Origin of the sequence: Clostridioides sp. ZZV15-6598, from assembly GCF_020657705.1 — a bacterium.
In the GTDB taxonomy this organism is placed as follows: domain Bacteria; phylum Bacillota; class Clostridia; order Peptostreptococcales; family Peptostreptococcaceae; genus Clostridioides; species Clostridioides difficile_F.
Genome location: NZ_JAGWCS010000007.1, coordinates 1 through 57,671, shown reverse-complemented (window position 1 = coordinate 57,671; position 57,671 = coordinate 1). Strand labels below are relative to the sequence as shown.

Here is a 57,671-nt window from a genome sequence, read left to right as displayed (position 1 = left end):
CCTGATTCCAAAATTCATCCATCTCTTCAAGTGTCATGTCTTCTAATTTTCTATTTAAATTCATTGCACTTTTTTCTACAAACTCAAATCTATTTATGAATTTATCTGTAGTACAGTTCAAGGCTTCTCCTGAGTCTATGTCTAAAAATCTAGCTAGATTTACTATCGAAAATAATAAATCGCCTAGTTCTTCCTTTATGTATTTTATATTCCCGACCCTGTGTTCGTCAAGTAATTCCTGATATTCTTCTTCAATTTTTTTAAATACATCTTCTACATTGTCCCAATCAAAGCCAACAAGAGCTGCTTTATGTTGAACTTTACTAGCCTTCATAAGAGCTGGTAAATGTTTTGGTATTCTTCTAAGGCCATCTGTTACAGTGCTTTCGCCTTTTTCTTCTTTCTTTAACTCTTCCCAAGTTTTTTCAAACTTAGACATATCTAGTTTTACACCATTAAATATATGAGGATGTCTATGAATTAATTTTTTGCATATACCATTTACCACTTCTTTTAAATCAAAGTAGCCTTCCTCATTACCTATCTGACAATGGAATATAACTTGCAGGAGAACATCTCCTAGCTCTTCTACCATTTCATCTATATCATTATTATCAATTGCATTACAAAGTTCATATGCTTCCTCTATAACAGAATTTTTTAATGATTGATGTGTTTGTTTTTTATCCCATTCACATCCAGATGGACTTCTTAATGTATTAACTATTATTTCTAAGTCATGTACTGTATTATACATCTTTTTAGAACTTTTGGGTATATATAAGCTAGTTAAATAGTCAAAAAAGTTTTCATTTCTGTCTAATTCACATAATTTTATAAACTTTTTACTTTCTAAATCTTTGACACCTGCTCCATTTACTATACATATTTCTTGATTATAGTCATAATATTCCATAAGTTTTAACTTTACATTTGATGCTATAAATTTATCATAAACTTGAGTTATTATCATACTTGTATCTAAATCTATATACGAGTTTTCTATCTCAAAAGCATCTATCAATTTAAATCCATCAGATGGGTCTATAGCTAAATAGTTAAACATAGCGTCTACAAAGCTCATAGAAGGCACTATCTCCACTTTTATGTGCTTTTCATTGGCTAGTCTATCTATTATACTTACAGTCTTTTCTGCGACTCTTGGATGACCAGGAACCGCATATACTAAATCACCTTTTATAGATTCTTCTATAATAAATTCAGATATTTTTAAGTAAACACTCTCAAAGTTTTCCTCATTTTCATAAAAATAATCTAAAGAAGTGTATTGTATAGTTTCTTTAAGCTTATCAATTATTGGATGTTTCTCTGTTCTAAAAAAGACTCTAGGGCTATTTTTTAAAGATTCCAGTACACCTTGGCTTATAAGAGAATAATCTCCTGGTCCAAGCCCTACAATACTTATCTTACCCATAACATCACTCCCATTAGCAATTTTCACTTTATTTTTGTATTGTTATACAAATAAGGAGCTTTACTATTTGTATAGTATTTCCTTTATTTGCATATATATTCCTATATTATCTTATAAGTTTAACTTTTTTTAACAATTTATATAATTTATCACCTTTTGGCATAGTTAATATCTCTTCTTTTTTAATTCCACCTATTCCAAGTATAACTACTACATATACAATCCCACCAACACCTATTGCGATTATTGTAGATAGACTATTACCCAATAATCCAACTAAAGCACCATAACTCAACTTAACTATTATAAACATTGTCATAACTGTTATAAATGGTTTTATTATAAATTCCTTCTTAGGAAATTTTACATTCATATACTTTTTAACATATAATAAGTTAATCATAGCTGCCACAAAGTATGCTGTAACTGTTCCAAAAGCTGAACCTAATACGTTAATATCTGGTATACCTGTCAATGTATAACTTATAACAATTTTACATAACATACCTACGCATAAAGCAATTACGGGAACTATTGGTTTTCCCATTCCTTGAATTATACCTGTCAATGTTTGTATTAATCCTAGGAACAATACACATGGAGTAAGAGTAAACAAGATAGTTCCTACAGATGATGGCTCATGTGGAAATAAAAGACCCATTATTGGTATTGCTAATGATGCCATACCAAATGCGCAAGGTAATACTATAAGTAAAGTCACCTTAACAGCACTTTTAGTATCTTTTCTAGCCTTCGATTTATTACCTAATGCATATGCTTTAGAAATAGCTGGAACTAAGCTCATACTCATTGCAGTTGTTATAACGGCTGGTAAATTTATGGTTGCCATTGCCATACCTGTCAATTGACCAAACATTGAATTTGCTACTTTATATGTAAAGCCTGCCTCCATAAGTCTTCTTATTACAATAACATTATCTATCATATTTACAAGTGGCATTACTGATGCACCTATTGTTATTGGAATAGCAACTGTTAAAAGCTTTTTAAAGATATAAGAAACTTGTTCATCCTTGAATCTTTGACTCGCATCTATCTCAGCTCTACGTTCTCTTCTTCCTAGCATATAAGCAAACATAAGATAAACCATAGATGCTACTGAACCTATTGTAGCTCCTGATATAGCACCTGCTGCTCCTAAAGTTTGCCCAAAACTTTTCATAAGTAAGTAAGCCAAAGTAAGACCTAATATAACTCTAAAAAATTGCTCTGCAACTTGAGACACAGCAATCTTAGTCATGTCTTGTCTACCTTGAAAATATCCTCTATATGCTGACATCGCTGGAACAAATAATAAAGCTGGAGCAATAGCTTTCATAGAGTACAATGCACCAGGATTTTTCATTATGTTTGTTACTATGTAGTCGGCTCCAAAAAACAATATACAAAACGATATTATACCAGTTATAAATAAAACTGTATGCGATACTTTAAATATCTTATTTGCACCTTTATAATTTCCAATAGCAACTTTTTCCGAAACCAATTTTGCCACAGCTGTTGGGAATCCAGCAGTAGCTAATGTTAAAAATAGAGTGTACACAGGATATGCAGCCTGATAGTATCCCATTCCTTCTGAACCAATCATGTTCCCAAGGGGAATTCTAAAAAATCCACCCATTATTTTTACGATTACACCTGCTAGCCCAAGTATAAGGGCTCCTTTTAAAAAGGAGTCTTTGTTTTTGTTATTGTTCATAACATAACCTCCATACTGTTTATATAACAAACTTTAATATACCATATTTTTAATGCTATATTCAATATTTTAAACAAAAACTTCAAAAGACCTTCATGTAAAAGGTCTTTATGATAAAATTATTGAACTTGTTTTCCTAAAAAGTTAGCAGCTATTTTTAAAGATTTTTCTTCACTTTCTGCAATTGTATCTTTATCTTTTGAAACAACTACAATCGAACCTATACAGTCACCAGATGCACTAATTATAGGCATAATAACTTGACTAATATATTCCTTTTGGTCTTCTTTAAATAAAGGTAAAATGTTTTTATCTTTTGAGTATTTTACTGTTCTTTCACTTATTATTGCTTCTAACTCATCACTTATACTTTTTTCTTTATAATCTTTTTTAGGAAGTTTAGATACAGCTATTATAGAATCTAAATCTGTTATTAATACACCATATCCTAGTACTTCTGCTAATGTTTCAGCATATTCTTGAGAGAATTCATTTAATTCTCCTATTGGAGAGTATTTTTTAAGTATGACTTCTCCATCTTTTGCTGTGAATATCTCTAAAGGATCTCCTTCTCTAATTCTTAATGTCTTTCTTATCTCCTTTGGGATAACTACCCTTCCAAGATCATCTATTCTTCTAACTATACCTGTTGCTTTCATATTTTTTAATCCCTCCATAAATTACTTTAAGTTTATTTTTACCATTGTTAAGAAAAATATACAAAAAAAGCTATATCTTATCCAGATATAGCTTTTTTAAGCATATTACTATTTTTTTAGTTTTTAAATTGTGATTGTATCTATGACTTTTTCATCTTTTTCTACTTTAGCTTCTTTAGTTAATTTTTCTATTTTCTCTTGATATTTGTTTTTTAATAATTGGTCTTTTATAGTTTCTTTGGAATCTTCAAATGGTGTTTGTTCATTTACTTTGTCTGTTACTTTAATTATATGGTATCCATATTGAGTTTCAACTAAGTTAGATACTTCACCCTTTTTCATAGAAAACGCTGCTTCTTCAAATTCAGCAACCATTTGACCTCTTGAGAAGAATCCTAATTTACCACCATCACTTGCTGAAGCATCTTGTGAATATTTCTTTGCAACCTTTTCAAAATCTTCACCTGATTTAACTTCTTTAAGGGCTTCTTCAGCTTTTTTCTTGGCTTCTGCCTTTTTTGCTTCTGAAAGTGGCTTGTTGTTATCATCTACTGTTTTTAATAAAATATGAGAAGCTTCTACCTCATCTTTTTTGAATTCGTCTTTATGTGTATCATAGTATTTTTTCATTTCTTCATCTGATATTTTAGTTTCTTTAGTAAAATTAGCTTGATAGTTTTGCATAGCTAAATCTTTTTCTTGTTGGTCTTTTAAAAATGTATCATCTATACCTAATTTTTCAAGTTGCTCTTTATATTTTTCATCTTTACTCATAGCATCTTTTAAATCTTTAAAACTTTTTTCAACATCTTCTTTTTTAGGAAGTAAGTTATCTTTTTTAGCTTGTGAATATATAACTTCTGTAGTTATAAGTTGTTCAAGAATTAAGTCTTTAAACTTGTCCTTATACTTTACTCCTTTTTCAACTTCTTTATCCCATATATCTTTTCCGTAAGTTTGTTCCATAGAATCTTTATAAAGAGCTATAGTTTTTTTAAATTCATCTGATGATATTTTTGTACCATTTACTGTTGCTACAGTTCCATCTGTACTTGCGCTACAAGCTGTTATTGATACTACAACTATCATAGCTATTACTAACGTTATTACTTTTTTCAAATTTAAAACATCCCTTCTTAAATTTACAAGTTATTTAACCTTGCACATTTTTTCTAACAGTTCTTCTAATTCTGTAACTATATTATAACCTATTTTTTGTTTAGTTCTATACTTTGTTATTGGAACTAATAATATTTCATCTTTTACTTGTCTAATTTTTTCTATTTTTAATATCTTACACAACGATTTTATATAAGCTATTGTAAGTAGTGTTTGTACTGGTTTAGGTATATCAGAGAATCTATCTTCAAGTTCTTCTTGTATATCCAACATATCTTCTCTATTTTCAATAGAAGCAATTTTCTTATACATTTCAATCTTAATCAATTCATCCTTAATATAATTGTCTGGAATATATGCATTTACACTTAAATCTATTTCAACATCAATTTCTTCAACAATAGGTTCACCTTTAACCTTTTTAATTGCATCATTAAGCATTTTGACATATAAATCATAACCTATAACTGCCATATGACCATGTTGTTGAGAACCTAAAATATTTCCAGCCCCTCTGATTTCAAGGTCTCTCATCGCTATTTTAAAACCTGAACCAAATTCTGTAAATTCTCTAATAGCCTTTAATCTTTTTTCTGCTATTTCACTTAAAGTCTTATCTTTTTCATACATGAGATATGCATATCCTTGTCTGGAACTTCTTCCAACCCTACCTCTTAACTGATATAACTGAGCTAATCCCATTTTATCTGCATCATATATAATCATGGTATTTGCATTGGATATATCCATGCCTGTTTCTATTATTGTAGTACATACTAGCACATCATAGTCTTTATTTAAAAATCCTAAGATTATATTTTCTAGTGATTTAGAAGTCATTCTTCCATGTGCAACAGCTACTCTAGCATCTGGCACAAGCTTTTGAATCATACTTGCCATTTCTTCAATATGCTCAACTCGATTGTATACGAAGAATACCTGTCCACCTCTGCTTAATTCTCTTTCTATTTCATCTTGAATTACGCTTTCCTTACTCTCAGTAACATATGTTATTACAGGATGTCTTTCTTGTGGCGGTTCTTCTATAACACTCATATCTCTTATCCCACTTAAAGACATATGTAGGGTTCTTGGTATAGGAGTTGCTGAAAGTGTAAGCACATCTACTGTAGATTTAATTTTCTTTAAAGCTTCTTTGTGTTTTACACCAAATCTTTGCTCTTCATCAATAACCACAAGACCCAAGTTTGGTAAATTTATATCTTTAGATATTATTCTATGAGTACCAATTAGAATATCTACTAACCCTTTTTTAGCATCTTCAATAATCTGCTTTTGTTGCTTTGGAGTCTTGAATCTACTTAAAACTTCCACTCTTAAAGGATAATTTTCAAATCTTTCTTTAAATGTATTGTAATGCTGTTGAGCCAGTATTGTTGTTGGAACTAATACTGCAACCTGTTTTTGGTCCATACATGCCTTAAAAATGCTTCTAATTGCTACTTCTGTTTTTCCATAGCCAACATCTCCACAGACAAGTCTATCCATTACTTTACTTGATTCCATATCATTTTTAGTTTCCTCTATTGCTTTTAACTGGTCTTCTGTTTCTTGATATGGAAACAGGGATTCAAACTCTGCCTGCCAAGGTGTATCTTTTGAAAACTTATATCCTTGTATCTTTTCACGTTTTGCATAGAGTTCAATTAGGTCCTTTGTCATATCTTCAATTTCTTTTTTGACTTTTGCCTTTGCCTTTGTCCACTCATTAGTTCCAAGCTTATTTAACTTAACTTTTTCTACCTCTGCACCAATATATTTTTGTACTTTATCCATCTGGTCTATTGGTACATATAAATTATCTCCACCTTGGTAAACTATTTTCATGTAATCTTTTTTGATGGCATTAACTGTAATCTGTTCAATTCCTGTGTATCTACCTACACCACTATTTTCATGTACTACATAATCTCCAACGCTTAAATCTAAAAATGACTCTATTTTCTTTCCTTTTTTGGCTTTTTTATTACTAGTCTTAGAGGCTCTTTTATAAACACCTATCATTTCATTATCTGTTATAACAACAAATTTTATAGATTTATACTGAAAACCACTATTTATATGTGCAGGTACAATTACAATTTGAGAAGATTTAATTTCAATATCTCTATCTTTAGAAACAGTCGTTTCTAAGCCTTTATCCAATAAATCTTTTCCTAATTTATTTGCTCTTTCCAATGTATTTGTAGCCAAAATTATTTTATAGCCATTGTATTTCAGCCGATTTAATTCTTCTACAAGTAAGTCTACTTTTCCATTAAATGTAGGTACTTCTCTACTTTCAAAATTTATTATGGATTTTACAGAAAAGTTATTTATAGACTTTGGTAATAGTGAATTTAAAACTACAGACTTGTCTTTCACTAGGTACTCCAAATCTGTATAATGGTATAATAATTTTCCTTGATTTTTAATAGCTAAACCTCTTTCAAGGTTTAATTTGTAATTTTCTCTAAACTCATTTAAGTAATTTTCACATCTTTCCTTAAGTCTTGTTATATCATTGATAAATATTATTGCATCATCTGCTAGATACGTAAATATACTTTTGTTTTCTTCTGGATAGATATAATCTATATAGTTTTCTACACCTTCAAAATAAGTCTTACTTGATATATATTCTATATTTTGAAAGGTTCCTTCATCAGTATTTTTAGTTGTTTCTTTTTTTAATCTAACTAATGCATCTGTAGTTTTTTCTGGATAAATAAATTCTCTTGAAGGGGTTATAGAGAATTGTTGTAACTTATCAATTGATTTTTGAGAAAATACGTCAAAAGTTCGTATGGAATCTATCTCATCATCAAATAATTCCATACGAATCGGATTTGTATACTCAAGTGAGAATACATCTATAATTCCACCTCTTATACTAAATTGACCAAACCCCTCTATTTTTGAAACTCTTTCATATCCTAAAGAAACTAACTTCTCAGTTAATTTTTCTAAATCTAAACTATCCCCCACTTTGTAATGAGATACACTATCAAGTAAAACTTGTTTTGGTATATATTTTCTTAAAACTGCTTCAATAGAAGTCACTAAAATTATTTTTTCTTTCTTTGCTAGTTTTAACAATACCTTTAATTTTTTTGCTTCTTCGTTTCTGTCCTTTGCATCTAAATGATAAAAGTAAATATCTTGAAATCCTAAATATTCGACCTTATCCCCAACATAAAAATTTAAATCTTCATATACTTTTTTTGCTTCTAAATCACTACTTGTGATGAAAATCATTTGTCGTGACAAATCATTAAACATAGAATATGATATATGAGGTTTTTGTACTGGTAAAAGTCCATTAACCAATAATGAGCCTTTTGTATTTTTTATGCAGTTTATTATATCTTTATACTCTTTTGAGTTCTGCAAAGGATATAAAAAAACATCATTCATTTAAATCTCCCTCTCACTATCCATTGTATTTGTTCATAGACATGTCTATATTTTCTCTTATTATTGAGTCAACAGCACACGCCGCTTTTTCTAGTGCTTCATTTATATTATCAGATTCTTCCTTTCTAAATCTAGAAAGCACAAAATCTGCTAAGTCTTGGCCAATTTCTGGCTTAGATACACCTACTCTTACTCTTGGGAAATCATTTGAACCTAAACACTTCGTTATAGATTTCATTCCATTATGAGTACCACCACTTCCTTTTTTTCTTATGCGTATCTTTCCAACATCTAAATCTATATCATCATACACTACTACTATATTATTTAAATCTACCTTATAATATTTATATATATCTATTAATGTTTCTCCACTTAAATTCATATAAGTTTGTGGTTTTACTAGTAGTACTTTTTCAGTACCTACTCTACCTTCGCCAATTAAAGCTTTGTGTTTTATTTTAGTAACACTAATGTTGTATTCTTTTGCAAGAATATCTATGACATCAAATCCAACGTTATGTCTAGTCTTTTCGTATTTTTTTCCTGGATTTCCTAACCCTACTACTACGTACATTTTTTACCTCCTGTTATAGAAATTTATATAACAAACTATAATAAAAATCAAATATATTATACTCTGTAAATATTGTTATAATTGTTGCTAAAGAAATAAATGGTGTAAAAGGAATTTGTTTTTTTATATTTATATTTTTAAAAATTTTAATTCCATATAAAATAACAAAAAACAAAAATGCTAAAATAAATGATAAAACTATCACATAAAATCCATAATTATTTCCCAATGCAAAGCAACATAAGCTATAGAGACCTACATCTCCATAGCCTAATCCTTTTGTAAATTTAGCAATAATATAAGGTATAATAAAACCTATTGCCAGTCCAAATATATGACTTATATAGTCAATTTGCACTATATTGCAAAAAATTAAAAAAATTACACCTTGAACTATTATACCACTAACTATTGTTATATCATATACATATATTGTGTAGTAATCTATAATAGATATAATTATTAAAAATGGAATTAATACTATATATTGTACACATTCTGCACTAATCCCAAATTTTAGATATATTAATACAGATAAAACTACAGTTATTATGTAAATAAAAAGCATATTATACGAATTTTTCTTTAATCCATCACACAAAATATATAAGGATTTATTTATCAAATATGCAAAAAATAAGGAAATTATTATTATATACTCCATAGTCTACAGTACTCTGTAGTAGGGTTAATAATAATATTGTCCTTATTGATTACTTTAATTCACTTTTATAAAAATTAAAATTACATTAAATTTAACTATCATCTACATAAGTATAGAAAAGTAAAATTCAAGCAATTGTCTTCCAAATAAAATTGTTATTAATGCTCCAATTGATATAAATGGCCCATAAGGTATAACAGAATTGTATTTCTTTCCCTTTATCTTACTCAAAACTATCACACAAATTCCATATACTGCTCCTACATAAACACTCAGTAAAGCTGTTAAAAGACCATTTTTAGTACCCATATATAAGCCTAACATTGCGAATAGCTTAATATCTCCTCCGCCCATGCATTCTTTTTTTATTATAAATTCAATTAGAGCTACTATAAGCCAAACACTTCCTCCACATACAAAAGCACCTATAATTGAATCTTTAATTGAAACTTCTTTTAGTAGGAGATTAAAAATTATAGCAAAGATAGCTCCAAAAACTAGTATCCTATCTGGTATTATAAAGTGGTCAATATCTATAAATGTTATTACAATTAATAAAGATACAATAACCAAATAATAAATAGTAGATATCGACATTCCATAAACTATAAACACTGTTAAAAATAAAATTCCTGTAATTAGCTCTACTATAGCATATCTGCTAGAAATTTTCTCACCACAATATCTACATTTTCTACCAGTCATTAAATAGCTAAAAACTGGTATTAAGTCTATAGGTTTTAGTCTAGTATTGCAACTCATACAATGAGATGGAGGTTTAGAGATAGATATACCTTCTGGAATCCTAAAAATACAAACATTAAAGAAACTTCCAAATACTAACCCAACTACAAATACATATAAATTAACGACTATAATTTCCATTATAACTTACGCCACCTATCATTCTAGTCATAAATTCTTGGTCAGTACATCTACTAAGTGCCATATCTTTTGTAATCTTTCCACTTTTATAAAGTTCCATTAAATCTTGATCCATAGTTTTCATACCTGCTTTAACTCCAGTTTGTATCATATTTGGAATTTGATATGTTTTTCCTTCTCTTATTAAGTTTTTTATTGCTGGTGTTGCAAACATCAATTCAATTGCAGCTATCCTACCCTTCCCATCTGATGTAGGAAGTAATTGTTGTGATACTACCCCTTCACAAACTGTAGACAATTGAGTCTTTATTTGTTGTTGTTGAGCTGGCTGGAACATGTCCACTATTCTGTCTATTGTCTTAGCAGCACCAACTGTATGTAGTGTTGAAAATACTAGATGTCCTGTTTCTGCGGCTGTTAATGCTATTGACACAGTCTCAGGGTCTCTCATTTCCCCTATCAGTATTACATCTGGGTCTTGACGTAAAATAGCTCTAAGAGCTGAGTGAAAACTTTCTGTATCAGTTCCTACTTCTCTTTGGTTTACTAAACTTTGTTTATGGTTATGAACATACTCTATTGGGTCTTCTAGCGTAATTATATGTTTTTGTTGTGTTTCATTTATTATATTTATCATACTTGCAAGTGTTGTACTTTTACCACTTCCTGTAGGCCCTGTAACTAAAACTAATCCTTTATGTCTTTCAGTAAAGGATTTTATGTTTTCTGGAAGCCCTAATTTCTCAAAAGTTGGTATTTCTGCTGTTATAGTTCTTATTGCTATTGCATAATTTCCCTTTTGTCTATAGGAGTTTACTCTGAATCTTTCTCCAGTTTTTAGAGAAGCTGAAAAGTCAGCTTCTCCATGTTCTTCTATTACTTTAAACATAGATTCCCCTGCTATGTCTTTGGCCATTTGTATTGTTATCTCTGGTGTCAAGATTTGTTCACTTAGCTTTACAAATCCTCCTTTTACTCTAGCTACAGGATTTGTACCAACTGTTATGTGTATATCTGATGCGTTTAAACTTATACCTTGCTCTAATAAATCATAAATATACATAATATTTATTCTCCATATCTTCTATTAGTTTACTTACTTTTTTAGTAATAAATAATATATAAAGTTATTTTATTACTTATTCATTTATACTAAGTTATCTTTTCTTATATTTAGTTTACTTTTTTATATGAGCTTATATCATGATTAATTGAAACTTTATCTTTTATATCATAATCCCCTAATACATTTGTATCTATATTTAGATTAAAATTTACAATAGCTTCAACTTTGTATTTTAAATTCGAATTTTCTTCAACGCCTAAGCCAATAATGTTTTTTTGTCCATCTTTAACTTCTACTTCTTTTATTCCATCTTTATCTCCTGTTACGACTAAACTTAACTCTGACCCTGATCCATTTTCTTTTAGTTCTGGCCATTCTTCTTTTGTCATGTCGTAGTCAGCTTTATAAAAAGGAATCTTTATAGTAATTTCTTCTGTTTTATCAACTTCTTGAGGTTTTAATTCTTTTAACCTGCACTTTATCTCTGCTAAAAGCTCATTTTGTATATAATCAAAAGTTGTTATCAAAGCCATATTATCATATTTAACAGGTATTTTCTCATAAGACTTACTTTTTAACTGATTACATTGATCTGATATTTCATACAATAACTCTTTATACTCTAAAAAATCTTCTGCTGTATCTTTTTTACCGCTGGATATATTATCACTTAATTTTTCAAATTTCTTTACATTGTTTCTTAAGTGAACTCTTAAGGCATTAAATCCTTCAGTTTGATTTGGCAAAAGCTTCAACAAGTTTTCTAATGTATCCCATTTGTCATTCCAGTTATATTTCTTACCATTTATTATAGGATTTTGTATTAAGTCATAATATTGTTGAGAATCTGGAATTCCATCAGATATTTCTACTTTTGGTTCATCAATATGAAATGTATGTCTGTATTCAATCATATTTTGCATTGCCAAAGAAATACTATCTAAAGCTTTATAAGTGTATGAAAATGTCCCATTTAAATGTTCATTTTCAACTTTATTTCCTTCTAAAAACATTTTTAAAAGAATATCATTATTTACTAACTTTGCCTGAAGTAATGTAGTTGAATCTATATCTCCAACCAAAATACTTTCATTTATTTTACTGATATCTCCAGAAGTATAAGTCTTACAAATTTTTAATGTAGAATCTCTATGTGAAAGAATATTTTCAGCTATATATTCAATATCCCTATCATCAAATATATTTAAACCCTGTAATTTTTTTAACTCTATACTAGCTTTTTCTAAATCTGGAGCAGCATTATTTAAATAAAACTTTATATTATTCATATAACCTAGTCTCTCTGCTGGAAGATTTTCCTCATCTTGATTATTAGAATTTGTATCTGATATATTCCTTAATGCTGACCTTGATATTGATTTTTCTTGATTTTCACTTTTAAGCTCATTATCCATTTTTTCAAGTTTAGAGTATAAATTTTCATATGCTTTATCAACACTATTTTCCACACACGTCTCTGCTAAATACTTGGCCTGTATACCTTCATTAGTAGTCTTAGTAGACTTTATTCTATTAGCTATTTGACTTGAAAATGTAACCCCTACAATAGAAAGTAATGCTACTACAACCAAAACTAAAACTAACGCCGCTCCTCTTTCATTTTTTATCTTATTATACTTCCTCAAAATCTCACCCCCAAGTAAAATTATTTATCTTTAAATATTTCAGTTACAATTTTAACTTCTTTTTTACTTGAATAGTCATTCATGCTTTTCCCTGTTGCAGTTATTTTATATATTTGACCGTTTTTATCTTCTACAATAACCTTTACTTTGTTTGTAATGCTTTCCTTGTCAATTATATTTCCATCTTTATCTTCTATTGTTGTAATCTCTTTGTATGGAGTATCATACAAGCTCACATCATCCTTGTTAAGTACTTTATCATATACAACTTTATTTGATTTATCTATTAATTTTTCATATTCCACTGTCCCATCTTTTCGTTTATCTAAACTGTCAAAATCAAATGTTCTACTTTTTATTTTCTCTCTTAAATTCTCGATTTCACTTTGAACATAATTTAAGGAACTTATATCTGCTTCATTTTTAGTGTTGGCTTTGTCATTGGTATTGATAATATTAAAAAATGCAAATAGTATAATTCCCATAATCGCCATAGCTACTAATACTTCAATTAAAGAAAATCCTTTTTCATTACTCTTTTTACCCATATTTTATCAACCCACTTATTTTTTAAATAAATTACCATTTACCCAATTCGTGACATAACATCAAATGTATAAGTCTTATTATTTAAGTCGCTATTTTTTTGGCCTTCTTGAGCTGATTCATTATAATATACACTTACAGTATAAATAGATTTATCAGCTTGTTTTTCTATTTTAAATGGTGTTTCCTTCATTTCTTTATTGTTTTGAACTAATGGCTGATTAGAGATTATTTCTTCTCTAAGCACATCTTCAGTATTAGTTGTATTTTCTTGAATTCTTGTTACAGAGTATACCCCTGTATTGTTTTTGGTTTTTATAGATACTTCATACTTGACTGTATTTTCTGGAGTTTCTATATTATATTCATAATTACTACCTGAATTATTCTTAGTTACATCCTTACAGTTTTCTAAATCTCTATTTAAATATTTATTAATTAAATTAATATTTACTTGAGCATCTGTAATGATTTGTTGTTTTTTTACTGCTGATGTTATACCATTAAATACTTTATATGAAATGCTTAAAACTATAGTCAGTATAAATACAGCCACTATTATTTCTAATAAAGTAAGACCTTTTTCATTATTTTTGTACAAGCTCATCACCTATCTTTAAAACCTCTTTGGTTTTATTTCGCACTAGATTTAAATGGATTATATTTTCCTGGTCTCCATGAAGATGGATTATCTGTATCAAGTACCATTGTAGTATTTTCTTTAGTATACATTATAAATTTAAACGTAGCCTCTACTACACCTTCTGCTTCTGGAGTCGCCACTTCTTTTTTTGTTTCTTTTTCTGTTGCAGCTCTAAGTACACATGTGTTACATAGATAACTTGTAGACCTATCTAAAAGTTTGTCATTCTTAAGAATTTCTCCCTCTTTTATCAATGGACAGTCATTATATAAATGCCATTTATCTTCGCCTTCTACCCAATATATTTTTGTATCTTTATTTATGTTCACATTTTTGATTAAATCTTTATTACTTGTTGTCTCTTGTTCTTCCTGTTCTGGCTCTATATATGAAGTCATAGTATAATCTAATATCTGAGTAACATTTTTTTGCTCTTCTAAATAAGCCATCAATTTTTTTACATTTCTATAGTCTCCTCTAACACTTATTGTTGTTGATATTCCATAAAAATGTTCATATTCTCTAATGTTTCCAACATCATAGCTAGTTAAGTCAATATTATATGTTTTCATTTTCTTGTCTAAACCAATTAGAAATAGACCATCTTGCATATCATATAATAGGTTTTTACTTTTTTCATTTAATTCATTTTCAATACTTTTAAGTTGTTTTTCATATTTTGGCATAAGAGCTGTTTTTTCTTTATATGTATTTAATTTCTGTGTAGCTTGTTTTACAGAATTTTTTGTAGAAACATATTTCTCATATTGTGGATAAAGCCCAAAATATCCATAGGATAAAATAGCAAGTAAAATTACAACTTTCATAAGAATTCCCTTTAGACTAACTTCCATCTTAAATATATCTTTTATATCTTTTTTAAATATATCCTTATTCATTAGTTAATACACCTTCTTTCAGGTATAATGTCATATTAAATGTATAGTTGGAATCCTCTCCATTGCTTTTTATACTATGCAGTTTGACATCCTCAAAATAATACAATCCCTTTAATTTATATAAAAATTGCCCTACATAAGAAGAATCCTTAGCATTTCCCTCTATGTTCAAAACATTTGGTATCTTATCATATAATGGAGTCTTATCATCTGCTTCTGTATTACTATCAGACTCCTCATTACCATTCAATGCCTCTGCCACATTTACAGTTTTATCTTCATTTAAGTCATTACTATTTTTACTTTCACTGTTATTACTTTTTGTATTTGTACTTGTTTTAGCTTCATCATTATTTGATTTACTTGTATTCGTTTTGCTGTTATCTGAATTTTCAGTTTTATTAGTTGTTCCTACACCTTGATATGTTGTTGATAGGCTTGTCAATTCAACTCTACTTGGAGTATTTTTATCTATATCGTCCAATAGATTTTCCCATTTAACCTTTTTCCCAATTAACATATCATACACCTTTATTTCTTCTGTTTTGCTTTGTATCATTTTTTCTATATTTCCAATTTGATAGTAAGCAGATTCAATATTTCTAATTTCATCATTTACATTTTCAAGTTCTTTATTAGCTAAGCTGTTTGAAAAAATTAAACATAAATATGGAATAGAAATAACTAAAATAACTACAGGTGCTATCTTCATTACACTTTTTATTTGTTTAGCTTTCATTTGTTTTCTGAGTATATCCATTGGTAGAAAATTTATATTTTCAAAATCTTTTTTACCTTTAGGCTCTATCATACAACCTAAAAGTTCTACAATTGAATTTATATCATCTTCATCTATATCACCAGATACCATATCAGCTATATCCATTATCTCTGTAAGACCTTGAGAAACATGGTTTGAAAATGCAGAACTAAAAGCCTCATAAATTAATTTATTAGAGTACCTTTTTCCCAATATCAATATAGTATCTGTTACCTTACCAAAGTTTCTTGACGAATAGTAATTCATAAGTCCTTTTGACTCTTCGACTACATTTAATAATTGCATTTCCATATCTTTAGCAGTTATTCTTATTGGTATATTATCACTGATAAATAAAGTATCCTTCTTATATATGTTTATAATTGTGCTGTTATCGCTTATATTTGTCACCATTATATCATTGTAATCTAGGCTCTTAAGAATTCTTAAATAAGCTGTTGATAATGTATCTATTCTATCCAATACCAAATCAAATTCATGTATTATATCTACAATTGCATTTATTTCTTCTTTTTTTATAGCTCCAATAATCAGATTTAAACTATCCTCTTCGCCTTCTGACCTATCAGATATCTCACTAGATACTTCATATGAAAATACATACTCATCTGATTCTAAAGCCATCATCTCATCCATTTCTAGCTTCATAAATCCATCTAAATCTTTTTTATCCATTTTAGGCAACTTTTGAGATTTTAGAATTACTTCTCTTGTATTCAAACAAAACACTATGTGTTTTGATTTTAACTTTACATTTTCTAATGCATATCTCAATAGAGCATACTTTTCTTTAGAAAAATCTTGAGCAATATCCTCTATTGAAAATACATTAAAGTTTTTTATATAAAACTTATCTTTATCATGTTTGTATCTGCCTTCAACTATGGATATAGAATCACCATAATATGATACGTAAACCTTATTCATTTGTTGTTTTCCCTCCTACATAGCATCATATATACTAAGCATTGGCATGAATATTGATACAACCAGTACCGCAACTATAATACCAACTGCAATTATTAAAACAGGTTCTATCATTGATGCCATTCTATTTAGATAAATTTCGGATTCATATTCATAGAATTCGGCCATCTGTCTACTTATATTTTCTAATTCCCCTGTCTGCTCCCCTATTGCTATCATCTGCACTAAAACTGAATCAAAATACGTATATCTTTCTAAGTTTTCTGCTAAACCTTCACCTCTTGTTATTCCATCTTTTGCTGATGTTAAAATCTTTTCTGCCATAGTATTATTTACACTATCTATGATATAATCGAGCCCTTGAACTAATGGATATCCTGTTGATACAAATAGATACAATGCCCTTGAAAATCGTGTAGCCACCATGCAGTTTATCCCTTTTCCCAAGACAGGAATTTTATTTATAACTCTATCCTTTTGAGCTCTACCAACTGGTGTTTTTAGATACTTCTTAAATTGGTAAATAGACAATATAATAGCTAAAAGTACTATTGGCCAAAATGTCTTCATAAACGTACCAAATCCCATAACAATCCTTGTTATAAGTGGAAGAGTAGCACCTACTGTTGTAATTGAATTAATCATCTTAGGTACCATAAATGCTGTAAATATAAAAATCATTATAAATGAAGAAATCAAAACTATTAATGGGTATGTAGCTGCATTTCTAAGTTTTTGCTTAACTCTATGCTCACTTGAATAAAATGACGCCATGCTTTTTAACACTTCGTCTAGCTTACCTGTAGCTTCACCTGTAGCTACCATAGCACCAAGTAACTTTGGAAACTTAGACTTTGGTGCAAGCATTGAGTCAGCAATAGTAGAACCTACTTTTATCTCTGCTACTATACGATTTATTTCTTCTCTTAATGTAACATTAGTTGACCTCCTTGCTAATGTTTCTAATCCAGAGATGCTATTTATACCAGAAGATACTATAATAGCAAACTGTCTGCAAAAGTGGCTTATCTGGTCAGCACCTAAGTCTTTTTTTCTTTTTCTAGAAGATATTCTTATGTTTTTACTCTTGCTTTCTTTGATTTCAAGAACTCTAAGATTTCTTTTTCTAAGAAGACTTTTAGCTTCATTAAAATCATTAGCTTCAATCACATCAGTTTGCTTTTTCCCATCCTCTTTTATTATTGTGTACTTAAAACTTTTCATAATATCATCCTTTAATCAGTCATCAAAATTATTCTAATCATTTCTTCTACTGTTGTCTTTCCACCTAAAACCTTTTTAACTATATCCTCTTTTAGACTAACCATACCTTGTTTTTTAGCTAGCTTTAAAATTTCTCTTTGATTTGCAGATGAATCTATTAGTTCTTTTATTTCTGGTGTAATTTCAAGCATTTCAAATATACCTAGACGTCCCTTATATCCAGTATTATTACATCTTTCACATCCCTGACCTTTATAAATAGTCACTGATTCGTTTACATCAATACCAAGAGCCTTTTTTTCTCCAGTATCTGCTTCATATGAAACTCTACAATGCTCACATATTTTTCGTGTCAGTCTTTGAGATATTACTCCTAAAAGAGATGAAGTTATCAAAAAACTTTCCACATCCATATCTAAAAGACGTGAAATGGCTCCAACTGCTGTATTTGCATGTAATGTACTTAAAACTAAATGTCCTGTAAGAGAAGCTCTAATTGCTATTTCAGCAGTTTCTGTGTCCCTTATCTCTCCAACCATTATTATATCTGGGTCTTGACGCATAAAAGCTCTAAGGCCACTGGCAAAAGTCAGCCCTGCCTTTTCATTTATTTGAGATTGATTTACACCAGGTAGTTCATACTCTATAGGGTCTTCTATTGTTAATAAATTTCTATTTTCTGTATTCAATTGATTTAACATTGAATATAATGTAGTTGTCTTTCCACTTCCAGTAGGTCCAACAACTAATATAAGCCCATAAGGGGTATTTATTAACTCATCATATATCTTAGATCCATGTTCATCTATTCCTAGTACTTCTTTACTTACCATAAAATTACTCTTATCAAGTACCCTCATGGCTATCTTTTCATCCCTATTGGTTGGCATTGTAGAAACCCTAAAATCTATAGGTTTATTATCTACTTTTAAATATATTCTACCATCTTGTGGAATCCTCTTTTCAGATATATTTATATCTGACATTATTTTTATACGACTTATTACTGCCTTGTATGGAGCAGAGTTCATCCTCATATATTCTCTTAACATTCCATCTATTCTAAATCTAACACGCATGTAATTTTCACTTTGTTCTATATGTATATCACTGGCTTCCATTCTAACAGCATTTTCTAGTATATTATTTACTAGTCTTACTATTGGAGCAGCATTTACATCCTCTTCAAGGATTACTGTTTCTCTAATTCCACCAGTCTTGTTTTTGTTGTATTCAGTCATTGCTTTATTTATTTCTGAATGTGCATAAGCATGACCTATTGATTTATTTATGTCATCTGCACTCGATATAAATATTTCGACATCTTTACCTGACATACGTCTTACATCTTGAACTGCTTCTCTGTCTTGTGGGTCTGACATGGCTAAACATATTTTATTTCCATCAATTTTGAATGGAAATACAGTATATCTTTTACATATATTTTCTGGAACCATCTTTGTAGCTAATGTATCTATTTCTGTTCCTTCTAAAAATACACTTTCTATATCTAAAAGTTCTTTTAATACACTTATTAATAAGTTACTATCTATAAGTCCTTCTTGTACTAGAAATTCTCCTAGTCTTTTTCCACTGTTTTTTTGCTCTGATAATGCCCATTTAAGCTGGTCTTCTGTTATGTATCCTTTTTCAACCAGTTTGTCTCCTATTCTAACTTTTTTAGCCACAGATTTCACTCCTTTACTATTTTAATTATACCATCATTTATGATTGGGTATTAAATAAAATAGTATAAAAAGACAGGAAGATTTTCTTCCTGTCTTTTTTATTATATCTTTCATTGAATTTATAATATCTTACTTAATGAATATAGAACCTTACTTAGTCTCTGAGTCCATCTCAGCATTATCTATAAGTACTATATATAGAACACCATTTTTTATTTCTGAATCTTTTTCTAAAGGTTTTTCTAGTTTATCATCTGTATATATTTTATTTGAACCTAAATCACTCAATAACTTATTTGATTGTGCTTTTGTTAATGTAGCTCCATCACTCGTTTTACCTATCTTTAATACTAACTTATTATCAACCAAAAGTAATTGATATACCCCACCTATATCTGCTTTATCAGGAAGAGTATCCATATATTCCTTTAATTTGTCTAAATTACCAACAGATGTTGTAGCGGGCATCTTATTTGTATCTGAATAATAAGACAATGCTGCACTCTTAACTGAACTATAATCAGACTCAACGCTTGCTACCTTAGCCTTGTTTATATTACTAAATAAAGCTGGAACTGCTACTACTGCTAATATCCCTATAATTGCAATTACTACCAATAATTCCACTAAAGTGAAACCTTTTTTATTCTTTCTTAACTTCATTTTTATTCCCCCTCAATTTTTTTAATTAATACTTACTTATAATATATCTGGTTAAAAATCTAAGTAAAATTATTTACACGTACTAACCAGATTTATTTATGACATATAACTATTTCTTTGAACAAAAAAAGCTATGAAAATAAAAGTATCTTTAAATAAATACAATTTCATAGCCGGTTGCACCACTAACTCAATATGTTCCAAGGTGCCCACATTACAGAACATACATCAACGTTTCTATTTTATTAAATTTAGAATGATATATAACTCATAATAGAGATATATATCCACTTATATTATATAATAGTTACCATATTTTAGCAACACAGTTTATGTTATTTATATATACCAAATTTTAACATATTCAAACATAATTTCTAGAAATAATTATAATATACAAAAAAGAAACATCTCCCTACAATTATCATATATCGTAAGGAGATATTTATAAATTTTCATTTAGTTTTATCATTGTCATTTCCATCCTTTGCTAATATTTATTTGAAAGCTAAAAGCTATTACAATATAGTATTTTATTAAAAACATCTATATATAAACATTCTATATTCTTGCAGTTATGATTCAGTCACAATCACTATATAAATGAAACTCTTCATTTATAGGTATGCTTATCGTGCAAAATTACTTTTTTTACAGTAACTTTATATAATCCAGAACCCTCTCACAAACACTAAAGATATAGAATAGATACTATTTTCAATTCTTATAAATAAACTTTCAATAGATTTTTATATTTACTTTAGATTGTGACTGAATCAATTAATTATTAGGGGTTCATCTTCAATCCTTCCCATTGGAAACACCTCTTTCTTTAATTTATATTTACATAATACTACATAATTCAAATTTTTTCAATACTTTTTCCAAATATTTTTTATATTCATAATATTCATAATTTTATTTTTTTTATCAAATTTACTTTTTAATTACTTATCTACATGTTTTACGAGAAACATTTACTTTTACATATACGCATACAACTCCAATAAATTATAATAATACATAAATTAGATATTAAAAAAGAGTTGCTTAAAAAACTTATTTAAGCAACTCTTATAAATCTAATTAATTAAAATAACTTACTTACTGATTCATTAGAGAATATCATTCTTATAGCATCTCCAAATAAAGGAGCTACTGTTTTTATCTGTATCTTATCTATTCTTTTTTCTTCAGGAAGTTGTATAGTATCAAGAACTATTAACTCGCTTATTTCTGAATTAGAAATTCTTTCAATAGCTGGTCCTGATAATACACCATGAGTACAACAAGCATAAACATCTTTTGCTCCAAACTCTTTAAGTGCATTTGCAGCATTAACTATTGTTCCTGCTGTATCTATCATATCATCTAATAGTATAACATTTTTACCTTTAACATCACCTATTAAGTTCATAACTTCACATACATTAGCTTTTGGTCTTCTCTTATCTATTATAGCTATTGGAACTTCTCCATTTAAAGTATTAGCAAATTTTCTTGATCTAGTAACACTTCCTAAGTCTGGAGATACTACTACTAAATCTTCTATTTTCTTTTCATTGAAGTAATTTGCTAATATTGTTCCACCTAGTAAGTGGTCTAGTGGTATATCAAAGTATCCTTGTATTTGAGCTGCATGTAAATCCATTGTTAATACTCTGTCTGCTCCAGCAGCAGTTATTAAGTTTGCAACTAATTTAGCAGTGATTGGATCTCTTGCCTTAGCTTTTCTGTCTTGTCTTGCATATCCATAGTAAGGAATAACTGCTGTTATTCTTCCTGCTGATGCTCTCTTTAATGCATCAATTAAGATTAATAACTCCATTAAGTTATCATTTACTGGACTATTAGTAGATTGTACTACAAACACATCACAACCTCTTACTGTCTCATTCATGTTTACACATATTTCACCATCACTAAATGTACCTACTTCACAGTCTAGCACTGATACACCTATATAGTCAGCTATTTTTTGTGCTAACTCTTTCGATGAATTACCTGCAATAATTTTAATCTCGCTTCCGCTAGTATTCATTTATGTAACCCTCCTGAAAATTTTAAAATCCTAATGAATATAATTTATAATAATTTCAAGCTAATTTTATTAGCCAAAATAATAAACTAAATAATTACTTACCTTGGTTATCTTTTTGATTCTTTTTTTCTACCCATCCTTCTTTAACAACTTGTCTTTGTCTTGCTATCGCTAAAGCTCCATCTGGGACATCATGTGTTATTGTTGAACCTGTAGCTATATATCCTTTTTCTTCTACAACTACTGGTGCAACTAAATTAGAATTTGAACCTATAAACGCATCGTCTTTTACTATTGACTTAAATTTATTTTTACCATCGTAGTTTACAAATACTACTCCACATCCAATATTTACATTTTTACCAACATGTGCATCTCCTATATAAGAAAGATGAGATGCTTTTGAACCATCTTCTATAACAGCATTTTTTACCTCTACAAAATCACCTATTTTTACATTGTTTCCTAAGTTAGTTTTTGGTCTTAGATATGCATATGGTCCAACAGTAGTATTATCTCCAACTTTACTATCAAGTATAGTTGAATTTTTTATCTCTGTTCCATTTCCTATTTCTGAGTTTGTTATAGATGAGTTCATTCCAATTATGCAATCTGAACCTATCCTTGTCTTCCCTTGTAACATAACACCTGGATATATTATAGTATCATTACCTATCTCAACATCAGATTCTATATAGGTAGAGTTAGTATCTATTATAGTCACTCCATTTACCATATGAGATTCATTTATTCTTCTTCTCATAATTTCTTCTGCCTTTGATAATTCCACTCTTGAGTTAACACCCATAAGTTCTTCAATAGTTGAACCTGCAAATGCTCCAACTTTTAAGCCCTTATCTCTCATTATTTTAGCAGTATCAGTTAAATAATATTCACCTTGTGCATTGTTATTATTTAACAAATCTAATGCTTCTCTAAGACTCTTTCCATTAAAACAGTATATCCCAGAATTTATCTCACTTATCATTTTTTCTTCTGAATTTGCATCTTTTTGCTCAACTATTTTAAGAAGGTCTCCCCTCTTATCCCTTATTATTCTACCATAACCTGTTGGATTTCCAACTTTTGTTGTAAGAACTGTGGCATGATATTTATTTTCTATATGGAAATCAAATAATTTCTTTAATGTTTCTTCCTTTATAAGTGGAGTGTCTCCACAAAGTACAACTATTGTATCTTCGTCATTTATATATTCTTTAGCCATTTTTACAGCATGTCCTGTTCCAAGCTGCTCTGTTTGCATAGCTATCATAGTTTCTTCTGCAAGTTTTTCTTTTACTACATCCGCTTCATGCCCCAAAATTACAACAGTATCCTTTACACCTGATTTTTTTGAAACATCTATAATATGGTTGACCATTTCTTTTCCGCATACTTTATGTATAACTTTTGGGTATTTAGACTTCATTCTTGTTCCTTTGCCAGCGGCAAGGATTATAGCTTTAAAGTTCATTGATACACTCCATTCAATCTAATTTAATTTTATTCGTATTATTATCTCAATCAATATACATTATAATACATTTATTTAACAATTTGTATACAACATATACATTATCACTAATAATATAGCACTTTTTTACTAAAAAGTACATATTTTAATGCAAATTCTACATTTAAAAAGAGCCTAAATGTTCGGGCTCTCTCCATTTTTATATTTATTGTTATTCAGCAGCTACTTCCCATTGAACTAATGCTTCATGATACGCTTGTAAAACTGCATCTTCTAAAACTTGTCTCATTTCTGCATTTATTGGATGAGCTATGTCTCTGAAATTTCCTTCGCCTACTTTTCTGCTAGGCATTGCTATAAATAACCCATTGTGGCCTTCTATAACTTTTATATCATGTACTACAAACAAATTATCAAAAGTTATTGAAACTATACATTTCATCTTGCCTTCTTCTGTTAATTTTCTTACTCTTACGTCAGTTATCTTCATACCAATATATCCCCCTTTGATTTTGACAGAAATTAATTTATATTAAAATTATTATTGTTGGAATAAATTAATATAAACTGTTTTTTAAGTAATTCTATGAACAACTAGGGATATCCTCTTTTTATTTTTACATATTTTTCTAAATATTTTTTTTATTAATCTTCATCTATTTCAAATTCAAATTCTGAATCATTTTCTCCATCTAAATCTTCATTTCTATATTCATCTTTAAAAGTTTTTAAGTTTGGTTCTACTATTATTTTATCTCCATTAACATCTAACTGAATTAGTGATATATAATCTTTTACCATTTTTTCTGAAGGATTTGTTGTAGATATAAATACTCCAGTACCTATAACCTCTGCTCCAAATTCATTCATAAGGTCTACCATTCCTCTTATAGTACCTCCACCCCTCATGAAATCATCTATAATTATAACTTTACTATCTGGTTTAAGAGCTTTTCTTGGTAAACTCATACTCTCAACCTTCGAATTATTTCCACTTACATATGTCATACTAAGGGTAGGGCCTTCTGACACTTTTATATCTTTTCTTATTATAACTAGAGGTAAATTCATAGCCTTTGCAGTCATAAGTGCCATAGGTATACCTTTTGTTTCCATTGTTACAACATAATCTGCATCTACATATTCAATGTTTGAAGCAAATATTTTTCCTATCTTAGCAGCTATTGTAGGGTCATAAATTAAATCAATTAAGTATAAAAAACCACCAGATAGTATTCTAGATGTGTCACATATTTTCTCACATAATTCCATTAAAAACTCTGCATTTTCTGCTATAGAAGTTTTAGGTATATATTTTACTCCTCCCGCTGCACCTGAGATAGTTATAACTTTCCCTAAATGTAGTTTTTCAAATACATTTTTTACAACTAATAAATCTTCACTTATTGTTGATTTTGCTGCATTAAATTGATTTGTAAAATAACTTAATGTATATATTTTATTTGGATTATCAGATAGTATTTTAACTATTGCTCCAATTCTCTCTGTTCTTTTAAATTTCATTACTATTTCCTCCTACAAGTACCTTTATATAACGTTAAACTAACTAATGCATAACAATTCGTATTGTGGTATAATATTACTTATGTTTTATTATATTCAAAAATAAAATACATATAATATTATATGCATATTAATTATAAAATATTGAACATTATATTATTATACCACAAAAATAGTTCATATTGTAGGACTTAATTAAAAAGAAAGGTGGTTTTATTATGAATATACACTTTATAGGAATTGGCGGTATCAGCATGAGTGCATTAGCTGAAATATGTATCAATAAGGGTTATCAGGTTTCAGGTTCGGATTCAAACGAATCATACCTATTAGACAAACTTAGGGATCAAGGGGCAAACATCTATATCGGTCAAAAAAAAGAAAATATATCAGATGATGTAAATATGGTTGTTTATACTGCAGCAGTTCACCCAGATAATGAGGAACTTATAGCTGCTCGAGAAAAAAATAAATTAATAATGAACAGAGCTACTTTTTTAGGTCAGATTATGAGAGAATATAAAAACTCTATAGCAGTTTCTGGTACACATGGAAAGACTTCTACAACATCTATGTTGTCCACAATTTTTGAATATGCAGACTTAGACCCAACTATATTAGTTGGTGGTAACTTAAGTATGATAGGTGGTAATGTTAAGATAGGTAATTCTAACCACTTTATAACTGAAGCATGTGAATATGTAGATAGTTTCCTTAATTTTAATCCTAAGATATCTATAGTTTTAAATGTTGAGGAAGACCATCTTGATTATTTCTCAGGTATAGACGAAATCAAAGCTTCTTTTAACAAATTTGGTAAACTTTTACCTCCAGATGGATATTTCATAATAAATGGCGATGATGAAAATGTTGATGACATATTATATGATGTCAAAGCTACTATTATAAAATATGGTAGAGATTCTGACAATGATGCTGTAATAAAAGACATACATTTTGATAATAGTGGTCATGGTATATTTAAAATAGAGTATCAAGGAAAAGATTTAGGAGAATTTGAGCTTTCTGTATATGGTCTTCATAATATATACAATGCTTCTTCTGCTATAATGGCAGCTCTTGTTTCTGGTATTGATTTAGAGACTATAAGAAAAAATGTAAAAATATATAAAGGTGTAGGAAGACGATTTGAAGCCAAAGGCTACTACAAAAATGCCTTAGTAATAGATGATTATGCACATCATCCAACTGAATTAAAGGCTACTTTAGCTGCTGCTAAAAAGCTAAAAAAATCAACTTTATGGTGCATCTTCCAACCACATACTTATACTAGAACAAAATCTCTTTTAGGAGAATTTTCCGAAGCTTTCTATGCTGCTGATAAAGTTATCATAACAGACATATATGCTGCAAGAGAAGATGATCCTGGAGATATACACTCTAAAGACTTAGTTGAAAAATTATATCAAAACAATGTAGATGTTATCTACATAAAAGAATTTGAAGATATAGTAAAATATTTACGTGAAAATGTTAATGATAATGATTTAGTAATAACTGCTGGTGCTGGTCCAATATATAAGGTTGCAGACTTATTAGTTGAAAAATAGTATGTAACTAAAAATAGCATATAAAAATTAATTTAGGCTATCAAATGATATAATCACTTGATAGCCTTCTTAATATTTTATTTCTTTCCAATCTCAAATATTTCATTTTTAAGATAATCAAATAAACTTGTATGAACCTCATAGTAAGAGACAGTTTTCTTAGAAGTAACTTTTACATAATCCTTGCCCATTGTATCTACTTTCACAGCAAAATTTTCACCTTTTATATTTATACTGAAATTATAATCACTTCTTTCCTTACTTTTTTCTGGCTGAACCTTTCCTACAACTCTTTTTGAAATCATCTTATGTGCTAAATCATCAAACTTCCATCTATGAACTTTCTTAGTTTCTTTTCCATAAGTTATAGTGACCTCTTTCCAGTCTTTATAGTGACTCAAAAGGTCAAATGAAGTATATATGCTCTCATCTAAAAGTTTCTTAAAAGAATTCTTGGAATCAATTGGAACTTTATAGTATTCCTCTTTATTTACAGTATAGACTCTAAAAAAATTAAGGTCTGTAGAAAATTTAATTCCATCATCAGAATACCCTTCATAAATTGCTTCATAAGAAGTAGTATTTCTCACTTTCTTAAATTCTGAGAAAAAGAACTTTATCTCGTTCCACATATCTTCTTCGATTTTTATGTTTTCTACATTTTTATCTGATACATAAATTTTCTTTTTCTCTTTTATTTGAGTCATTAAAGACCTATTATCTTCTGTCTCTGTTTCTACTTTCTTTGGAACCTCACTCTTATCCTTTTCCATGTTTAGACCTATTTTAAAGGATATAAAGTATATTATAAAGAAAACAACTACTCCTATTAATATTGCAGCTTTTTTCTTTAGTTTTCTTTTCTTACTCATTTAACCACCCCTAGAGTTTATAGTCATAAAACAATTATATAACTTTTTACACTTTTTTTTAAGCTATAATTATTTTATACACTTATTTCCTTGGCAATTAGTGCATGGTTCAACATGAACTGTTATCCCTTTTACAAATTCCATATGTTTTATTATATGTTTTTCCAGCTTAGTAGCAATATCGTGGCCCTGTTTTACTGTTAGATTTTCATCAACACATATAGTCAAGTCCACATATGCCATAGCTCCATGCTTTCTAGTCTTTATATCTCCTAGATTTTTAACGCCCTCTGTATCTGCTACAATAAACTTTAATTCTCGTCTTTCTTCTTCATCAACTGAAACATCCATTAATTCATTTACAGAACTTATAAGTATATCAATACCTACCTTAGCTACAAATACTGCTACTACAACTGATGCAATTGGGTCTAATGGTTTAAATCCTAAAATAGAACCTCCTATACCTATAAATGCAGCCACTGAAGATAGCGCATCTGACCTATGATGCCAAGCATCTGCTTTTAAAGCTGGTGAATTTATCTTTTTAGCAACTTTTATTGTTATTCTATACTGATACTCTTTTATAAAAATTGAAATGACTGACACTATTAACGGAAGTATTGATGGAACACTCAATGCATCTAAGTTAAATAAGGATTTAATAGCCCCTATACCTATTGTTATAGAAACAAATATAAGTAATATTGATAATACGAATGATACCAATGTCTCTGCCTTTTCATGACCATAATTATGTTCCTTATCTCCTGGTCTAGAAGATACATAATTACCTATCAGTACACCTACAGAACTTATAATATCTGAGGCTGAATGCAATCCATCTGCAATCATAGCACTAGAATTACCAATAATACCAGCTATCACCTTAATTATTGTTAAGACTATATTCCAAATTATTGATTGTATTGTTATTTTATTTGCTTCCTCGTACCTTGTTTCCATTGTTATTCCTCCTAATAAACTAAATCTAAATATTATTAAAAACATCTATTTAAACATAAATTAAATTTATTATTATATTCAAATGTATATCTTTTACTTTCAATAGAGATTATCAATCTTCTATAAAATGAAAAATCACCTAGCTTGAGCTAGGCGATATATATATTATACACTATTATTTAAATTTATGCTTCTTTTATTATCTCTATTACCATTTTTGCAGAATCATATAAATCCTTTATAGCTATATGTTCATCTAATGTATGAGCATTTTTCATGCCTATTCCTAGAGTTATAGCTTCAATACCATTTTTACTTAATATATTAGTATCGCTACCTCCTCCTGTAGATTCAGTATGACCTTCTATTCCTAAATTTGAAAATGCTTTTTTTGCAAGTTGTATTATTTCTGAATCTTCATTAACATCTATTGGAGTATATGCTCTATTTACATCTATTTCAATTTTAGCTCCAAAATCCTTAGCAGCTTTTTCAAAAGTTTCTACCATATGCTTAGTTTGAACATCTAATTTATCTTCTTTTAGACTTCTAGCTTCTGCAACTATGTTAATTTCTCCTGTTACTATATTTGTAGCTGTTCCACCATTTATAATTCCTATGTTAGCAGTTGTTTCTTCATCTATTCTAAGTAAATTCATATTATCTATTGCTCTAGCAGCTACCATTATAGCACTTATACCAGCTTCAGGCTCAAGACCTGCATGAGCTGTCTTTCCTAATATCTTAACATTTATAACATCTTGTGCAGGAGCTTTTACTATTATCTCTCCTGGAGAACCGCCACTATCTAGTACAAAGGCATATTTAGAATCTATTTTTGCATAATCTAAATTTTTAGCACCAACTAATCCACATTCTTCACATATAGAGAAGATAACTTGAATATCAGTATGTTCTATATTATTTTCTTTTACTTGTCTTAATCCCTCTAATATAGCTGCTATACCTGCTTTATCATCAGAACCTAATATTGTAGTACCATCACTTTTTATTATTCCATTTACTTCATCCACTATAGGTTTTACCCCTATTCCTGGAGTTACTGTATCCATATGTGAACTAAATAATATTTTCTTTCCTTCTTTATTTCCTTTTAAAGTAGCTATTATATTGCCTGTTTCTCCATTTGCTTTTTCACCAGCATTATCTACTACAACTGAACAACCTATTTCTTCTAACTTTTCAACTAATACTTTAGCTACATTCCCCTCTTTTAAAGATAAACTGTCTATCTGTATTAATTCAAGGAACTCATTTAAAATTCTTTGCTCGTTTATCATAATCTTCCTCCATTATATAATAGGTATTTCAACATATATTGTAGTGTAATATTTAAATATTATCAATAGTTTTTAAATTTTTATATAACTTTCATTAATTTTTTTTACTGAAATGAAAGTTAAAGTTAAATTTTTTCATTCTTATTGTTTTATCTAACTATATTTCTCTGTCTAGAATCTATAAAGCATAACCAGTAGCCTAAACTATTGGTTCTATGGTCACAAGCTTGATATCTTAAAAATCCTGTGCTTCCATTGTCTGGTTGTTCATTTCTATTTCCTGGAATAGCATAAATATAATGCTTTCTCTTATTATATTCATCATATTGTACTCCAAATAGGTAATGTCTATATTTATATGAATGTAAAACTGCATCACTATACATTGTATAATTCAATACATTTAAATAGCCTAAATAAGGCATTGAATATCCACACAATGTTGTAGGGTTTACCTCTATTTTCCACCATCTTGTATTGTCTATATAATCTGCTGTAAAAGGCTTAACTTCTCTGAATAGTTTTAACCCTTTCTTTATTTGTCTAGGCATAAGTAATGTTCCTGCTTGCTTATTTCCACTATCTACTTGACTTATTCCATTAGCTCTTTTTACTTTTTCAATATTATTTTGTTCTTTTTGAGTTTTCTTTGACTTAGTAGTTTTTGGAGAAACAACTACCTTTTCTTCATGTCTTATTTCAAAGTCTTCTTCATCCTCATCATATTCATCATCATATTCTATATCGTCATAGCGTTCGTTTTCTTTAGCCTTGTTATAATTTTCTATTTCTTTATAGTTATTAAATTCTTCAATTTCACCATCACTAGAATCTTCTATATCTGCTCTTGCCTTTAATTCTCCCTCTTCATTTTCATCATCTTCCCAATAATCGTCATATTCATCTTCATCATATTCTTCTATAATATATTCTTCGTCACTATCACTATTTTCTTCATTGTCATCATCTTCTTCTCTATATTCTTCACTTTCATCCTCTATATCTTCTTCTAAATACTCTTCTTCACTTTCAGCTAATTCTTCATCTTCTACATCTTGGAATAATATGTCCTCATAATTTTCAATCTTATTTCCCTTAAATCCAACTAAAGGTATGTTTCTTTCATACAATAATGCAATTCCTTTTATCTCTTCATCATAATCTTCTAAATCTAAAACAAATTCACCTCTTCCTTGTTCATTTAAAATTATATTTCCTAAGTCTATTAATCCATGGTCACCTTTTATTGCTACTGCTTTATACCCATCTTTAACATATTTTAGATTTTCTACATATAATGCAATGATTGATTTTTCATCATTTACTTCGACTTTTGCAAAAGCTTTTGGCAGTACTCGTTCTTTGTATCTAAAGTTTATGTCTTTAGCTTCTAGTATTATATAGTCTCTTTTAAACTTTCTTTTAGAACCCACTGCAATCCCCCCTTAACACAGTTTCTCTAAACAATATATGTTAATAAAATAAAAAAAAGTACCTCCTATTTAGAAGATACTTTTGTATTTACTATATTTGAAAGAACTGCAAACTCTTCTATACTAAGAGTTTCACCTCGCCTTTTTTCATCTATATTGGCTTCTTTTAATATTTCTCTTATTTCGTCCTTATTAAGAAAACCAAGGCCTCCCAATGAATTAAGTAGAGTCTTCCTTCTTTGCCCAAAAGATGCTTTTACTGTCTTAAAAAATATTTCTTCATTATGAACATCATATTTTTTTTCAGCTCTAACATGTAAGCCTATAACTGTTGAATCTACATTGGGTTGTGGTATAAACATATGTCTTGGAGCCTTTGCTACAATTTCTGTTTCACAATAGTACTGAACAGCTATAGACAATGCTCCATAATCCTTTGTACTTGGAACAGCATTCATTCTATCTGCAACTTCTTTTTGAACCATAACTACTATATCTGTTACAGGTATATCCTCTTCTAAAAACTTCATAACTATTGGTGTAGTTATATAATATGGAAGATTTGCTACAAGCTTAACTGGTCCACCATTTAATTTATTTTTTACTAGTTCTTGTATATCTACTTTTAATATATCTTGGTTTATAACTTCTATGTTTTCTAAATCTGATAAGGTATCTTTCAATATAGGAATTAAGTTTCTGTCAATTTCTATAGCTACTACTTTTTCTGCTACCTTACCCATTTCACGAGTAAGTGTACCTATACCAGGCCCTACTTCTATTATGTTATCTCCTTCTGTGACTCTAGCTCCACCCAATATTTTATCTATTATATTACTATCTATTAAAAAATTCTGACCTAAAGACTTTGAAAATTTAAAATTATGTTTTTGTACTACTTCTTTTGTTGCGCTATGTGAAGATAGTCTATCCATCGTTTACTCCTTTTTAACTTATTTTAAGATTTTATCCTATTAATTATACTTGTTTACATGTATTTAAAGCAAAATATTTATTAAAGACAATCTATTTTAAATTACTCCGTAATTTTATATTTATTTTTTATATATTTTTTCCATATAATACATGCTTACATTTAAATTTGTTTTAATGCACTTACAAACTCTTCTCTTTCAACACCATAATTATTTAATCTATTTAAAAATTGTTTTGCATTTCCATATCCAATTCCAAGTATTTTACCAAGTGCATCTCTTCTAGATGATGCATCTTCATTTCCTATAAGACCATTTCTAATCAAATCAACTTGTTTAAATTCATCTCTTTTTTCTGTACTTTCAGTTCTAACTTTATTTAAAGCCGCTATTATACTTTTAGGAGTAGCATTTTCTATACCTATATCTCCATCCTTTTTAGCTTCTTCTCTTGGTAAAAATGCATGTTTACATCCTGGAACTTCTGATGCTATTTTTTTTCTTATTTTTTCACCTGCAAAATCTGGGTCTGTAAATATTATAACTCCACGTCTTTCATTAGCTGATTTTATACGCTCCATTACTCCTTTTGGAAATCCAAATCCACCTGTGGTTATAAGCTCTGCATCTATTGCTCTCTTAACTGCTGTAACATCATCTCTTCCTTCTACTACTATTATCTCTTTTATCATATAAATTCACCTTTTATTTGTTTTTAGTTTTTGTTTACATCTCTTTATTTTAAGGTTTTTATTTGATTTAATCAAGGCACTAACCTATTTATTTTTGTTTAGAGGTATATATTAAAAGAGCCTAGATATAAAATTTATATTCTAGGCTCTTTTTTATTGAGTTTTATTAATGAATTTAACTTTCCTTTTCTGTCTTTCCACCATATTTTGATATCCATTTATTTAATATAGTTTCTCTATTTTTTGCTGCTGATTTTAAATCATTATCTATCATTTGCTCTAATGGCTTTTTAGGGAATCCTTCTGGTATTGGGTTTCCTGTATCAACTGTAGTAACTGCATAGTTCTTAGAATACTCATTCATTGCATCTTTACTTATCGCCCAATCTAAAAATACCTTAGAAGCTTCTTTTATATTATCCTTTTTAACAAGAGCGTTTGCTTCTATATCCCATCCAGAACCTTCTTTTGGAAACACTACTTCTACTGGATAACCTTCTTCTTTTAATTTTATACCTCTATATCCAAAAGATATCCCTATAGGGTATTCTCCTGAAGCTGATGATGTAGCTGGAGCTGAACCAGATTGAGTATATACACCAATATTTTCATGTAACTTATCCATATACTGCCATGCCTTCTCTTCTCCCATAATTTGTATAAGTGCTGACACTGTTAAATATCCTGTTCCAGAAGAAGATGGATTTGGCATAGATATAAGACCTTTATATTCTGGCTTTATCAAATCTTCATAAGAACTAGGAACTGGTATATTTTTATCTTTTAATTCTTTAGTATTTACAGTTATACCTGTCATCCAAGCATCTATACCAACCCATGAAGGCACTTCTTTATCATCTTTAAATGCAGATTCTATCTTATCAGACCCTTCTGGAGCATATGGTTCTAACATTCCTTGGTCATCTGCAACTAACAAGCTTGTGGCAGCAATTCCCCATACAACATCTGCTTGTGGATTATCTTTTTCTGCTAATAATCTCGCTGTTATATCTCCTGTCGATGCCCTAACAACATTTAATTTAATATCTGGATATTTTTCTCTAAATGTAGCTAAATATGGGTCTATACTGTCTTCTTCGATTGCTGTGTAAACTGTTAACTCACCTTTTGTTTTACTATCAGACTTTGAGTCTCCACCTGATGAGGCAGTGCTACATCCTGTTATTACACTCAATAAAAGTGTTGATAATACTCCTAAAGAAACTAGCTTCTTAAATTTCATATTTACCTCCCCTATGCAACATCTTTTTGTTGCCATTTTTGTGTATTGTTTTTTAATTTTTTTGTTACAAATTCATAGCAAAGTCTTACTATTATATTTGTTAAAAGCACTAATACTGCCATAGCTGCTGATGGTCCTATATATCCTATCTCATCTAACTTCAATATTGATATTGATGCAGTTTGAGTTTGAGGAGTATACAAGAATATTAATGCTGAAACAGTAACCATTGAGTTTACAAAATAATATACTACTATCTCAAGTATTGATGTTATAGACATTGGTACTGTGATGTTAAAAAACACTTTATAAAATGGAATATTTATAGATTTCGCGACTAATTCATACTCTCTATCCAACATTTTTAGTGATGAGTTTGAAGTTATAAAGCAAACAGAATAAAAATGTACTATATTTACTATGACAAGTATGGCTGTACCACCATATAGGAAATTTAATGGGTTATTTGCTGAGTTAAAAAAAGTTATATATGATATTCCTAGTACTAAACCTGGCAATGCCATTGGTATCATAGATAAGAAGTAAGCTGTTTGTCTTAATCGTGGAAATTTATCCACTTTTTCTATCATGTATGCACTAAAAAACACAAATACAGTTCCAAATATCGCTGTTAATGTTGATATTTTTAAACTGCTTAAATAAGTTTTTAATCCGCTTCCTAAAATACCTTTAAATGTATAATGTTCCATCGTAAAGCTTAGGTTGTATGGCCATAGCTTTATAACCGAACCTATAACTGAAATAAATATCAAGATGAAGATTAATAAAGTTATAAAACTACATGCTATTAGAAATACTCTATCTCTAAATTTATTTTCTTTAATCTTATAAGGCATAGATTTTGCTGTTATAGTCATTCCTTGTTTTTTACTTGCCATCTTGTCTAACGTAAAAGCTATTAGAACAGGAATTAACATTACCATAGAAACAGTTGCTCCCATTGGTATGTTAAACTGCCCCACTACTTGCTTATATATATCCGTAGCTAATACATTATAGTTTCCTCCGACTACTTTTGCCGCTCCAAAGTCTGTAAACGCAAGTATAAAGGATACAAAGAAAGAGCTTACTAGTGAGTACTTTATACCTGGAATTGTAATTTTAAAAAACTTTTTAAAATCACTAGCCCCTAAGCTATCTGCTGCTTCGTAAAGTCTATAATCTGCCATAGAAAGTGCAACAGATAGTATTAAAAAAGCTTGTGGGAATGTAAACAGTATTTGAGAGACAATTATTCCTAATGGTCCATATAATGGTATCTCAAATCCCATTGTTGTAAATATTCCTTTATTTCCGAAAAGGTATATAAGTGAAATACCATATAACATAGTCGGTGCAAAAAGAGGAAACATTCCCATAGTTTTGAAAAAATTCTTAAATTTTATATTTGTTCTTGTTATTGCATATGAATAGATAAACGCTAAGCACAGCGATATTAAAGATGAAACTGTGGATACAAAAATTGAATTTTTAAATGATGCTATAAGACTTGGGTTTTCGGCATATTTACTAAAATTTGAAATACCTATGAAATTTCCACTTGTATCTAAAAATGCATTTTTTAATAATGATACTAATGGAAACAATATAAATACTATTAGTACAATTAGCGAAAAAATTAAAAAACATTTTTGTATTGTGCTATCACTTATCCTTCTTTTGTTTTTTGTTGTTATCATTTATTCACCCCTAGCTATTAAGCACATCCCTCTGATTTATATTCTACAATTCCTTCTTTGGGAATTTTAAAATTTATTTTAGAGCCTATACATAGTTTCATTTGTTCTGCAACTTTTGAAACTATGTCTAATTTTATTTTCTTAGAGCAATACTCAACTGTAATTCTGTAGTTAAATCCTCTAAATTCAATGTCTAAGATTTCTCCAACTTTGATATCATTGTCTTTAGAATCTCTATTAAATTCTACCTTTATATCTTCTGGTCTAATAGCTATCTTATTAATCCCATCATCTATAAAATTTATTGTTCCTATAAAGTCAGCTACAAAAGGTGTATCTGGATTTTTATAGACTTCCTTTGGAGTCCCAACTTGTATTATTTCACCACTATTCATAACAACCATTTTATCCGCCAAGCAAAGTGCCTCTTCTTGGTCGTGAGTTACCATTATAGTTGTAATCCCAAGCTTTCTATGTAAACTTCTAATCTGTTCCCTAAGTTTCAATCTTACTTTTGCATCTAGTGCAGATAAGGGTTCATCAAGAAGTAAAAAATCTGGCTCTAAAGCAATTGCACGAGCTAGTGCAACTCTCTGTTGTTGCCCTCCTGATAATTGAGAAGGATATTTCTTTTCATATCCACTTAATTCTACTACCTCTAAAACTTCTTTAACTTTCTTATCAATATTAGATTTATTTATATTTTTGTTTTCTAAGCCAAAAGCTATATTTTTGTAAACAGTCATATTTGGAAATAGTGCATATGACTGAAAAACTATACCAAAATTTCTATTTTCAGGTGGTGAGTTCGTCATATCCTTATCATTTATTATTATTTTTCCATCATGTTTGTCTTCAAGTCCTGCAATTATCCTAAGCAATGTACTTTTACCACAACCACTTGGTCCCAATAAACAAATAAACTCTCCTTTTTCAATGTCAATAGATATGTCTTTTAGCACTTTGACTTGTCCATAACTTTTACTTACATCTTTAACTTGTAAAAAAGACATTTATAAAACCCCTCCTAAGGCTAACCTAAACTTAAATAAATCTTCTCTATTTAAGCTTTTACTTCCAAGGTCACACTCATGCTGAGAGTAGAGCCCATGATAATCTGAGCCTCCTGTAACAACTAAATTATATTTCTTAGCATAAGAAAGTGACTCTTTTTCTAAGTCTTTATTGTGAGATGGATGATACACTTCTATCCCATCTAATCCAACATTCACCATATCTTCAATAGCATTAAAATTGTCCATTTGGCCAGGATGAGCTAGTACGCAAATTCCACCAGAGCTTTTTATGGCTCTTATTGCATCTTTATAATCTACATACTTTAAAGATACATACGCCTTACCATTTCCTCTATGAAACAACTCTTTATATAAGTTTGAATATATTTTATCTGTATATCCTTTATCTATAAGTGCTTTCATTATATGTTGTTTAAATATTCCAGTCTTTGATGTATATTTCTTTACATCTTCTAGAGATATTTTATATCCTAAATCTATAATTTTATTTACCATCTTAACAGATGCTTTATGTCTATCACAAACCATTGGATTACATAAATTTTTTATTTCTTGACTATTTAAATCTATATTATAGCCCAAGATATGAACTCTTTTTCTGTTTTTATAATCGTATGCTGATATTTCTATACCTGGTATTATCGTTATTCCATAATTTTCGCCCAATACGATAGCTTCATCTAATCCAGACAATGTATCATGATTTGTTATTGCTAAAACACTTATATTATTTTCTGATGCTCTCTTAATTATTTCTTCTGTAGTGAAATTATTATCTGATATGCTTGTATGACAATGTAAATCTGTTAACAATTTTTATACCTCCCTTTTATAAACTGTCTTTCCATTTACAATAGTATTTACAACTCTTGGATACTCACTATCAATATCCAATAAAACTAAATCTGCTTTTTTATTTTCTTTTATGCTACCTCTTTCATCATATATACCAACTGCTTTAGCTGGATTTGAAGTAAATAGGTTAACTGCTTTATTTAGACTGTTAGTTTTTTGTGCAACTATGCACATGGACTTTATCATTGCTGATGGAAGATAGTCTGAGCAAACAATATCACAGCAGTCTTCCAATATGGCATCCATTGCCTTTAAGTTGTTATTATGAGATTTCCCTCTTACAATATTTGGTGCACCTAGACAAGTTAAAACACCCACTTTCTTTGAATGTTTTGCAACTTCAAGAGTTATAGGAAATTCAGATACATTAACTCCTATATTTTTTATAAAATCCATTTTTTCTAATGTATCATCATCATGTGATGCAACATTTATATTTTTAGTTTTTGCCATTCCTATAACACTAGCTATTTTATTCCAATCTAAATTATCATGTAAATCTACTAAGTCATCTAACCATGTATCTACATAATTTTCTGTTACTCCCCATACTTTAGTAGCATATTCTCTATAGAACTTTGGATTTGTATACTGACCTTGTCCTGGAGAATGGTCCATTATAGATAAATAGTCTATTTTATCTTTGTCTAATAACTCTGATACCTTATCTAAGCCTTCATGGTACAACACTTCATATCTTAAATGAACTTTATGATTTATACTCTTACTATTTATGTTTTTGTACGAATCAATATTTTCAATCATTTTCAAAGAATTATCAATACTTCTAACTCCTACTCCATCACCCAAAGATATAGAATGATAAACTGTCGTTATTCCATTTGCAGGTAGTTTTTTGTCTAGCTCATAAAAAGCCATATTAAATGGTAATAATGTACTTGGTCTTGGCTCTATTTCCTTTTCAATAGCATCACTATGAATATCTATGATACCAGGTATAACGTATAAGTTTTTTGCATCTATTATTTCATCTATCTCATTGAAATCTAGTAAGTAATCAATCTTATCATTTGAAACTTTCTTTATTGTATCTCCTTCTATAATTAAATGGCCACTTTCTAATATTTTATCTTCCAATACAATATTTGCATTATGAATTAATTTTACCATCTAAGCTACCCCGCTTTCACTTATAGTGCCTTTTGTCATAGTAAAGGTTTTATCTATAACCGTCTCCATAAATTCTATATCATGAAATATCCCTATCATTGTAGTGCCTTGACTTTTAAGTTCCAACATTTTTTCTTTTACATATATTTTAGATTGATTATCAAGTGATGCAGTTGGTTCATCAAGCAACAAAAGTCTAGGTTTTTTAACCATAGCTTGTGCTAGATTTAATCTTAATTTTTCTCCACCAGAAAAATTATTCGGATAGGCATCCCATAAATTTTCCTTTATTTCAAATTGAATTAGTATGTCTTTTGCCATATCATATGCACAATCTTTTTCAAATCCACTCTCAATCAAAGAATGTACTACTAGCTCAATAGCAGTTATTCGTGGAAGTGTTTTTAAAAACTGTGATACATATCCTATTTCCTTTTTTCTAAGATTTATCATTTCTCTATCACCAATTGTAGATAAATCTATCTTTCCATATATTTCTGAGTTGAATATTATCTCTCCAGTCGTTGGGATATATGTTTTATAAATACTTTTTAATATAGTAGACTTTCCCGCTCCAGATTTTCCTATTATTCCTAAAAATTCACCTTTGGAAATTGTAAAATTTATTTCACTACATGCTTTTATAGTTTTGTTTAACGCGTGTAATTTAAAATCTTTGCTAAAATTATTTACTTCAAGTATAATTTCTTCCATTTTATTTAAAACCCCCATTTTACTTATTTACAAATATTACTTATAGTAGTGAATTTATAAGTTGCTGAGTATATGGATGTTGTGGGTCTTCCATTATCTGATCTGTTAAACCAGATTCAATCACACTTCCATTTTTCATCACAATTGTCCTATCAGCAAGCATTTTTATAACATCAAAGTCATGAGATACCACTATCATAGAAATTTTAAGTTCTCTTTGTATTTCCCTTATTAAGTCTAATACCTCGGCTTGTACAGAAACATCCAGTCCTGTTGTAACTTCGTCTAATAAAAGTATTGGAGGATTATTAGAAAGTGCTTTTGCTATTTGAACTCTTTGTTGCATTCCCCCACTAAAATATTTTGGCTTATGGTCTATTCTCTCTATGGGTATATTAGTCTTTACTAAAAGTTCTTTAGCTCTATCTCTTATTTTCTCAACATTATATATATTTGCCATTAATAGTTTCTCTGCTATATTTCCACCACTACTAAAATTCAAATTTAAACCAAGGTGGGGATTTTGATATACAATACCCATAAAATGATTCTTTATGTACCTCTTTTTTTGGTCTGAAAGTTCTAATATATTTGTACACTTGTCATAATTTGATATGTACACTTCTCCACTATTTGCATGTTCTTGAAAAAATAATATCTTTAACAATGTACTTTTTCCTGAGCCAGATTCTCCAACAATACCAAGAACTTCTCCTTCATAAAGTTCAAGATTTACATTATTACATGCAACTATAGAACCACAATATTTACATATATTATTACTTTCATATCCTGTACTCTCAAAACACCTTTCACATCCATCTCCATAAATAAGATTGATATGTTTTCCTATTAATACTTGTTTATCTATATTTTCTACTTTTTTGTCTTCTCCTAATTTTACACTACTCATTCCAAGCACCTCCAATTGCCACATCTACGCCATCATTTCTTAACCTAACTTTTTCACAATAACTTGTATCTGAACAACTATAGTACTTTTCATTAGTATCACTGTCATATACTTCATCTAAAAATGTATTTGAACTTTTACATAAACTACAATGTTTTCCTTCAAATTTTTCCTCTTCAAATTTATAATCATCAAATTCTAAGGGTTCTACTTTTGTGTATGGAGGTATAGCGTATATTCTCTTTTCTCTACCTGCACCAAATAAAAATAAGTTATCTGACATGTTCAGTTTCTTTATATCAAACCTTGGTATTGGTGATGGATTCATTAAATATCTATCATTTACTTTACATGGATACTCTGCTGCTATTGATGTATCATCAAATTTAACTATATCTTCATATAGATATACCCACATCCTGCTATAATCTTCTTCTGAATGCATTCTTCTTGTCTCTACTTCACTAGGTTCTACTATTCTAAGTGTTTCTGGTATTGGTACTTGGAATATCATTATTTGATTAGATGTTAATTTTTCTTCTGGTATTCTATGTCTTGTTTGAATCAATGTAGCTTTTAATGTATCTTTTGTAGTTTCTACATTGCTTACACTTGAAATAAAATTTCTTATATTACAAGCATTTGTAGAATCGTCACTACCCTGGTCAATCACTTTTACTACATCACTTTCACCAAGCAAGGATAGTGTTAATTGTAGTCCTCCAGTACCCCACCCCTTAGCAATAGGTAATTCTCTCGAGCCAAAAGGTACTTGATAACCAGGTATTGAGACTGCTTTTAGTATTTTTCTTCGGATTTCTTTTTTTGTATTTTCATCTAAAAAACCATAGTTATATATCACTTAATTTTCCTCCATATCCTATTTTATTCTTTCTACATCTGCTTTAAAATCTACATAGTGAGGAAGCTTAAAGTGAGATATAAACCCTAATGAATCTATACCATCTATATGAAGTAATACAAATTCTTCATCTTGGGCTAATTTTTCACTATTTGGTTCCAAAGATTTATCTAGTATAGCCATAGATATAGCCTTATTTTCATTATTTCCCATACAAAGGCCATATCCCAAAGACATTTTATTTATATCTTCCGATTTGTTTTTAGAATTTTCAGACTTACTTTGTGATGCTTTTGATACTATTTCACACTCAGTAACCAACATTTCTCCTATTGTTATTTGCTCATCTTCATAAATAGGATGTTTTATTTTTATATATACATCTCCTGTCCTAAGTTCACTTATGTATGGATGTTCATCACCAAATCCCCTTACAATAGAATAGGCAAACCCTGATACTGCTCCACTTTCACCCCTAGTAAGTGCTTGCAATTTTGCTGACCTAGAGACTGGAAATCTTAAGCTATTTCTTGTAATATCATCTATTGCTTCTTCTTCTAATTTGTTTTCATAGGTATCTTCTTCCAACAAATTCTCATTTCTAAATATATTAGATACTTTTGTGAACTTAGGTATTTCATTCACTATTTCTAAGTCATTTATATAATTAGCTTTAAAATCTCTATTTTTTTCTTCATCTTCTTTAAGCAACTCTATATTTAGTATTCTATTTTCATAATCTCTAGTCGCTCCAAGATACTGACCTCCTGGTATATCTTTAAATGTAGCTGAGATTCTTCTACCTATTCTCATTTGTTCTGTATTTATAGGTTCTGAATAAGTTACTCTAGGCATTGTTGACCTTAATGCTCTTATATAGAAAGAGGCTTCTAATATATCACCTTGAGCCTGTTTTATAGCTAATGCAGATAATTCCTTGTTGTATAGACTTCCCTCAGAAATCACTTTGTCCACAGCATAAGACATTTGCTCTTTAATTTGTTTTACATCTATTGGTAGGCTTTCTCCTTTTATTCTATAAAATTCAAGTATATTTCTAGCCTGTAATATAGCTTCTTCTCCACCTTTAACTGCCACATAAGCCATTATTATAATACCTCCCAACTTAATTTTGATGACCTTGGTATAAATGCAAGTTCTCCTTTATTATCTATTAAAATCAAATCTGCCCCTGTCGGATAGTCTTTATTTATCATAAGTAATCTTTCTAAGAATTCTTGTTTAACTCCATCTATATATAAATTCTTTTTAGGTTTTATACCAGGACCACTTAAATAAAGTCTTATGAATTTATCTTTATAATCTGTTGATAGTTCATTTACTTGGTGTATTATAGTTGTACTTTCATCAGGATATTCAAAAGAACCTATTTTAATTTGTAGTATATCTAATTCTGAATTAATATCTAAAAACAGATAATCTGATTTATTGTAATTTACTTGGTTTGACATTGTAAGTGCTCTTATATTTTTTATATCTTCTTTAGTACAGTTTTCTATATAGAAGGTAACTTCTTGGTCTAATAAAGTAATTGCTATGCCAATTGCTCCATTTGATAATTTTGTATTATTTTCTATACTTATATTATTGATGTTATTTAATTTCCCAGGAAATGAAGCACTATCTAGCAACTTTCTATATATTTCTTGCGTGTAACTTACCATGATTCTCCTCCTACTTAGTCCATAGTATTGAATTGGACTTTTGTTTTATTAATTAAACTAAATTCATTAATAAGTTCTTGCTCATATCTTAAGCTTTCTTCATATATACTTTTATTTATAAAATTCTTTAATTCATCAAATTTATTATTATTGCTATGTGAAACTGCATCTATAGTTGCCAAGCAAATAGATTTTTTTTCATTATTTTCTGCAACTATACCATAACCTAAGCTTTCATCCACTTTAACACTACACTCTGTAACTAGTATTTCTCCTAAATTAAAGGTAGTATTTTTTACACTTTCGTTAGCTCTTACCATCACTGTAGCTAAGCTAGGGGCTTTAATTATAGAAATGCTTGACGTATTTTTTATCATTAAATATATTTGCTCTAATTTCTCATAGTTCATATTTATCAATATCTTAGTACTATCAACTGTATGCAAAATTTTGCCTCCTTAATCTTTCCTTTATTTACTTATTTCTAAGAATATAATATACAATCTAAGTTAAATGGATATTACATTTGAGTTAATTCTAATGAATATCTTGTAAATTCTTTTTTAACAATGTTAAGAAATATGTTGTAAAACTAGTAAAAAATTATAATATTACAAATAAAAAAAGCATACCATTCAAATTGAATGGTATGCTTTCTCTACATCTATAACTATTATTTTTTATATCTATATGGCAAATTTTATTTTTAATTTGTCTATTTTATATTAAAGAACTTCTTCGCATTTTCTTTAGTAACTTTACACACTTCCTCATAAGATATTTCTTTTTCTTGAGCTATCTTATCTGCAACAAAAGCTACTTGAGAAGGATTATTTCTTTTTCCTCTATGTGGTTCTGGTGACATATATGGTGAATCAGTTTCTATAAATAGTCTTTCTAGAGGTATCTCTCTTACAACTTCTCTAGTTTTTTTATTATTTTTAAAAGTAACTGTTCCTGGAATTGATATATAACATCCCATTTTTACATATTCTCTAGCTAATTCCACATTACCACTATAACAATGAAGCACACAACCTATTTCAGGACTCTTAGTATTTTTTATTATCTCAAAAGTATCTCCATGTGCATCTCTATCATGTATTATTATTGGAAGCTTTAACTCATTAGCCAGCTCAATTTGCTTCTTAAACCACTCTTTTTGCTCTTCTCTTGGAGAATAATCATAATAATAATCTAACCCAATTTCTCCTATAGCCACAACTTTTTTATTTTCAGTTGCAAGTTTTCTTAGAGTATCTATAGCTGTATCATCTAGTTTTGATACATCATGTGGATGTACTCCAACTGCTGAATATATAAAGTCATATTTTTTTGATAGTTCAATTGCTGTTATAGACGTTTCTATATCTGCTCCTGGATTTACAACTAAATCTACACCTTTTTCTTTCAATGAACCAATAAGCTCATCTCTATCTTCATCAAAACTTTCATCATTTAAATGTGCATGTGAGTCAAATAACATTTTTTATCTCCTTACTATTTAATTACCTATTAGCGAACCTCGCATCCATCCTTAGCACCTTGTGTAAATGGTAGAACATAAGGGTCACCATCATCTCCTGCTGCTAATATCATACCTTGAGATTCTACACCTCTTAACTTAACTGGTTTTAAGTTACATACTACTGTAACCTCTTTCCCAACTAAATCTTCTGGTTTATAGTATTCAGCTATTCCAGATACTATTTGTCTTGTTTCTGGTCCAATCTTAACTTGTGATACTAATAATTTATTTGCTTTTGGATGCTTTTCACAACTTATTATTTTTCCTACTCTAAGTTCTATTTTATCCAAATCATCAATAGTAATTTCTTCTTTATGCTCTAAAGGTTTCTCTTCTACTGGAGGTTTCCCAGAAAACATTTTAGTTAATTCTTCTATTTCCTTTTCTACATCTAATCTTGGGAATAAAGATTCACCTTTAAACACTTTTACATTTTCTCCAATAAGACCAAATGTCTTTGTGCTTTCCCATGTAGTTATATCATCTTGACCTTTTATTCCTATATGTGCATATATCTTATTAGCAGTTTCATTCATTATAGGATTTATTAATGTTGCAATTATTCTTATAGATTCACATAAATTATATAAAACTGTATCTAATTCATCTTTTTTAGTTTCATCTTTAGCAAGCGCCCAAGGCATAGTCTCATCTATATATTTATTAGTTCTTCTAACTAGTTTCCATACACTCTCTAATGCTTCATGGAATTGCATCTTATCCATCTCAGCCTCGAAGTTTTCTCTAGTTGATACAGCTTGCTCTTTTAAATCAGCATCAAAATTAGTTGAAGTTTTTACTGTTGGTATTATACCAGCGTTGTATTTTTCAACCATTGCTACAGTTCTACTTACTAAGTTTCCTAAATCATTTGCTAAATCATAATTTATTCTTGTTACAAAATTTCTATGAGTATAACTTCCATCTTGACCAAATGCAAACTCTCTTAATAAGAAGTATTTAAGAGTATCTATTCCATATCTTTCTATTATAGGCTCTGGATAAACAACATTCCCTTTTGACTTACTCATTTTATCATCAGCAAACAATATCCATCCATGACCAAATACTTGTTTTGGAACTTCTAAACCTAAGGCCATTAAAAGCGCTGGCCATATTATTGTATGGAATCTCACTATTTCTTTACCTACTATTTGAACATTTGCAGGCCAATATTTTTTAAATTCTTCATCATTATCTGTCATATATCCTAATGCTGTTATATAGTTACATAAAGCATCTACCCATACATAGATTACATGCTTTTCATCAAAAGGAACTTTTATACCCCAGTCAAAAGTTGTTCTTGTTACACTTAAATCTTCTAACCCTTTATCTAGGAAATTTGCTACCATTTCATTTTTTCTAGCAGCTGGGAAACAGAAACTATCGTCTTTAAATAACTCTTTTAATCTATCTTCATATTTAGATAGTCTAAAGAAATAAGATTCTTCTTTTACTAGGTATGTTTCTCTTCCACAATCAGGACATTTGTTTCCTTCTAATAACTGTGATTCTGTCCAAAAACTCTCACAAGGAGTACAGTATCTACCTTCATATTCTCCTTTGTATATATCACCTTGTTCATATAATTTAGTAAATATTTTTTGTATTATATCTGTATGTCTTTTTTCTGTTGTTCTTATAAAATCGTCATAAGATATATCCATTGTATTCCATAATGCTTTTATATCCTTTATCATTCCATCAAGGTATTCTATTTCTGACATTCCTTGTTCTATAGCTTTCTTTTGTATCTTTTCACCATGTTCATCTGTTCCTGTCAAAAACTTTACATCATATCCACAGAAACGTTTAAATCTAGCTATTGTATCTGCCGCTACTGTTGAGTAAGTATGGCCTATGTGTAATCCTCCACTTGGATAGTATATTGGTGTTGTTACATAAAAACTCGGTTTGCTCATATTATTTACCTCCTAATTTTTTATCGTTCGTAGTCATATAAATATTTCATTTAAAATAATAAAAAATCGCCTCCTATGATTTAACATAGGGGCGAGATTATTCACGGTACCACCCTAATTCATCTATAACAGTTATGTTTCACATGAAATGTAGAAATCAACCTTATAGATACCTTAGCAGACTATAACGTGCCCAACCGTTTTACCCTAGCATATTCGCTCAGATAAAAAGCTCCAAGACCATCTTCAATAAATCTTTTTACACTAGCTTTCACCTAACCTAGCTCTCTGATAGAAAAAATCTTTATCTACTCTTCTTTTCATAGCTTGTAATTCATATTACAATTTATTTCTATATAATCACTATATTATAAAATTTTTCCCACATTGTCAATAAATTATACAAATATTACATAGCAAATAAAAACAGCTGCTATAACTCCTGCAACATGACTAATCATAGCACATGACAATGTATGTCTAGTATTTTTTATCTTTAAACTTCCATAATATATTGCCATTGTATAAAAAATAGTCTCAGAAGAACCTACGATTGTAGCACCCATTTTTTCTACTAAACTACCTATTCCAACCCTATTTGCAAGTTCACTATACATTCCCAAAGCACCACTTCCAGATAAAGGTTTTACACTTATTAAACCTATTAATTCCTTTGGTATGCTCATCATATTTGCTATTGGTGTAAATAGCCATTCTAACATATCAAGACCTTTACCAGTTTTAAATATTCCTATTGCTAAAAATATACCTATTATATAAGGTAAAATATCCCATGCCGCCTTTAAACCATCAATTGCTCCTTTTACAAAACTATCATATACATCTATTTTTTTATATTTACCATAAACTACTATGTACAAAATTATTATTGGTATAAGTAAGTTTGAAAATACTTCCATACATCTACATCTCCTTTATCTATATCTTCTTTGAAAAAGTTTACATGTTATTATTGCTATTGCTGTAGATATTATGGTTGCAAATAAAGTTGTAAAAATTATTTCACTTGGGTTTTGAGCTCCCATGTCCATTCTTAATTTAATTATAGTAAATGGAATTATCTGTATAGATGATATGTTTATTACCATAAACATAATCATATCATTAGTAGCTGTATCTTTTTTGTTGTTTAGAGTCTGAAGCTCACTCATTGCTTTTAAACCAAATGCTGTTGCACCATTTCCAGCACCCAACATGTTCAAGGCGATATTCATAACTATATAAGACATTGCTTTGTGACCTTTTGGAATAGAAGGAAACAATCTTCTCATTATAGGATTTAATTTCTCACCTATTTTTTCAATCAAGCCCGACTCTTTTGCAATATTCATTACACCCATCCATAGTGCCATAATACCAGCTAGACTTATTGCAAATTCTATACCTTTTGATGTTTCGTTCAATATGACTTTATTTAATTCTCCCATATTTTTAGAAATCAAACTTCCTATTATTCCTATTGATACCATGTAAAACCATATTTTTCCTATTATAATCAACCTCCTCTTTAAATAATTTTATGATAGTTAGGTAATACTTTATACTTGAAAGTTGTACTATATTATGTTTTAGTATAAGTGTGGGAGTTTTTATAATTTTTAATATTTAATAATAATTAAGGAGAGAAATAATGAGAAATTTAACACTTCTTACTGATTTATATCAGCTTACTATGTTAAATGGCTATTTTGAAAAAAATATTCACGAAGACATTGTTGTATTCGATATGTTTTTTAGAAAAAACGCTTGTGATGGAGGGTATACTATAGTTTGTGGTATTGATCAGGTTGTTGAATACATAGATAACCTTCATTTTTCAGATGAAGATTTGGAGTACTTAAAAAGCTTAAATTTATTTTCTGATAAATTTTTGAAATTTTTGAAAGAGTTTAAGTTTACAGGAGATATTTACGCTGTTGAAGAAGGGACTATAATGTTTCCTAATGAGCCATTGATTACTGTTAAAGCACCCTTGTATCAAGCTCAACTTATTGAAACAGCATTGTTGACAATAGTCAATTTTCAATCTCTTATTGCTACGAAAGCATCTAGAGTTTGCTTTGCAGCTCAAGGAGACACTGTACTTGAATTTGGATTACGTCGTGCACAAGGTCCAGATGCAGGTATATATGGAGCTAGAGCTGCTGTAATTGGGGGCTGTTCTGGAACTGCAAACGTATTAGCTGGAAAGATGTTTGATGTTCCTATAATTGGTACACATGCTCATAGTTGGGTACAAAAATTTGATACTGAGCTTGAAGCATTCCAAGCATATGCTGATGTTTATCCAGATAAATGCCTACTACTTGTGGATACTTATGATGTATTAAATAGTGGTATACCTAACGCAATAAAAGTCTTCAAAAATATTTCTGAAAAAGGATATAAACCTATGGGTATAAGACTAGATTCTGGAGACTTAGCTTATCTATCTAAAGAAGCAAAGAAGCAACTAGATAGTGCTGGTTTTTCAGATATTAGTATAACTGCATCTAATGACCTTGATGAATACACTATAGCATCACTTAAGGCAGAAGGAGCTACTATAAATTCGTGGGGAGTAGGCACAAAGCTTATTACTTCTTTCGATTCACCTTCTCTTGGAGGAGTTTACAAATTAGCTGCATCTTGTGAAAAAGGTACTCTTGAACCTAAGATAAAAATTTCTGAGAATCCAGAAAAAATAAATAATCCTGGTTACAAGAAAGTTATAAGAATATATAACGAAGACAATAAAGCAGAAGCAGATTTAATTATGTTACATGATGAAATTATAGATGAATCTAAACCTTTAGAAATCTTCCATCCTACTTATACTTGGAAAACAAAGGTCTTTACAAATTACAAAATTAAAGAGCTTCTTAAGCCATTGTACATAAAAGGTGTATGTAAATATAATAAAAAAGCTGTTCTTGAAATAAGAAATCATGTACAATATGAATTAAGTACTATCTGGGAACAATACAAAAGACTTTCGAATCCACACATTTACAAGGTTGATTTATCTAGAGATCTTTGGTATTTAAAAACAAAAATGATAGATTCTAAAAAAGTTTTATAGGCATTAATTATTTTTATTTAAGGGGGACTGTTTATTTATGGATGTTACAGATTACAGAATCATAGAAATTTTACAGGATGATGGGAGAATTTCTATGAAGGACTTAGGAAAAATAGTTGGTTTAACTTCTCCTGCAGTTTCAGAAAGAGTCAAGAGATTAGAAGAATCTGGTGTGATAGAAGGATATAAAGCAATTGTTAATCCAGATTCATTAGGTAGAGTTATAAAAGCATTTATTCACATATCTCTTCCAAGTAATGGATATACAGAATTCATTGAGTCTGCTGGAAAGGACCCTAGGATTGTAGAATGTCACCACATAACAGGTGATGATTGCTTACTTTTAAAAGTTATTGTAAAAGATATGTATGAATTAGAAAATGTGATTGATACTATAAAGAAAATAGGTTCTACCAAGACCTCTGTTATATTATCAACACCGATACAGGCAAAATCAATATTGTAAGATAAATTGAACATTAATGGTTTATTCGCTGATACATCATTAGATATTTCTAATAAAATTTTAAGTTTTGATGTAAAAAAAGTTGTCTTTTAATTCTATTAAAGACAACTTCTTTTAGGTTTTTAAAGTTTGTACATTCTAAATTTAAATCAACTGTCTAAGCCTTAAATTATATTAACTAACTTTATACATTTGTATAATTACTCTTATATAAGTAATTTGTTAGAATATATTCCATATAGGTCTTTAATACGCCTACTTCTTCGTTCTTCTCTAATAGTTTTATAGTGGACACTATATCTGCATATCCAAGTAATATTATACCGATAGTATCTTCATCTACTAAATTAAATACATTAGCTAATTCTTTTTTACTCAAATCATTTTTCTTATATAAAGATAAAAGTATCATATGATATCTTACATACTTACTTATAAGTTTATATGTCTGTGTTGATAACTCTAAATTTGTACCCATATTATTTACTATTTGTGCACCTATTTTTTCATGATTTGTAAAATGAACTCTACCTGTTTCATCTAAAGTTACACTATCTGGCTTTCCTACATCATGTAAAAATATTCCTAACTTTAATGCTTGTAACTTATTTATTCCATCCTCAACATATAAATTCAAATAATTTGACACATGTTCTCTTAAATGATTTGGAAAAAATTCTTTGTCATTTAGCACTACTTCTAATTCTTTTAATGCATTTATAGAATGTTCAAAACAGTTAACAACATGATATTTACATTCTCCTACAGATTTCATTGCTTTTACTTTAGGGATTACTTTTTCTAGCTCATTCTTTTTATCCAACTCTATAAACGTTTTATGTGTATCTTGCCTTTTTAAACTCTCTATTATAATTTTTCCTATTTCCATAAAATCACCTCAGATTCAGGTTTTATAAATCCAGAACTTGTTTATAAACAACATCCTTCTTTAATTTTCTATCTTTACAAACTACTTTTATTGCATCTTTTTTGTTCATACCACTTTCGATTAACTTTAAAACATATTCTCTATCTGTAAGATCATCGTAATCTTTTTTTTCTGATTTTTCACCATAAAAACCTTCTACTATTAATACGAACTCTCCTCTTACTTCCTTTTCCTCAAATATTTTTATGACAGTTTCTATATCTTCTCTTATTATCTCTTGATATTTTTTTGTGAGCTCTCTATTTACAGAAATTTTTCTATTTCCAAGAATTTTAAGCATATCTTTTAGTGTATCCTTCAATCTATGTGGTGATTCATAAAAAATTATAGTTCTGCTTTCCTCTTTTATTTCTTCTAGTTGTTCTCTTCTAACTTTTTTATCTCTATCCAAAAAACCTTCAAAAACAAATTTATGTGTATCCATACCAGAACCAACCAAAGCTGTTACAAATGCTGTTGCTCCTGGTAATACTTCTATCTCTATATTATTTTGTATAGCTTGTCTTATTATCTCTTCTCCTGGGTCAGATATACCAGGCATACCTGCATCACTTATCAAAGCTATGTTTTCTCCATCAATTAATTTATTCATTAAATAATCACCTTTTGAATCTTTATTATGCTCATGATAGCTAGTCAAAGGTTTTGAGATTTCAAAATGATTTAAAAGCTTTATACTGTGTCTTGTATCTTCTGCTGCAATTAAATCTACTTCTTTTAATATTCTTAAAGTCCTATACGTTATATCCTCTAGATTTCCTATTGGTGTTGGACATATGTACAATTTTCCACTCATCTATAACTCTCCTATATCTTCATTATTATATATTGATTTTAATTCTTCTGTATAATTACCATCTTCTCCATAGACATATAGTGGGTCTAATATCTTAAGCTCTGGTCTGCCATCTTTTACAAATTGAACCAAAACCAAATTAGGTGCTTTTTTAGGTCTTGGATGAACAAACTGGATAACTTTTGGTTCTAATCTGTATTTTCTCCCTAAAGTTATTATATCAACCAATCTTGTTGGTCTATGTATCATGAAAAATTTACCTCTAGGCATAACCAATCTGGATGCGGTCTTTATTACATCCTCTAGATTACACTTTACTTCATGTCTTGATATTGCTTTTTTATCATTTGGATTTTTTATACCATCAATATGCATGTATGGAGGATTTGATGTAACTACATGATAGCCATTAACTTCCAAAACTTTGTCTATCGACTTTATATCTCCATTTATAATCTCAACTCTTTCTTCCAAATTGTTTAGTTTTATAGAACGAGTTGCCATTTCATATACGTCTTCTTGTATTTCTACACCAATAATTTTTTTAGCTTCACTTTTGCCTGCAATTAGAACTGGTATAATTCCTGTACCAGTGCCTAAATCAACAACTTTAGCATCTTTTTTTACTTTTGCAAAATTAGCTAATAAGACTGCGTCTATACCAAAACAAAACCCATTAGTATCTTGTATAATTTTAAGACCTTTTAATTGTAAATCGTCGATTCTCTCTGAATCTTTTAATTGTATACTCATATATAACTCTCCTCAAACATTAGTAGCTTTAAGCATTAATTGCTTTAAAAAAGGTAGGAGAAGTCCTACCTTAAATTTAATCTTCTAATTTCTTTAACTCCTTTAATGTGGCTTCATCTAATCCATCATTACCTTTGCATTTACCACCACAGCCCTCACACTTTTTAGGCTCTCTAAGTATTTTTATATCTTCTCTCGTATATATTTTTACTGTTTTGTCTTGGAATTCCACTTTGATTTGTTCTAACAAAGGATTTACCTCTACAACTTTTCCTTTTCCATCATCTGATTGCACCAATGCACCTACAACAGGCATTTTTTCTATTGCTTCACTATATACATCATGCTCATACTTTAAACAACAGAATAGTCTCCCACATATACCAGATATCTTTGTTGGATTTAAAGATAAGCTTTGGTCTTTTGCCATTTTTATTGAAACTGGTTGAAAATCACCTAACCAAGAAGAACAACAAAGCTTTCTACCACAAGGTCCTAGACCTCCTATAGACTTTGCCTCATCTCTAACACCGATTTGTCTAAGTTCTATTCTAGTCTTAAATATAGCAGCTAAATCTTTTACTAATTCTCTAAAATCTATTCTACCTTCTGCTGTAAAGTAAAAAATCAATTTATTTCTATCAAATGTATATTCGCAATCTATTAAAAACATTGTTAACTCATGTTCTTTTATCTTTTGTTGGCATAATTCAAAAGTCTCTTTTGCTTTTTCCTTATTTTCTAAATATATTTTCTTATCTTCTTCTGTAGCTATTCTTATAATTGGCTTTAAAGGAGAAACTAATTCGCTCTCGTCCATTTCTTTTGGCCCAACCACTACTTTACCATACTCTAAACCTCTTGCAGTTTCTACAACTACATCCATGTCTTGCTCTATATTAAAATCAACAGGGTCAAAATAATATATTTTCCCCGCACTTTTAAACCTAATTCCTACTATTTTTATCATTTAATCACCTCGTATATATTTAAAGACATAACTTGTATGCTTATATTGAAATTACAATTACTTTTAATTTTAGTCTTTGTACCTTCTATTATATCAATAATTTTGGATAATTGAGAATAACTAATTTTTCCACTCATATTTTGGATAAAAACTAGTTTATCTATATTTATTAACATATCTCTATTTACATTTTCTTTTAATAAGATAATGTCTCTAAAATAGTTTATCATAATATCCAATAAACTTATAATCTGATTTCTGTATTTCTCCATGTTATTTGGTATATTTAGAATTTCTACTATATTTTTATCTAACATTATTTGGATATATTGTTGTATATCCTCCCTCATTACTGAAAACTCAGCCGACTGAGATAAATCTAAAGCATTTTCAATACTCCCTCTTGAAAAAGTAGCCAATATTTGAGCCCTTTCCTCTTCTATGCCTTTATTTATTAAATAAGTTTTTAAATCTGCTATTGGTATAGGCGAAAACTTTATTATGTCACATCTAGATTTTATAGTTTCTAATAATGATTCTTTATTATTTGTGACTAAAATTATTATAGCATAACTTGGAGGTTCCTCTAATGTCTTTAAAAGGGCGTTTTGAGCTTCTACAGTCATCTTTTCAGCATTATTTATTATATATATTTTATAGTCCTTATGAGGTCGTACTACTATATCTGATTGTAAGTTTCTAATTTGAGCTATTTTTATACTATTTCCATCTGGATTTATAAGTACATAGTCTGGACTATTTTCTAGATTTACATAGTCAAGTAACAATTTTGATAGCTCATCAGCAAATTTCTTTTTTCCTATTCCATCTATTCCTTCAAACATATACGCATTATTAAGTTTATTTTTATTTATAGAATTTATTAAATATTTTTTTGCAAAATCTTGTCCTATAATATTTTCAAAATACATATTTATCTCTCCATAGATTTTATTGAATCAAGAACTATTTCATAAATTTCATTATGTATACTTTCAATACTTCTTAATTTATTATTTGAAACACAATTTATCTTTTTCCAATCATATTTATCTGCTATATATAGAGCATTGTTATAAGATTTCTCTAAATACTCTATATCACTTTCATGAATATCTTTCTCTTTTTCTCCTGTAATTTTGTTTTTTCTATTCTCCATAAGTTTTTCACTAAACTCAATAGGAACATCTAAAAATACAACACAATCAGGTTGAGGTATTTTAAATAAATTAAATTCATAATCAGCCAACCAGTTAAGATATTCCTCTCTATCACCAATATCCATTTTAGAAGCCTGGTGCACCATATTAGAGGTTGTATATCTATCAGCGATAATTATTCCACCTTTATTATAAAATTCCTCCCAATCGGTTTTAAATGATGCATATCTATCCGCTGTAAAAAAAGTTGATGCTATATATGGGTCTACATCTGAAGCATTTTTTCCAAAATCCCCTCTTAAATACATTTTTACCAAAGCAGATGATTGAGACTCATAATTTGGATATTCTACCTTCTTAATCATATAGCCTTCTTTTTTTAGTCTTTCATATAATTTTTTTGTTTGAGTTGCCTTTCCACTCGCATCTGAACCACTCTCTATAATTATTAACTTACCTCTCATTTTGATATCCTCCATCTAAACATTTTGCCTATTTTAGTATATTACTCAGATAAATTTATATATAAATATTCTATATATTTTTTATAGTAATCCTACTTTTTATATATGTTCTAAATCTATTATTTCTATAAAATTTAAAGTTATATCTTTAAGTCCACTTATAACCATACCTTTAGAGCTACAAAACTTTAAATAATCTATTATTTCTTTACTTATTATTTCGCCAGGAGATATTATATTTATCCCTGGTGGATATGGCACTATAGATTCACCACATATTTTACCTATGCTGTCATATATTTTAACACTTTTTTTAGTTTTATAAAATGCTTCTCTAGGTGTTAATATTTTCTGTGGAATATCAACAGGATATTTTATATTATCTAGTTTTATAGATTTAAATTCTTTTACTACAATATCATCTAATGCAGTTTCTAAACTAATGAAATCTTGAGTACTATTTCCTATTGTACAGATTAATAGAACGCCATAATAATTAGATAACTCTACTTGTATACTATATTTTTTTCTTAAGATATTTTCTAATTCATATCCTGTTAATCCTATATTTTTAGCAGATATGAATACTTTTGTTTTATCATTTGTACTATATATTTCAAGATTTTTATTAACATTATTTTTGAAAATGTGGATATTATTTAAAAGCTCTTCCATTAATTCCTTGCCTTTATCTTCATATATATCTACTGCTAATTCTAGTGAAGATAATAATAAATAGGAAGGACTTGAAGACTCAGTAATTCTTAACATATTTGAAATTTTATCTAAGTCAACACTCTCTTCCTTTACATGTATCATTGATGATTGAGTAAAAGATGGAAGTGTTTTATGAGTACTTTGTATAACTATATCTGCACCTTGCTCAAGAGCTGTTTTAGGAAGTTTCTCACTAAGTCCTAAATGTGCACCATGTGCTTCGTCTACTATTACTACCATATTTTTGCTATGTGCGTAATTACAGATATATTCTAAATCATATGTCACTCCATAGTATGTAGGATATGTAAGCAATATTGCTTTTGCATCTAAGTTTTTATCTATTATATCAATTACATTTATTACATTCACACCTTTTAAAATATTAGTATCTTTGCTTATCTCGCAAGGAATATATTCTATATCTACATCACCCAAAATACATCCATTTATAACTGATTGGTGACAGTCTCTATTTACAATTATTTTACTTTTAGGATTACATACTGACATTATTGCGGATTGGATTCCACAACTGCTCCCATTTACTAAATAATATGTATAATCACTTTTAAATACTTTTGCAGTATTTTCTTGAGAGGCTTTTATAATTCCTTCAGGAGAATGTAAATTATCTGTACCTATTATTTCGGTTGTATCCATTTTATACAAATTTTCTAATACATTTGTATATCCTAATTTTTCATAAATTTTTCCCTTTTTGTGTCCAGGCATATGAAAAGATATTACTTCTTTATTTACAATTTCACTTAGTTCATTAATTATAAACATAGATTACTCCTTTTTCTCTATTGTTACTACTTGTTTAAAAACTTTGATTCCTATCTATTTTACCATTAAAAAAGATACAAATTAATGTTTTTATAAAATAAAAATACCTCATTCTAAATATTTAGAATGAGGTATCTAATATAAAAAAGTAAAAATTAAATTATTCCCTGTCATCAGACATTAAACTTGGTATTAAATACAATCCAGCTAGACCCACAACAAAGTATATTATTCTACTTATCATTTCATATGTTCCACCGAAAATGCTACCTATTAAATCTGTTCCTAGGATACCAATTGCTCCCCAGTTAAGTGCACCGATTATAGCTAAAACTAAAGCAACTTTTTTCATTTATATCACTCCTTAAGAATTAAATTTTTATGATAATCCATAATTCCTGTGTTTAGTTTTCCCAAAATGAAAAAAGAAATACTTAATTTTTTTGTTTTTTTTGACAAAAAATAAAAAAAATTACGTGGCTACGTCCTACTCTCCCAGGCAGTTTCCCACCAAGTACCATCAGCGCTAGAGAGCTTAACTTCTGTGTTCGGAATGGGAAC

The 57,671-nt window shown here is 29.0% G+C and carries 53 protein-coding genes, 1 rRNA gene, 1 riboswitch and 1 other annotated feature (1 of these 56 running past the window's edge); of the genes, 3 read left to right on the top strand and 51 right to left on the bottom strand.

What is annotated here, in order from left to right; genetic code table 11:
• The 21 genes from mazG to purR form a co-directional block, all read right to left on the bottom strand.
• Nucleotides 1-1,435: the 5' portion of a nucleoside triphosphate pyrophosphohydrolase gene (gene mazG, locus KGF50_RS02535; protein ID WP_227846673.1), read on the bottom strand. It extends 14 nt beyond the left edge of the window; 1,435 of the gene's 1,449 nt are visible here — the first part of the coding sequence; it begins with the start codon at nucleotides 1,433-1,435; the stop codon falls past the left edge of the window.
• A gap of 106 nt (nucleotides 1,436-1,541) precedes the next feature.
• The gene (locus tag KGF50_RS02530; RefSeq protein WP_227846672.1) at nucleotides 1,542-3,155 is read right to left on the bottom strand and encodes a polysaccharide biosynthesis protein; all 1,614 of its coding nucleotides are present in this window, start codon (nucleotides 3,153-3,155) and stop codon (nucleotides 1,542-1,544) included.
• A 119-nt stretch (nucleotides 3,156-3,274) separates the two neighbouring features.
• Nucleotides 3,275-3,814, bottom strand: a complete 540-nt coding sequence (locus KGF50_RS02525) for a stage V sporulation T C-terminal domain-containing protein (RefSeq protein ID WP_227436300.1) — start codon at nucleotides 3,812-3,814, stop codon at nucleotides 3,275-3,277.
• Nucleotides 3,815-3,937: 123 nt separating this feature from the next.
• Nucleotides 3,938-4,933, bottom strand: coding sequence for a peptidylprolyl isomerase (locus KGF50_RS02520; protein ID WP_227846671.1), 996 nt, complete (start codon nucleotides 4,931-4,933; stop codon nucleotides 3,938-3,940).
• A 30-nt stretch (nucleotides 4,934-4,963) separates the two neighbouring features.
• Complete coding sequence (gene mfd / locus KGF50_RS02515; protein ID WP_227846670.1) at nucleotides 4,964-8,350, bottom strand: transcription-repair coupling factor; 3,387 nt, start codon at nucleotides 8,348-8,350, stop codon at nucleotides 4,964-4,966.
• Nucleotides 8,351-8,366: 16 nt separating this feature from the next.
• Nucleotides 8,367-8,927: an aminoacyl-tRNA hydrolase gene (gene pth, locus KGF50_RS02510; protein WP_227846669.1), complete on the bottom strand. Its 561-nt coding sequence runs from the start codon at nucleotides 8,925-8,927 to the stop codon at nucleotides 8,367-8,369.
• A 13-nt stretch (nucleotides 8,928-8,940) separates the two neighbouring features.
• A complete protein-coding gene (locus KGF50_RS02505) occupies nucleotides 8,941-9,528 on the bottom strand; it encodes a prepilin peptidase (RefSeq protein WP_227846668.1) in 588 nt (195 codons plus the stop codon).
• A gap of 165 nt (nucleotides 9,529-9,693) precedes the next feature.
• Entirely contained in the window at nucleotides 9,694-10,476 is a 783-nt protein-coding gene (locus KGF50_RS02500) for an A24 family peptidase (protein ID WP_227846667.1), read from the bottom strand.
• Nucleotides 10,457-11,539, bottom strand: a complete 1,083-nt coding sequence (locus tag KGF50_RS02495) for a type IV pilus twitching motility protein PilT (RefSeq protein WP_227846666.1) — start codon at nucleotides 11,537-11,539, stop codon at nucleotides 10,457-10,459. The genes KGF50_RS02500 and KGF50_RS02495 overlap by 20 nt, the downstream gene beginning before the upstream one ends.
• Before the next feature lie 110 nt (nucleotides 11,540-11,649).
• Nucleotides 11,650-13,188: a hypothetical protein gene (locus KGF50_RS02490; RefSeq protein WP_227846665.1), complete on the bottom strand. Its 1,539-nt coding sequence runs from the start codon at nucleotides 13,186-13,188 to the stop codon at nucleotides 11,650-11,652.
• A 20-nt stretch (nucleotides 13,189-13,208) separates the two neighbouring features.
• On the bottom strand, nucleotides 13,209-13,736 hold the full coding sequence (locus KGF50_RS02485; RefSeq protein ID WP_227846664.1) for a prepilin-type N-terminal cleavage/methylation domain-containing protein: 528 nt from the start codon (nucleotides 13,734-13,736) through the stop codon (nucleotides 13,209-13,211).
• 38 nt (nucleotides 13,737-13,774) lie between these two features.
• Nucleotides 13,775-14,341, bottom strand: a complete 567-nt coding sequence (locus KGF50_RS02480; protein WP_227846663.1) for a prepilin-type N-terminal cleavage/methylation domain-containing protein — start codon at nucleotides 14,339-14,341, stop codon at nucleotides 13,775-13,777.
• Between the two features lie 26 nt (nucleotides 14,342-14,367).
• Nucleotides 14,368-15,276 (bottom strand): type 4a pilus biogenesis protein PilO, encoded by a 909-nt coding sequence (pilO, locus tag KGF50_RS02475; protein ID WP_227846662.1) that lies wholly within the window; start codon nucleotides 15,274-15,276, stop codon nucleotides 14,368-14,370.
• Nucleotides 15,269-16,984, bottom strand: a complete 1,716-nt coding sequence (locus KGF50_RS02470; RefSeq protein ID WP_227846661.1) for a PilN domain-containing protein — start codon at nucleotides 16,982-16,984, stop codon at nucleotides 15,269-15,271. The genes pilO and KGF50_RS02470 overlap by 8 nt, the downstream gene beginning before the upstream one ends.
• A gap of 15 nt (nucleotides 16,985-16,999) precedes the next feature.
• Complete coding sequence (locus tag KGF50_RS02465) at nucleotides 17,000-18,208, bottom strand: type II secretion system F family protein (RefSeq protein WP_227846660.1); 1,209 nt, start codon at nucleotides 18,206-18,208, stop codon at nucleotides 17,000-17,002.
• Nucleotides 18,209-18,219: 11 nt separating this feature from the next.
• The gene (locus KGF50_RS02460) at nucleotides 18,220-19,896 is read right to left on the bottom strand and encodes a GspE/PulE family protein (RefSeq protein ID WP_227846659.1); all 1,677 of its coding nucleotides are present in this window, start codon (nucleotides 19,894-19,896) and stop codon (nucleotides 18,220-18,222) included.
• 150 nt (nucleotides 19,897-20,046) lie between these two features.
• A complete protein-coding gene (locus tag KGF50_RS02455; protein WP_227846658.1) occupies nucleotides 20,047-20,559 on the bottom strand; it encodes a prepilin-type N-terminal cleavage/methylation domain-containing protein in 513 nt (170 codons plus the stop codon).
• Nucleotides 20,560-20,721: 162 nt separating this feature from the next.
• Nucleotides 20,722-20,807, bottom strand: a riboswitch (cyclic di-GMP riboswitch).
• Between the two features lie 842 nt (nucleotides 20,808-21,649).
• Nucleotides 21,650-22,600: a ribose-phosphate pyrophosphokinase gene (locus tag KGF50_RS02450; RefSeq protein WP_227846657.1), complete on the bottom strand. Its 951-nt coding sequence runs from the start codon at nucleotides 22,598-22,600 to the stop codon at nucleotides 21,650-21,652.
• Nucleotides 22,601-22,694: 94 nt separating this feature from the next.
• Nucleotides 22,695-24,074: a bifunctional UDP-N-acetylglucosamine diphosphorylase/glucosamine-1-phosphate N-acetyltransferase GlmU gene (glmU, locus tag KGF50_RS02445; RefSeq protein ID WP_227846656.1), complete on the bottom strand. Its 1,380-nt coding sequence runs from the start codon at nucleotides 24,072-24,074 to the stop codon at nucleotides 22,695-22,697.
• A gap of 211 nt (nucleotides 24,075-24,285) precedes the next feature.
• Nucleotides 24,286-24,564, bottom strand: a complete 279-nt coding sequence (gene spoVG / locus KGF50_RS02440; protein ID WP_003421453.1) for a septation regulator SpoVG — start codon at nucleotides 24,562-24,564, stop codon at nucleotides 24,286-24,288.
• A 155-nt stretch (nucleotides 24,565-24,719) separates the two neighbouring features.
• A complete protein-coding gene (purR, locus tag KGF50_RS02435; protein WP_227846655.1) occupies nucleotides 24,720-25,598 on the bottom strand; it encodes a pur operon repressor in 879 nt (292 codons plus the stop codon).
• Nucleotides 25,599-25,816: 218 nt separating this feature from the next.
• Here purR and murC point away from each other — a divergent pair, with 218 nt between their 5' ends.
• On the top strand, nucleotides 25,817-27,169 hold the full coding sequence (gene murC / locus KGF50_RS02430) for a UDP-N-acetylmuramate--L-alanine ligase (RefSeq protein WP_227846654.1): 1,353 nt from the start codon (nucleotides 25,817-25,819) through the stop codon (nucleotides 27,167-27,169).
• Nucleotides 27,170-27,246: 77 nt separating this feature from the next.
• On the opposite strand, the gene KGF50_RS02425 is transcribed toward murC, so the two are convergent.
• From KGF50_RS02425 to KGF50_RS02325, 21 genes are all read right to left on the bottom strand, one after another.
• Nucleotides 27,247-28,041: a hypothetical protein gene (locus KGF50_RS02425; protein WP_227846653.1), complete on the bottom strand. Its 795-nt coding sequence runs from the start codon at nucleotides 28,039-28,041 to the stop codon at nucleotides 27,247-27,249.
• Nucleotides 28,042-28,110: 69 nt separating this feature from the next.
• Entirely contained in the window at nucleotides 28,111-29,007 is an 897-nt protein-coding gene (locus tag KGF50_RS02420) for a cation diffusion facilitator family transporter (RefSeq protein WP_227846652.1), read from the bottom strand.
• A gap of 185 nt (nucleotides 29,008-29,192) precedes the next feature.
• Nucleotides 29,193-30,308 carry a M20/M25/M40 family metallo-hydrolase gene (locus KGF50_RS02415; RefSeq protein WP_227846651.1) on the bottom strand — a complete coding sequence of 372 codons (1,116 nt, stop codon included), beginning with the start codon at nucleotides 30,306-30,308 and terminating at the stop codon, nucleotides 29,193-29,195.
• Nucleotides 30,309-30,457: 149 nt separating this feature from the next.
• Nucleotides 30,458-31,741 (bottom strand): hypothetical protein, encoded by a 1,284-nt coding sequence (locus tag KGF50_RS02410; RefSeq protein ID WP_227846650.1) that lies wholly within the window; start codon nucleotides 31,739-31,741, stop codon nucleotides 30,458-30,460.
• Nucleotides 31,742-31,806: 65 nt separating this feature from the next.
• Nucleotides 31,807-32,676 (bottom strand): 16S rRNA (adenine(1518)-N(6)/adenine(1519)-N(6))-dimethyltransferase RsmA, encoded by an 870-nt coding sequence (rsmA, locus tag KGF50_RS02405; protein WP_227846649.1) that lies wholly within the window; start codon nucleotides 32,674-32,676, stop codon nucleotides 31,807-31,809.
• 161 nt (nucleotides 32,677-32,837) lie between these two features.
• A complete protein-coding gene (gene rnmV / locus KGF50_RS02400) occupies nucleotides 32,838-33,368 on the bottom strand; it encodes a ribonuclease M5 (protein WP_227829119.1) in 531 nt (176 codons plus the stop codon).
• A gap of 175 nt (nucleotides 33,369-33,543) precedes the next feature.
• Entirely contained in the window at nucleotides 33,544-34,611 is a 1,068-nt protein-coding gene (locus KGF50_RS02395; protein WP_227846648.1) for a putative 2-aminoethylphosphonate ABC transporter substrate-binding protein, read from the bottom strand.
• 11 nt (nucleotides 34,612-34,622) lie between these two features.
• A complete protein-coding gene (locus KGF50_RS02390; protein ID WP_227846647.1) occupies nucleotides 34,623-36,311 on the bottom strand; it encodes a putative 2-aminoethylphosphonate ABC transporter permease subunit in 1,689 nt (562 codons plus the stop codon).
• Nucleotides 36,312-36,328: 17 nt separating this feature from the next.
• Nucleotides 36,329-37,324 carry an ATP-binding cassette domain-containing protein gene (locus KGF50_RS02385; protein WP_227846646.1) on the bottom strand — a complete coding sequence of 332 codons (996 nt, stop codon included), beginning with the start codon at nucleotides 37,322-37,324 and terminating at the stop codon, nucleotides 36,329-36,331.
• On the bottom strand, nucleotides 37,325-38,161 hold the full coding sequence (locus KGF50_RS02380) for a PHP domain-containing protein (protein WP_227846645.1): 837 nt from the start codon (nucleotides 38,159-38,161) through the stop codon (nucleotides 37,325-37,327).
• Nucleotides 38,162-38,164: 3 nt separating this feature from the next.
• The gene (locus KGF50_RS02375; protein WP_227846644.1) at nucleotides 38,165-39,334 is read right to left on the bottom strand and encodes an alpha-D-ribose 1-methylphosphonate 5-triphosphate diphosphatase; all 1,170 of its coding nucleotides are present in this window, start codon (nucleotides 39,332-39,334) and stop codon (nucleotides 38,165-38,167) included.
• Entirely contained in the window at nucleotides 39,335-40,048 is a 714-nt protein-coding gene (locus tag KGF50_RS02370; protein WP_227846643.1) for a phosphonate C-P lyase system protein PhnL, read from the bottom strand.
• A 40-nt stretch (nucleotides 40,049-40,088) separates the two neighbouring features.
• Entirely contained in the window at nucleotides 40,089-40,961 is an 873-nt protein-coding gene (locus tag KGF50_RS02365) for an ATP-binding cassette domain-containing protein (protein WP_227846642.1), read from the bottom strand.
• Entirely contained in the window at nucleotides 40,954-41,823 is an 870-nt protein-coding gene (locus tag KGF50_RS02360; protein ID WP_227846641.1) for an alpha-D-ribose 1-methylphosphonate 5-phosphate C-P-lyase PhnJ, read from the bottom strand. Before KGF50_RS02360 ends, KGF50_RS02365 begins: the two co-directional genes overlap by 8 nt.
• Before the next feature lie 18 nt (nucleotides 41,824-41,841).
• A complete protein-coding gene (locus KGF50_RS02355) occupies nucleotides 41,842-42,930 on the bottom strand; it encodes a carbon-phosphorus lyase complex subunit PhnI (protein ID WP_227846640.1) in 1,089 nt (362 codons plus the stop codon).
• A gap of 2 nt (nucleotides 42,931-42,932) precedes the next feature.
• Nucleotides 42,933-43,508, bottom strand: a complete 576-nt coding sequence (gene phnH, locus KGF50_RS02350; protein WP_227846639.1) for a phosphonate C-P lyase system protein PhnH — start codon at nucleotides 43,506-43,508, stop codon at nucleotides 42,933-42,935.
• Between the two features lie 14 nt (nucleotides 43,509-43,522).
• Nucleotides 43,523-43,954 (bottom strand): phosphonate C-P lyase system protein PhnG, encoded by a 432-nt coding sequence (gene phnG, locus KGF50_RS02345; protein ID WP_227846638.1) that lies wholly within the window; start codon nucleotides 43,952-43,954, stop codon nucleotides 43,523-43,525.
• Nucleotides 43,955-44,223: 269 nt separating this feature from the next.
• Entirely contained in the window at nucleotides 44,224-44,994 is a 771-nt protein-coding gene (locus tag KGF50_RS02340) for a TatD family hydrolase (RefSeq protein WP_227846637.1), read from the bottom strand.
• Nucleotides 44,995-45,023: 29 nt separating this feature from the next.
• Nucleotides 45,024-46,961 carry a methionine--tRNA ligase gene (metG, locus tag KGF50_RS02335; RefSeq protein WP_227846636.1) on the bottom strand — a complete coding sequence of 646 codons (1,938 nt, stop codon included), beginning with the start codon at nucleotides 46,959-46,961 and terminating at the stop codon, nucleotides 45,024-45,026.
• A gap of 84 nt (nucleotides 46,962-47,045) precedes the next feature.
• Nucleotides 47,046-47,294 (bottom strand) — a binding site (T-box leader).
• A 65-nt stretch (nucleotides 47,295-47,359) separates the two neighbouring features.
• Nucleotides 47,360-47,881: a spore maturation protein gene (locus KGF50_RS02330; RefSeq protein ID WP_021386457.1), complete on the bottom strand. Its 522-nt coding sequence runs from the start codon at nucleotides 47,879-47,881 to the stop codon at nucleotides 47,360-47,362.
• A 15-nt stretch (nucleotides 47,882-47,896) separates the two neighbouring features.
• A complete protein-coding gene (locus KGF50_RS02325; RefSeq protein ID WP_227846635.1) occupies nucleotides 47,897-48,481 on the bottom strand; it encodes a nucleoside recognition domain-containing protein in 585 nt (194 codons plus the stop codon).
• 131 nt (nucleotides 48,482-48,612) lie between these two features.
• On the opposite strand from KGF50_RS02325, the gene KGF50_RS02320 reads away from it, so the two are divergent.
• Together KGF50_RS02320 and KGF50_RS02315 are read left to right on the top strand one after the other, a co-directional pair.
• A complete protein-coding gene (locus KGF50_RS02320) occupies nucleotides 48,613-50,043 on the top strand; it encodes a nicotinate phosphoribosyltransferase (protein WP_227846634.1) in 1,431 nt (476 codons plus the stop codon).
• A gap of 37 nt (nucleotides 50,044-50,080) precedes the next feature.
• Nucleotides 50,081-50,509, top strand: coding sequence for an Lrp/AsnC family transcriptional regulator (locus KGF50_RS02315; RefSeq protein ID WP_021386461.1), 429 nt, complete (start codon nucleotides 50,081-50,083; stop codon nucleotides 50,507-50,509).
• Nucleotides 50,510-50,693: 184 nt separating this feature from the next.
• Here KGF50_RS02315 and KGF50_RS02310 read toward each other — a convergent pair whose 3' ends face one another.
• The 9 genes from KGF50_RS02310 to rrf form a co-directional block, all read right to left on the bottom strand.
• Complete coding sequence (locus KGF50_RS02310; RefSeq protein ID WP_227846633.1) at nucleotides 50,694-51,398, bottom strand: HD domain-containing protein; 705 nt, start codon at nucleotides 51,396-51,398, stop codon at nucleotides 50,694-50,696.
• Between the two features lie 22 nt (nucleotides 51,399-51,420).
• Complete coding sequence (gene rsmI, locus KGF50_RS02305) at nucleotides 51,421-52,254, bottom strand: 16S rRNA (cytidine(1402)-2'-O)-methyltransferase (RefSeq protein ID WP_227846632.1); 834 nt, start codon at nucleotides 52,252-52,254, stop codon at nucleotides 51,421-51,423.
• Nucleotides 52,255-53,007: a tRNA1(Val) (adenine(37)-N6)-methyltransferase gene (locus tag KGF50_RS02300; RefSeq protein ID WP_227846631.1), complete on the bottom strand. Its 753-nt coding sequence runs from the start codon at nucleotides 53,005-53,007 to the stop codon at nucleotides 52,255-52,257. It lies immediately after the preceding gene.
• A gap of 76 nt (nucleotides 53,008-53,083) precedes the next feature.
• Nucleotides 53,084-53,977, bottom strand: coding sequence for a stage 0 sporulation family protein (locus tag KGF50_RS02295; protein ID WP_227846630.1), 894 nt, complete (start codon nucleotides 53,975-53,977; stop codon nucleotides 53,084-53,086).
• Nucleotides 53,974-54,909 carry a DNA polymerase III subunit delta' C-terminal domain-containing protein gene (locus KGF50_RS02290; RefSeq protein ID WP_227846629.1) on the bottom strand — a complete coding sequence of 312 codons (936 nt, stop codon included), beginning with the start codon at nucleotides 54,907-54,909 and terminating at the stop codon, nucleotides 53,974-53,976. Before KGF50_RS02290 ends, KGF50_RS02295 begins: the two co-directional genes overlap by 4 nt.
• Nucleotides 54,910-54,911: 2 nt before the next feature.
• Nucleotides 54,912-55,601: a deoxynucleoside kinase gene (locus tag KGF50_RS02285; protein WP_227846628.1), complete on the bottom strand. Its 690-nt coding sequence runs from the start codon at nucleotides 55,599-55,601 to the stop codon at nucleotides 54,912-54,914.
• A gap of 99 nt (nucleotides 55,602-55,700) precedes the next feature.
• Nucleotides 55,701-57,110 (bottom strand): aminotransferase class I/II-fold pyridoxal phosphate-dependent enzyme, encoded by a 1,410-nt coding sequence (locus KGF50_RS02280; RefSeq protein WP_227846627.1) that lies wholly within the window; start codon nucleotides 57,108-57,110, stop codon nucleotides 55,701-55,703.
• Nucleotides 57,111-57,270: 160 nt separating this feature from the next.
• Complete coding sequence (locus tag KGF50_RS02275; protein WP_227436395.1) at nucleotides 57,271-57,462, bottom strand: DUF378 domain-containing protein; 192 nt, start codon at nucleotides 57,460-57,462, stop codon at nucleotides 57,271-57,273.
• Nucleotides 57,463-57,584: 122 nt separating this feature from the next.
• Nucleotides 57,585-57,671: ribosomal RNA gene (gene rrf, locus KGF50_RS02270) — 5S ribosomal RNA — on the bottom strand; the annotation flags it as partial.

What these genes read in the sequence shown, in the direction of transcription:
- KGF50_RS02330 (WP_021386457.1), bottom strand. Translation starts at nt 47,881, where the DNA reads ATGGAAGTATTTTCAAACTTACTTATACCAATAATAATTTTGTACATA.
- rsmI (WP_227846632.1), bottom strand. Translation starts at nt 52,254, where the DNA reads ATGAGTGGAAAATTGTACATATGTCCAACACCAATAGGAAATCTAGAG.
- KGF50_RS02480 (WP_227846663.1), bottom strand. Translation starts at nt 14,341, where the DNA reads ATGAGCTTGTACAAAAATAATGAAAAAGGTCTTACTTTATTAGAAATA.
- mfd (WP_227846670.1), bottom strand. Translation starts at nt 8,350, where the DNA reads ATGAATGATGTTTTTTTATATCCTTTGCAGAACTCAAAAGAGTATAAA.
- KGF50_RS02315 (WP_021386461.1), top strand. Translation starts at nt 50,081, where the DNA reads ATGGATGTTACAGATTACAGAATCATAGAAATTTTACAGGATGATGGG.
- KGF50_RS02425 (WP_227846653.1), bottom strand. Translation starts at nt 28,041, where the DNA reads ATGAGTAAGAAAAGAAAACTAAAGAAAAAAGCTGCAATATTAATAGGA.
- KGF50_RS02465 (WP_227846660.1), bottom strand. Translation starts at nt 18,208, where the DNA reads ATGAAAAGTTTTAAGTACACAATAATAAAAGAGGATGGGAAAAAGCAA.
- pth (WP_227846669.1), bottom strand. Translation starts at nt 8,927, where the DNA reads ATGTACGTAGTAGTAGGGTTAGGAAATCCAGGAAAAAAATACGAAAAG.
- murC (WP_227846654.1), top strand. Translation starts at nt 25,817, where the DNA reads ATGAATATACACTTTATAGGAATTGGCGGTATCAGCATGAGTGCATTA.
- metG (WP_227846636.1), bottom strand. Translation starts at nt 46,961, where the DNA reads ATGAGCAAACCGAGTTTTTATGTAACAACACCAATATACTATCCAAGT.
- purR (WP_227846655.1), bottom strand. Translation starts at nt 25,598, where the DNA reads ATGAAATTTAAAAGAACAGAGAGAATTGGAGCAATAGTTAAAATACTA.
- KGF50_RS02340 (WP_227846637.1), bottom strand. Translation starts at nt 44,994, where the DNA reads ATGTTATTTGACTCACATGCACATTTAAATGATGAAAGTTTTGATGAA.
- KGF50_RS02420 (WP_227846652.1), bottom strand. Translation starts at nt 29,007, where the DNA reads ATGGAAACAAGGTACGAGGAAGCAAATAAAATAACAATACAATCAATA.
- KGF50_RS02395 (WP_227846648.1), bottom strand. Translation starts at nt 34,611, where the DNA reads ATGAAATTTAAGAAGCTAGTTTCTTTAGGAGTATTATCAACACTTTTA.
- pilO (WP_227846662.1), bottom strand. Translation starts at nt 15,276, where the DNA reads ATGAATAAGGATATATTTAAAAAAGATATAAAAGATATATTTAAGATG.
- KGF50_RS02530 (WP_227846672.1), bottom strand. Translation starts at nt 3,155, where the DNA reads ATGAACAATAACAAAAACAAAGACTCCTTTTTAAAAGGAGCCCTTATA.
- KGF50_RS02355 (WP_227846640.1), bottom strand. Translation starts at nt 42,930, where the DNA reads ATGGCTTATGTGGCAGTTAAAGGTGGAGAAGAAGCTATATTACAGGCT.
- KGF50_RS02450 (WP_227846657.1), bottom strand. Translation starts at nt 22,600, where the DNA reads ATGAATACTAGCGGAAGCGAGATTAAAATTATTGCAGGTAATTCATCG.
- phnH (WP_227846639.1), bottom strand. Translation starts at nt 43,508, where the DNA reads ATGGTAAGTTACACGCAAGAAATATATAGAAAGTTGCTAGATAGTGCT.
- KGF50_RS02415 (WP_227846651.1), bottom strand. Translation starts at nt 30,308, where the DNA reads ATGATAAACGAGCAAAGAATTTTAAATGAGTTCCTTGAATTAATACAG.
- KGF50_RS02290 (WP_227846629.1), bottom strand. Translation starts at nt 54,909, where the DNA reads ATGTATTTTGAAAATATTATAGGACAAGATTTTGCAAAAAAATATTTA.
- KGF50_RS02385 (WP_227846646.1), bottom strand. Translation starts at nt 37,324, where the DNA reads ATGTCTTTTTTACAAGTTAAAGATGTAAGTAAAAGTTATGGACAAGTC.
- KGF50_RS02455 (WP_227846658.1), bottom strand. Translation starts at nt 20,559, where the DNA reads ATGAAGTTAAGAAAGAATAAAAAAGGTTTCACTTTAGTGGAATTATTG.
- KGF50_RS02390 (WP_227846647.1), bottom strand. Translation starts at nt 36,311, where the DNA reads ATGATAACAACAAAAAACAAAAGAAGGATAAGTGATAGCACAATACAA.
- KGF50_RS02365 (WP_227846642.1), bottom strand. Translation starts at nt 40,961, where the DNA reads ATGAGTAGTGTAAAATTAGGAGAAGACAAAAAAGTAGAAAATATAGAT.
- KGF50_RS02470 (WP_227846661.1), bottom strand. Translation starts at nt 16,984, where the DNA reads ATGAATAAGGTTTACGTATCATATTATGGTGATTCTATATCCATAGTT.
- KGF50_RS02285 (WP_227846628.1), bottom strand. Translation starts at nt 55,601, where the DNA reads ATGAGAGGTAAGTTAATAATTATAGAGAGTGGTTCAGATGCGAGTGGA.
- KGF50_RS02320 (WP_227846634.1), top strand. Translation starts at nt 48,613, where the DNA reads ATGAGAAATTTAACACTTCTTACTGATTTATATCAGCTTACTATGTTA.
- KGF50_RS02485 (WP_227846664.1), bottom strand. Translation starts at nt 13,736, where the DNA reads ATGGGTAAAAAGAGTAATGAAAAAGGATTTTCTTTAATTGAAGTATTA.
- KGF50_RS02300 (WP_227846631.1), bottom strand. Translation starts at nt 53,007, where the DNA reads ATGAGTATACAATTAAAAGATTCAGAGAGAATCGACGATTTACAATTA.
- KGF50_RS02310 (WP_227846633.1), bottom strand. Translation starts at nt 51,398, where the DNA reads ATGGAAATAGGAAAAATTATAATAGAGAGTTTAAAAAGGCAAGATACA.
- KGF50_RS02500 (WP_227846667.1), bottom strand. Translation starts at nt 10,476, where the DNA reads ATGGAAATTATAGTCGTTAATTTATATGTATTTGTAGTTGGGTTAGTA.
- spoVG (WP_003421453.1), bottom strand. Translation starts at nt 24,564, where the DNA reads ATGAAGATAACTGACGTAAGAGTAAGAAAATTAACAGAAGAAGGCAAG.
- KGF50_RS02275 (WP_227436395.1), bottom strand. Translation starts at nt 57,462, where the DNA reads ATGAAAAAAGTTGCTTTAGTTTTAGCTATAATCGGTGCACTTAACTGG.
- KGF50_RS02375 (WP_227846644.1), bottom strand. Translation starts at nt 39,334, where the DNA reads ATGGTAAAATTAATTCATAATGCAAATATTGTATTGGAAGATAAAATA.
- KGF50_RS02295 (WP_227846630.1), bottom strand. Translation starts at nt 53,977, where the DNA reads ATGATAAAAATAGTAGGAATTAGGTTTAAAAGTGCGGGGAAAATATAT.
- KGF50_RS02280 (WP_227846627.1), bottom strand. Translation starts at nt 57,110, where the DNA reads ATGTTTATAATTAATGAACTAAGTGAAATTGTAAATAAAGAAGTAATA.
- KGF50_RS02525 (WP_227436300.1), bottom strand. Translation starts at nt 3,814, where the DNA reads ATGAAAGCAACAGGTATAGTTAGAAGAATAGATGATCTTGGAAGGGTA.
- KGF50_RS02495 (WP_227846666.1), bottom strand. Translation starts at nt 11,539, where the DNA reads ATGTATATTTATGATTTATTAGAGCAAGGTATAAGTTTAAACGCATCA.
- KGF50_RS02370 (WP_227846643.1), bottom strand. Translation starts at nt 40,048, where the DNA reads ATGGAAGAAATTATACTTGAAGTAAATAATTTTAGCAAAGATTTTAAA.
- glmU (WP_227846656.1), bottom strand. Translation starts at nt 24,074, where the DNA reads ATGAACTTTAAAGCTATAATCCTTGCCGCTGGCAAAGGAACAAGAATG.
- rnmV (WP_227829119.1), bottom strand. Translation starts at nt 33,368, where the DNA reads ATGATAAAAGAGATAATAGTAGTAGAAGGAAGAGATGATGTTACAGCA.
- rsmA (WP_227846649.1), bottom strand. Translation starts at nt 32,676, where the DNA reads ATGGATAGACTATCTTCACATAGCGCAACAAAAGAAGTAGTACAAAAA.